Origin of the sequence: Klebsiella sp. GW_Kp181, assembly GCF_040062315.1 — a bacterium.
Classification (GTDB): Bacteria; Pseudomonadota; Gammaproteobacteria; order Enterobacterales; family Enterobacteriaceae; genus Klebsiella; species Klebsiella oxytoca.
The window spans coordinates 55,894-106,605 of sequence record NZ_JBEAFR010000042.1 but is presented as its reverse complement, the minus strand read 5'-3'; the positions used below and the strand labels follow the sequence as shown (position 1 = coordinate 106,605).

At 49.4% G+C, this 50,712-nt stretch carries 51 protein-coding genes (1 of these 51 only partly in view); 32 read left to right on the top strand and 19 right to left on the bottom strand.

Features of this window, described 5'->3' with window-relative positions; all coding sequences use genetic code 11:
• Together ABLV11_RS07580 and ABLV11_RS07575 are read left to right on the top strand one after the other, a co-directional pair.
• A partial coding sequence (locus ABLV11_RS07580) for a hypothetical protein (protein WP_348855264.1) occupies positions 1-208 on the top strand: 208 nt, incomplete at its 5' end.
• Positions 209-358: 150 nt separating this feature from the next.
• Positions 359-511 (top strand): Hok/Gef family protein, encoded by a 153-nt coding sequence (locus tag ABLV11_RS07575; RefSeq protein WP_009651623.1) that lies wholly within the window; start codon positions 359-361, stop codon positions 509-511.
• 118 nt (positions 512-629) lie between these two features.
• On the opposite strand, the gene mutS is transcribed toward ABLV11_RS07575, so the two are convergent.
• Entirely contained in the window at positions 630-3,197 is a 2,568-nt protein-coding gene (gene mutS / locus ABLV11_RS07570; protein ID WP_319871798.1) for a DNA mismatch repair protein MutS, read from the bottom strand.
• A 159-nt stretch (positions 3,198-3,356) separates the two neighbouring features.
• Between mutS and ABLV11_RS07565 the strand changes: the two genes are divergently transcribed.
• From ABLV11_RS07565 to ABLV11_RS07545, 5 genes are all read left to right on the top strand, one after another.
• Positions 3,357-4,820, top strand: a complete 1,464-nt coding sequence (locus ABLV11_RS07565) for a tyrosine-type recombinase/integrase (RefSeq protein ID WP_348855266.1) — start codon at positions 3,357-3,359, stop codon at positions 4,818-4,820.
• Positions 4,817-5,407: a hypothetical protein gene (locus ABLV11_RS07560; RefSeq protein WP_023321520.1), complete on the top strand. Its 591-nt coding sequence runs from the start codon at positions 4,817-4,819 to the stop codon at positions 5,405-5,407. The genes ABLV11_RS07565 and ABLV11_RS07560 overlap by 4 nt, the downstream gene beginning before the upstream one ends.
• A gap of 448 nt (positions 5,408-5,855) precedes the next feature.
• Positions 5,856-6,716 carry a replication initiation protein gene (locus tag ABLV11_RS07555; protein ID WP_008322748.1) on the top strand — a complete coding sequence of 287 codons (861 nt, stop codon included), beginning with the start codon at positions 5,856-5,858 and terminating at the stop codon, positions 6,714-6,716.
• Positions 6,713-6,967: a hypothetical protein gene (locus ABLV11_RS07550; RefSeq protein ID WP_060659299.1), complete on the top strand. Its 255-nt coding sequence runs from the start codon at positions 6,713-6,715 to the stop codon at positions 6,965-6,967. Before ABLV11_RS07555 ends, ABLV11_RS07550 begins: the two co-directional genes overlap by 4 nt.
• A gap of 157 nt (positions 6,968-7,124) precedes the next feature.
• Entirely contained in the window at positions 7,125-7,538 is a 414-nt protein-coding gene (locus ABLV11_RS07545; RefSeq protein WP_001513941.1) for a hypothetical protein, read from the top strand.
• A gap of 188 nt (positions 7,539-7,726) precedes the next feature.
• Here ABLV11_RS07545 and ABLV11_RS07540 read toward each other — a convergent pair whose 3' ends face one another.
• From ABLV11_RS07540 to ABLV11_RS07530, 3 genes are all read right to left on the bottom strand, one after another.
• Positions 7,727-8,371, bottom strand: coding sequence for a hypothetical protein (locus ABLV11_RS07540; RefSeq protein ID WP_348855263.1), 645 nt, complete (start codon positions 8,369-8,371; stop codon positions 7,727-7,729).
• Between the two features lie 313 nt (positions 8,372-8,684).
• Complete coding sequence (locus ABLV11_RS07535) at positions 8,685-9,911, bottom strand: relaxase/mobilization nuclease domain-containing protein (protein WP_008322746.1); 1,227 nt, start codon at positions 9,909-9,911, stop codon at positions 8,685-8,687.
• The gene (locus ABLV11_RS07530) at positions 9,889-10,314 is read right to left on the bottom strand and encodes a hypothetical protein (RefSeq protein WP_046688248.1); all 426 of its coding nucleotides are present in this window, start codon (positions 10,312-10,314) and stop codon (positions 9,889-9,891) included. Before ABLV11_RS07530 ends, ABLV11_RS07535 begins: the two co-directional genes overlap by 23 nt.
• Before the next feature lie 156 nt (positions 10,315-10,470).
• On the opposite strand from ABLV11_RS07530, the gene ABLV11_RS07525 reads away from it, so the two are divergent.
• Positions 10,471-10,833 (top strand): hypothetical protein, encoded by a 363-nt coding sequence (locus ABLV11_RS07525; RefSeq protein ID WP_096953271.1) that lies wholly within the window; start codon positions 10,471-10,473, stop codon positions 10,831-10,833.
• A 227-nt stretch (positions 10,834-11,060) separates the two neighbouring features.
• Positions 11,061-11,690, top strand: coding sequence for a hypothetical protein (locus ABLV11_RS07520; RefSeq protein ID WP_046688249.1), 630 nt, complete (start codon positions 11,061-11,063; stop codon positions 11,688-11,690).
• Between the two features lie 88 nt (positions 11,691-11,778).
• Here the strand turns inward: ABLV11_RS07520 and ABLV11_RS07515 are convergent, their stop codons facing one another.
• The 4 genes from ABLV11_RS07515 to ABLV11_RS07500 are packed head-to-tail and all read right to left on the bottom strand — an operon-like array spanning position 11,779 to position 16,214.
• Positions 11,779-12,684, bottom strand: a complete 906-nt coding sequence (locus ABLV11_RS07515) for an MBL fold metallo-hydrolase (protein WP_046688250.1) — start codon at positions 12,682-12,684, stop codon at positions 11,779-11,781.
• A gap of 27 nt (positions 12,685-12,711) precedes the next feature.
• Positions 12,712-13,143: a Mov34/MPN/PAD-1 family protein gene (locus tag ABLV11_RS07510; protein WP_224440677.1), complete on the bottom strand. Its 432-nt coding sequence runs from the start codon at positions 13,141-13,143 to the stop codon at positions 12,712-12,714.
• A gap of 49 nt (positions 13,144-13,192) precedes the next feature.
• Positions 13,193-15,067, bottom strand: a complete 1,875-nt coding sequence (locus ABLV11_RS07505; protein WP_096953267.1) for a ThiF family adenylyltransferase — start codon at positions 15,065-15,067, stop codon at positions 13,193-13,195.
• Entirely contained in the window at positions 15,060-16,214 is a 1,155-nt protein-coding gene (locus tag ABLV11_RS07500) for a hypothetical protein (protein WP_046688253.1), read from the bottom strand. Before ABLV11_RS07500 ends, ABLV11_RS07505 begins: the two co-directional genes overlap by 8 nt.
• Before the next feature lie 1,207 nt (positions 16,215-17,421).
• On the opposite strand from ABLV11_RS07500, the gene ABLV11_RS07495 reads away from it, so the two are divergent.
• From ABLV11_RS07495 to ABLV11_RS07405, 19 genes are all read left to right on the top strand, one after another.
• Positions 17,422-17,964, top strand: coding sequence for a fimbrial protein (locus ABLV11_RS07495; RefSeq protein WP_004104944.1), 543 nt, complete (start codon positions 17,422-17,424; stop codon positions 17,962-17,964).
• A gap of 79 nt (positions 17,965-18,043) precedes the next feature.
• Positions 18,044-18,598: a fimbrial protein gene (locus ABLV11_RS07490; RefSeq protein WP_004104942.1), complete on the top strand. Its 555-nt coding sequence runs from the start codon at positions 18,044-18,046 to the stop codon at positions 18,596-18,598.
• 75 nt (positions 18,599-18,673) lie between these two features.
• A complete protein-coding gene (locus ABLV11_RS07485; RefSeq protein WP_004104940.1) occupies positions 18,674-21,142 on the top strand; it encodes a PapC/FimD family outer membrane usher protein in 2,469 nt (822 codons plus the stop codon).
• 25 nt (positions 21,143-21,167) lie between these two features.
• Positions 21,168-21,911, top strand: coding sequence for a molecular chaperone (locus ABLV11_RS07480; protein ID WP_004104938.1), 744 nt, complete (start codon positions 21,168-21,170; stop codon positions 21,909-21,911).
• 18 nt (positions 21,912-21,929) lie between these two features.
• Positions 21,930-22,559 (top strand): fimbrial protein, encoded by a 630-nt coding sequence (locus ABLV11_RS07475; protein ID WP_340689375.1) that lies wholly within the window; start codon positions 21,930-21,932, stop codon positions 22,557-22,559.
• Complete coding sequence (locus ABLV11_RS07470) at positions 22,559-23,611, top strand: fimbrial protein (RefSeq protein ID WP_348855260.1); 1,053 nt, start codon at positions 22,559-22,561, stop codon at positions 23,609-23,611. The genes ABLV11_RS07475 and ABLV11_RS07470 overlap by 1 nt, the downstream gene beginning before the upstream one ends.
• 9 nt (positions 23,612-23,620) lie before the next feature.
• Positions 23,621-24,169 (top strand): fimbrial protein, encoded by a 549-nt coding sequence (locus ABLV11_RS07465; RefSeq protein WP_023321514.1) that lies wholly within the window; start codon positions 23,621-23,623, stop codon positions 24,167-24,169.
• 22 nt (positions 24,170-24,191) lie between these two features.
• A complete protein-coding gene (locus tag ABLV11_RS07460; protein ID WP_004104924.1) occupies positions 24,192-24,863 on the top strand; it encodes a hypothetical protein in 672 nt (223 codons plus the stop codon).
• 103 nt (positions 24,864-24,966) lie between these two features.
• Complete coding sequence (locus ABLV11_RS07455; protein WP_004104922.1) at positions 24,967-25,176, top strand: DUF4762 family protein; 210 nt, start codon at positions 24,967-24,969, stop codon at positions 25,174-25,176.
• Between the two features lie 70 nt (positions 25,177-25,246).
• The gene (locus ABLV11_RS07450) at positions 25,247-25,915 is read left to right on the top strand and encodes a DsbA family protein (RefSeq protein ID WP_004104920.1); all 669 of its coding nucleotides are present in this window, start codon (positions 25,247-25,249) and stop codon (positions 25,913-25,915) included.
• A gap of 2 nt (positions 25,916-25,917) precedes the next feature.
• Positions 25,918-26,868 (top strand): hypothetical protein, encoded by a 951-nt coding sequence (locus tag ABLV11_RS07445; RefSeq protein ID WP_064370253.1) that lies wholly within the window; start codon positions 25,918-25,920, stop codon positions 26,866-26,868.
• Positions 26,869-26,877: 9 nt separating this feature from the next.
• Positions 26,878-28,989, top strand: a complete 2,112-nt coding sequence (locus ABLV11_RS07440) for an ATP-binding cassette domain-containing protein (protein ID WP_105889072.1) — start codon at positions 26,878-26,880, stop codon at positions 28,987-28,989.
• Complete coding sequence (locus ABLV11_RS07435) at positions 28,986-30,146, top strand: efflux RND transporter periplasmic adaptor subunit (RefSeq protein ID WP_016809797.1); 1,161 nt, start codon at positions 28,986-28,988, stop codon at positions 30,144-30,146. Before ABLV11_RS07440 ends, ABLV11_RS07435 begins: the two co-directional genes overlap by 4 nt.
• Complete coding sequence (locus tag ABLV11_RS07430) at positions 30,146-32,089, top strand: ABC transporter permease (protein ID WP_126489472.1); 1,944 nt, start codon at positions 30,146-30,148, stop codon at positions 32,087-32,089. The genes ABLV11_RS07435 and ABLV11_RS07430 overlap by 1 nt, the downstream gene beginning before the upstream one ends.
• Positions 32,086-33,483 (top strand): TolC family protein, encoded by a 1,398-nt coding sequence (locus tag ABLV11_RS07425; protein ID WP_265785075.1) that lies wholly within the window; start codon positions 32,086-32,088, stop codon positions 33,481-33,483. The genes ABLV11_RS07430 and ABLV11_RS07425 overlap by 4 nt, the downstream gene beginning before the upstream one ends.
• Positions 33,470-34,723, top strand: a complete 1,254-nt coding sequence (locus ABLV11_RS07420) for a beta-ketoacyl-[acyl-carrier-protein] synthase family protein (protein ID WP_348855259.1) — start codon at positions 33,470-33,472, stop codon at positions 34,721-34,723. Before ABLV11_RS07425 ends, ABLV11_RS07420 begins: the two co-directional genes overlap by 14 nt.
• Entirely contained in the window at positions 34,720-35,514 is a 795-nt protein-coding gene (locus ABLV11_RS07415; protein ID WP_163525325.1) for a MaoC/PaaZ C-terminal domain-containing protein, read from the top strand. Before ABLV11_RS07420 ends, ABLV11_RS07415 begins: the two co-directional genes overlap by 4 nt.
• A 16-nt stretch (positions 35,515-35,530) precedes the next feature.
• Positions 35,531-35,782 (top strand): acyl carrier protein, encoded by a 252-nt coding sequence (locus ABLV11_RS07410; protein ID WP_004104899.1) that lies wholly within the window; start codon positions 35,531-35,533, stop codon positions 35,780-35,782.
• Position 35,783: 1 nt separating this feature from the next.
• Positions 35,784-36,515: an SDR family NAD(P)-dependent oxidoreductase gene (locus ABLV11_RS07405; RefSeq protein WP_326932869.1), complete on the top strand. Its 732-nt coding sequence runs from the start codon at positions 35,784-35,786 to the stop codon at positions 36,513-36,515.
• Positions 36,516-36,538: 23 nt separating this feature from the next.
• Here the strand turns inward: ABLV11_RS07405 and ABLV11_RS07400 are convergent, their stop codons facing one another.
• From ABLV11_RS07400 to ABLV11_RS07390, 3 genes are read right to left on the bottom strand one after another with little or no spacing between them, the layout of a single operon-like run.
• The gene (locus ABLV11_RS07400; protein ID WP_023321509.1) at positions 36,539-37,735 is read right to left on the bottom strand and encodes an HD domain-containing protein; all 1,197 of its coding nucleotides are present in this window, start codon (positions 37,733-37,735) and stop codon (positions 36,539-36,541) included.
• Between the two features lie 34 nt (positions 37,736-37,769).
• Entirely contained in the window at positions 37,770-38,258 is a 489-nt protein-coding gene (locus tag ABLV11_RS07395; RefSeq protein ID WP_348855257.1) for a hypothetical protein, read from the bottom strand.
• A complete protein-coding gene (locus ABLV11_RS07390; RefSeq protein WP_004104891.1) occupies positions 38,251-38,991 on the bottom strand; it encodes a winged helix-turn-helix domain-containing protein in 741 nt (246 codons plus the stop codon). Before ABLV11_RS07390 ends, ABLV11_RS07395 begins: the two co-directional genes overlap by 8 nt.
• 171 nt (positions 38,992-39,162) lie before the next feature.
• Here ABLV11_RS07390 and ABLV11_RS07385 point away from each other — a divergent pair, with 171 nt between their 5' ends.
• Complete coding sequence (locus tag ABLV11_RS07385) at positions 39,163-39,483, top strand: FaeA/PapI family transcriptional regulator (RefSeq protein WP_004104889.1); 321 nt, start codon at positions 39,163-39,165, stop codon at positions 39,481-39,483.
• A gap of 765 nt (positions 39,484-40,248) precedes the next feature.
• Positions 40,249-41,400 (top strand): lactaldehyde reductase, encoded by a 1,152-nt coding sequence (gene fucO, locus ABLV11_RS07380; protein WP_004104888.1) that lies wholly within the window; start codon positions 40,249-40,251, stop codon positions 41,398-41,400.
• A gap of 112 nt (positions 41,401-41,512) precedes the next feature.
• On the opposite strand, the gene ABLV11_RS07375 is transcribed toward fucO, so the two are convergent.
• The 5 genes from ABLV11_RS07375 to ABLV11_RS07355 form a co-directional block, all read right to left on the bottom strand.
• On the bottom strand, positions 41,513-42,292 hold the full coding sequence (locus tag ABLV11_RS07375; RefSeq protein WP_126489468.1) for a heme ABC transporter ATP-binding protein: 780 nt from the start codon (positions 42,290-42,292) through the stop codon (positions 41,513-41,515).
• A complete protein-coding gene (locus ABLV11_RS07370; protein WP_348855255.1) occupies positions 42,285-43,280 on the bottom strand; it encodes an iron ABC transporter permease in 996 nt (331 codons plus the stop codon). Before ABLV11_RS07370 ends, ABLV11_RS07375 begins: the two co-directional genes overlap by 8 nt.
• Positions 43,280-44,098: a hemin ABC transporter substrate-binding protein gene (locus ABLV11_RS07365; protein WP_004114781.1), complete on the bottom strand. Its 819-nt coding sequence runs from the start codon at positions 44,096-44,098 to the stop codon at positions 43,280-43,282. The genes ABLV11_RS07370 and ABLV11_RS07365 overlap by 1 nt, the downstream gene beginning before the upstream one ends.
• The gene (locus tag ABLV11_RS07360) at positions 44,095-45,135 is read right to left on the bottom strand and encodes a ChuX/HutX family heme-like substrate-binding protein (protein ID WP_196090294.1); all 1,041 of its coding nucleotides are present in this window, start codon (positions 45,133-45,135) and stop codon (positions 44,095-44,097) included. The genes ABLV11_RS07365 and ABLV11_RS07360 overlap by 4 nt, the downstream gene beginning before the upstream one ends.
• A 71-nt stretch (positions 45,136-45,206) precedes the next feature.
• The gene (locus ABLV11_RS07355) at positions 45,207-47,576 is read right to left on the bottom strand and encodes a TonB-dependent receptor (RefSeq protein ID WP_348855254.1); all 2,370 of its coding nucleotides are present in this window, start codon (positions 47,574-47,576) and stop codon (positions 45,207-45,209) included.
• 363 nt (positions 47,577-47,939) lie between these two features.
• Here ABLV11_RS07355 and ABLV11_RS07350 point away from each other — a divergent pair, with 363 nt between their 5' ends.
• Together ABLV11_RS07350 and ABLV11_RS07345 are read left to right on the top strand one after the other, a co-directional pair.
• The gene (locus ABLV11_RS07350) at positions 47,940-48,224 is read left to right on the top strand and encodes a SelT/SelW/SelH family protein (RefSeq protein WP_224330189.1); all 285 of its coding nucleotides are present in this window, start codon (positions 47,940-47,942) and stop codon (positions 48,222-48,224) included.
• A 76-nt stretch (positions 48,225-48,300) separates the two neighbouring features.
• A complete protein-coding gene (locus tag ABLV11_RS07345) occupies positions 48,301-48,651 on the top strand; it encodes a nitrous oxide-stimulated promoter family protein (protein WP_004104880.1) in 351 nt (116 codons plus the stop codon).
• A 65-nt stretch (positions 48,652-48,716) separates the two neighbouring features.
• Here ABLV11_RS07345 and sitD read toward each other — a convergent pair whose 3' ends face one another.
• The 3 genes in view from sitD to ABLV11_RS07330 are tightly spaced (each overlapping or abutting the next) and all read right to left on the bottom strand, a layout consistent with a single transcriptional unit that may run on beyond the window.
• Positions 48,717-49,571 carry an iron/manganese ABC transporter permease subunit SitD gene (gene sitD, locus ABLV11_RS07340; RefSeq protein ID WP_196090293.1) on the bottom strand — a complete coding sequence of 285 codons (855 nt, stop codon included), beginning with the start codon at positions 49,569-49,571 and terminating at the stop codon, positions 48,717-48,719.
• Positions 49,565-50,413: an iron/manganese ABC transporter permease subunit SitC gene (sitC, locus tag ABLV11_RS07335; RefSeq protein ID WP_004104878.1), complete on the bottom strand. Its 849-nt coding sequence runs from the start codon at positions 50,411-50,413 to the stop codon at positions 49,565-49,567. Before sitC ends, sitD begins: the two co-directional genes overlap by 7 nt.
• Positions 50,410-50,712: the 3' end of a manganese/iron ABC transporter ATP-binding protein gene (locus ABLV11_RS07330; protein WP_004104877.1), read on the bottom strand. 519 nt of this gene lie beyond the right edge of the window; 303 of the gene's 822 nt are visible here — the last part of the coding sequence; its start codon lies beyond the right edge, outside the window — the gene reads right to left on this strand; the stop codon is at positions 50,410-50,412. Before ABLV11_RS07330 ends, sitC begins: the two co-directional genes overlap by 4 nt.

Genomic DNA, 50,712 nt, shown 5'->3' with positions numbered 1-50,712 from the left:
CCCCTTACAGGGGGCATTCTCAAAAGCCACCTTCTCAGAAGGTGGTCTTTTACTTGTTTGGTTAATCAATGCAAAATATTTATTAATTAATCTTTCAAATGTCAAAATGGTTGATAGAGCAGATACGTTTGCGAGCCTTCTTCCAGTTTATAATAAAATCAACGGGTTTGATAAATTACCGATAAGTTTTGCGGCCGGGGAAATATAGAATAGCGGCGGGTGCTTGAGGCTATCTGGCTTTGAGCATTGACAAGGATTCAGATAGACGAAAGCCCCAGGAGATATTTCTATCAACTGAGGCTGACGGATGAACCTGAACAATTCAGATGTTAGTCTCTTCTTTGCAGGGAGGCAAGACATGCTGACAAAATATGCCCTTGTGGCAATCGTCGTACTGTGTATTACGGTACTGGGATTTACGCTGTTGGTGCGCAGCTCGCTGTGCGAACTCAGTATTAAAGAGCGTAGTATGGAGTTTAAAGCTGTTCTCGCTTACGAATCGAAGAAATAGCATCAGCGCGGGGGCAACCCCGCGTATTGGTTGTCAGGATGCATCCTCTCGTACCCAGTTTGCATTTGTTAAAACGGCAGCACCGCAAAGTGCTGCCGTTTTTTCACTTTAAAAGGAACTACACCAGGCTTTTCAGACGATAGATCCACTCCAGCGCCTGGCGCGGAGTCAGCGAGTCCGGGTCAAGATTCTCCAGCGCTTCAACCGCGGGCGAGGTCTCTTCCGGAGCAGAAAGCAGCGACATCTGGGTACCGTCCACCTGCGTGGCGGCAGCGCTCGGCGCGATGCTCTCCAGTTCGCGCAGCTTCTGCCGCGCGCGTTTAATCACCTCTTTCGGCACACCGGCCAGCGCGGCAACCGCCAGGCCATAGCTCTTACTCGCCGCACCATCCTGCACGCTGTGCATAAAGGCAATGGTATCGCCGTGCTCCAGCGCATCAAGATGGACGTTGGCCACGCCTTCCATTTTCTCCGGCAGCTGGGTTAGCTCGAAGTAGTGGGTGGCAAACAGGGTCAAGGCCTTGATCTTATTCGCCAGATTTTCCGCGCAGGCCCACGCCAGCGACAGGCCATCGTAGGTCGAGGTGCCACGACCGATTTCATCCATTAGCACCAGACTATGCTCGGTGGCGTTATGCAGAATATTGGCGGTTTCGGTCATCTCTACCATAAAGGTTGAGCGGCCGCTGGCCAGGTCATCCGCAGCACCGACACGGGTGAAAATACGATCGATAGGGCCGATTTCGACTTTATCCGCCGGAACGTAGCTGCCGATATACGCCAGCAGGGCGATCAGCGCGGTCTGACGCATATAGGTACTTTTACCGCCCATATTCGGGCCGGTGATTATCAACATTCTCCGCTGCGGAGCGAGGTGCAGCGGGTTAGCGATAAAGGGCTCTTTCAGTACCTGCTCAACCACCGGATGGCGGCCTTCGCTAATACGAATGCCCGGTTTATCGCTGAAGGTCGGGCAGCAGTAGTTGAGGGTCTCGGCGCGCTCGGCAAGGTTCACCAGCACATCGAGCTCCGCCAGCGCGCTGGCGCTTTGCTGCAGGTCGCCAAGATGCGGTAGCAGTAAATCGAAAAGCTCATCGTACAGCTGCTTTTCCAGCGCCAGCGCTTTCCCTTTGGAGGTCAGAACCTTATCTTCATACTCCTTCAGCTCAGGAATAATATAGCGCTCGGCGTTCTTAAGGGTCTGGCGACGGACGTAATGGATCGGCGCATGCTGGCTCTGACCGCGGCTAATCTGGATGTAGTAGCCGTGAACGGCGTTGTAGCCGACCTTCAGCGTATCCAGCCCCAGACGCTCGCGCTCGCGAATTTCCAGCTTGTCGAGGTAATCGGTCGCGCCATCGGCCAGACCACGCCACTCATCCAGCTCCGCGTTGTAGCCGGGGGCGATAACGCCGCCGTCGCGGACCAGCACCGGCGGCGCATCGATAATCGCCCGTTCAAGCAGGTCGCGCAGTTCGTTAAACTCGCCCATTTTCTCGCGAAGCCGCTGTACCGGCGCGCAGTCGACGTCTGCCAGCATCGCACGCAGCGCAGGCAGCTGCTGGAATGCGTGACGCATGCGGGCTAAATCTCGTGGACGAGCGGTGCGCAGCGCCAGGCGAGCCAGTATACGTTCAAGGTCGCCAACCTGACGGAGTATCGGCTGCAGTTCAGTGTAATGCTCCTGCAGCGCGCCAATGGTCTGCTGGCGCTCTACCAGTACTGCGGTGTCGCGCGCCGGCATATGCAGCCAGCGCTTAAGCATACGGCTGCCCATCGGAGTGACGGTGCAGTCGAGTACCGAAGCCAGAGTATTATCAAAGCCGCCGGCCAGGTTCTGGGTTATCTCCAGGTTGCGGCGAGTAGCGGCATCCATAATGATGCTGTCCTGCTGGCGTTCCATGGTGATGGAACGGATGTGCGGCAATGACGTACGCTGGGTGTCTTTGACGTATTGCAGCAGGCAGCCGGCGGCACACAGGCCGCGCGGGGCGTTTTCAACGCCGAATCCGACCAGATCGCGCGTACCGAACTGGAGATTGAGCTGCTGGCGCGCGGTGTCGATTTCGAATTCCCACAGCGGACGACGGCGCAAGCCTCGGCGCCCCTCAATCAACGAGGATTCGGCAAAGTCTTCCGCGTACAGCAGTTCGGCGGGATTGGTGCGCTGGAGCTCCGCCGCCATCGTCTCGCGGTCAGCGGGTTCGCTCAGGCGAAAACGTCCGGAGCTAATATCGAGGGTGGCGTAGCCAAAACCTTTACTATCCTGCCAGATGGCGGCCAGCAGATTATCCTGACGTTCCTGCAGCAGCGCTTCATCGCTGATAGTTCCGGGGGTCACAATGCGAACGACTTTGCGTTCAACCGGCCCTTTAGTGGTCGCCGGATCGCCAATCTGTTCGCAAATGGCCACCGACTCCCCCTGATTAACCAGCTTGGCGAGATAGTTCTCCACCGCATGATGCGGGATCCCGGCCATCGGAATCGGTTCGCCTGCGGAAGCGCCGCGTTTGGTCAGCGAGATATCAAGCAGCTGCGATGCGCGTTTCGCATCGTCATAGAAGAGTTCGTAAAAATCACCCATCCGGTAAAACAGCAGGATCTCCGGATGCTGGGCTTTCAGCTTGAGATACTGCTGCATCATCGGGGTGTGGCTAGAGAAGTCCTTATCAATGTCTTCATTCATATTGATTTTACTCATTTTTTAATTCTTTCAAGTGCTCATATGGCCCCAGGTAAAACCCCTTTAAACCCACATAAACCCATAAATTTGTAGCTCACTTGTAGCCTAAGGCGTGATAGATTGGTTGTACTCCTTCTTTGGGCTACAAATGGTGGTGATACTTTGAAAACAACTCTCAACCAGGCTTTTATTATCAACAAGTTAAGTATTAATGTTAAGCCTGAACTCAGTAGCTCTGGAAAAGTCGTTTTCGAAGCCAACCCTGACCAAAAGCCTTACATAGTTTTTGACGATCATCGAGATTCACCTGTTGGCTTCGGTGTGAAGGTCAGTTTGACGAAAAAAACCTATGTAATCCAGCGAAGAGTAGCCTCGTCAGATCGTAATGTCAGCGAGGGTAAGAAGCCAAGCTCTGTCTTGAAAGTAAAGGTTGGAAATGTGTCTGATTTTCCGAGTATCGATCAAGCCCGTGAGGTAGCTCGACAGTTGGTTCAGACCATGATCGCAACAAAGAGAAATCCCAACAAGATTAAGAGGGAACTCGATCTTGCTGAATTGACCGTGAGTGAAGCTTTTGCCCAATACAGGAGCCACTTACATGGCAGAACCAAACCCGCTAAACCAAACACTCTCAATGTGTTAGACAAAGCTGAGAATCGGTTGAAAGAATGGCAAAACCTTCGGATAAAAGATCTTACGGGTACTGAAATCCTTAGTAAGTTTGATGAAATTGCTTCAAGAGCAAGAACGGCTGCTGAACAAACTTTCCGATGGGCTAATGTTGCAGTTAAACATGCGATTGAAATTGAAGCTGGCAATGCCCAGACACAACAACGACAACCTTCGCTGTCCTATAATCCTTTTTCAATTTTAAAGGTACAGAAGAAGTTCAGAACGCGATCTGAACTGGAGGATAGCTATCGTGCCAAGGGAGTTCGAAACCCATTGTCTCCCAAAGATACCCTGGGACGTTTTCTAACTGCATTACACAATAAGCGAGGTTTTAATCGGTTGGGTTGTGATTATCTGTTGCTAACCGTTCTGATTGGAGCCCGGAAAGAAGAAACCGCTGCACTGTGCTGGCGAGAGACTCTGACAGAAGAGGAAGCCAGAACGACAAGCTACGTCGATCTTGAAAACCGAATGATTCGATTCTACGACACCAAAAACCGTAATGACCATGAGTTGCCAATCTGCGATGCTACAAAGCGAATTCTGGAAGATCGAAGAGATATCGTCAACGATAACGAAAAGCGAGCAGATAAACGCAAATGGGTTTTTCCGGCTCGTTCATCACGAAGTAAGGTTGGACACTATTCCGACAGTAAAAGCCTACGTGAGTATATCTGTCAGGAAGCAGGCATAACGAAGTTGGGTATGCATGATCTGCGCAGAACCTTTGGCCGTGTTGCAGAAGAGCTAACTTCATATGCAGTTGTGAAAAAGTTGCTTAACCACCGCAATACCACCGATCCTACGGAAAGGTATGCTGTGCCAGATAATCAGCGAGTTTTTGAGGCACTTCAAAGGATTGAGTTGCATATGCTAATGACTGCACCTAAATTGTATAATGCACTTTTAGCATCTGCGAAGTATCCGCCATTACCAGAAAGGAAAGAGGGATGAGTGTTGTTGAGACGTTAAGAGAGTTTTCAGAAGTATGGAAGCTTTTTAGTGAGATTCCTGATGACGCGACACTTAATGTTGAGTTGGCATCTCTGTATCTTGGTATTAGTGTAAAATCACTTGCTCGATATAGGCAAAATGGCGGTGGACCAGCATATATCCAGTACCAAGTAGAAAATAGCAAAGCGAGAAACCAGCGAGTAAATTACTTGCTAAAAGATCTTCGAGCGTGGCGTGATAATCATAAGGTCCAAAATACTATGCACGCAGCTCAAATCCGTGGATTAACATTTACGTCATTAACCGATTTATGTGAGCCACATCCATTTTGGCTGTCTAATTTTTCAGGACAAAAAATAATATCTCATGCTTTGACAACCTCTGATGATCTTTTTAGAAAGTTATTGTCAGAGCCTAATGTTGATATAGTCTGGATTTCTGTTGAGCAGGCTATTTTCAAAGAGTGGGAAAATAAAAATGAACGAATTATTTGGCACAATATTTTCATAACAATTCTAAATAATTTGAGCTATGCTTCAGAAGCAGCGCAAGAAAGATATACAATGAATGATGTCTTGGGGAATTAAATATAAAGACCCTTTTCTGGTTGAGTTAAAATATCAGTATGCAATATTGATTTATTTTCTGTGTGTGATAAGAATCTATAATGGAAGCAATAATTTCTTAGAGATTTAAAAAATAAAAAAGATAAGTAAATACTAAATTAGCAAGAAAAAAATCACGGTCTTTACTTTTCTATTTTCTCTCATTTTATTCTGGATTGAAATTATTTATAGAGTTTTCTTTTTGTTATTTTAATATATCCATGGCTATTAAATATTCTCTATTAATTCCTTTTGACACATTAAATTCCAACCAGAAACCATATAATATCTGATATGGTTAAAATAGACACTTGACAATGTTTTATATTGTATTATTTATAGGGTGGTAAATAATTTAATATATAACACTCCTTTTTTAATTAGAGGCATTTAATGATATTCGGAGGGGTAATATGAGAGGAGGATGATAATGAGAAAAGAAATATATAATGAGGATAAATACAAGAGCCAAATACAAAAATATGCTCTATGCTGTGATGATTTTAATGATGGTGTATACAGGAAACCGAGAGAGAAAGCTACCTTAAAGAAATATATAGGATATAACAATAAATATTTTATAAATGGTTTTGTTTTTGATGTGGATCATGAATATGGGGCAATTGCGTGGGATATGGCTGGACTGCCTAAACCAAATGCGATCATACAAAATACAATAAATGGTCATGCTCATTTACTTTATGCTCTAAAAATACCAGTATTAAAAACAAACTCTTCAAAAATAAAACCACTAAGATTAGCTTCTGTTGTGCAGTGTGGATTTACAGAAAGATTAAAAGCAGATAAATCTTACGCTGATATTCTAATGAAGAACCCTCTTAACATCTTTGAATGGAGAACCACGTGGACAGATATTAAAGCGTATGATCTATACTATTTAGCCGATTTTGTTCCTGATGTAATTAGAAAGAATGATAGCAACAAAAGAAATATATATGGATTAGGGCGCAATGTTAATTTATTCGAAGATCTAAGAGTAATTGCATATAAAAATATACTAAAATATCAAGAGAGTAAAAATGAGCATGAATTTTATAATTATTTGTATTTAACGGCTGATATAATTAACAAACAGAGCAACTCTAACAACCCATTATCACATAATGAAATTAGGCAAATTTGCCAAAGCGTTTGTAAGTGGACGTGGAAAAATTTCTCAAAAAAACAGTTTTCAATTATTCAATCTAAACGAGGGATGAATAATGTTGGAAAAATAAAAAATACTGATACCAAAGAAAAATTAGAAAAAGCATTGAGGATATTATTATGATTATAAACGGTAAAAAAATAAAAGCGAAAGATTTAGCGAAATTAGCAGAAGTATCACGTTCAACTGTTATTAAATACTATGGTATTTCTCGTGAGGATTACTTGAAAGAGGCATCTAAAAAAAGAAGTCTTTCATTTCAGTTGAGATCGTCCGGTTTGAAATGGAAAGAGGTGGCTCAACAGATGAATACTACACAGCACAGTGCGATTGGGTATTATAGAAGATATTTAGCATCACATAAAACCGAATAATTCTTCTCTCATTAAATAAATAACTTTAGTGTTATGTGCAGCAGATAAAATCTCACTGTGTAATATTGTACGGATGATTAGTGTCTATTGACACTTGTAAAAAATGTGATAATTATATTAATAATTCAAGGTTTTTATCATAATAGGAAAGGTTAATATGAAAAATACAAAGCTTGATCTTATGGAGAGGTATTTAATTATTCTCGATAAGTTTGTGAGTAAAATATCAGAATCTGGAGTGCCGCAACAAAAAGTCATCGAACAATCATATCTATTTTGTTCTGGCTTTTATATTAAATATAAGCAAGAAATTGAAAAGATAAAATTCTCTAATAGTGATGTTGTTTTGACGTTTCTACTCTATTCATACTATAAATTTATTAATAAGTTAGATGATGATTTAATTGATAAGAGACGTATAAGGAAAATATGCTCTTTGCTTATTAATTTTATTGTCGATAATGGTAGTCAATCAGAGAAGGTTTATGTTCAGGAAAAAAAGAAGTATGATGCTTTCCAGTTACAAAGAGATTTATCAATGAAAAATAAGAGAAAAAAATATGGGTTGTAATGATAGTAAAAGCCTGTAGATTTGATACAGGCTTTTGCTCTATTAGAAGTCTTATCTTTTAGTAGTTTCGTCTTCACACTGTCTGGCGTCTTATTTTTAAGGACTGATTTTCAACCGAGGAGCAGCCAACCAGAGCCAGAAATGTGAATGAGGAGATAATTATTCTTTCTTATATAAATCGACTATCCTTATGATGATGTTTTATTTTTAACTAACTTATAAATAATGTTTCTGATTTCGTTATCAAACCTTGAACTTTTTCTTTTCATCCATTGGATGCAGATAAAAGTTGCTGAGCGAGATAGGAGATATGTTAACCACTCATATTTGTGTTCATTGAAAATATACCCATCTTTATATCCTGCAAGTAAAATACAGAAGGCAATGAAAGAAGCTAAGCAAAGCAAAGTGAAAAGGATATAAAAAAGTTTGGGAACAGGCATCACTTTGTAGTGTGATGCCATTGATACATTATTTAATAACATTGTCATGAATGCAGGTATGACAATGAGTTTTCTGCTTAAATTTACTTTATACTCACCTGTATTCTCATTTACGATCAGAGCATCGTAATTTACACTACACCGCTCATATCCACTATATTGGCGCAACTCATATTTATGAATGCGGTGTGAATTCCTGAATGTAATACCGTAGTCAGAAATTTTTGTTTCCTCACCTGAATCATTCCTTACTAAGATCTGTTCATTAAATGATTCGATGACTTCGCCTGAAAAAGTTTCAACAAACTCGTAGGTTTCCCCTAAGAAAACGAATTTAGGATCAACAGTTTCTGCTTGTTTACTGTTGCTCTTTATAGAGTAAATGCTCATACCGATTCCTTTTAAGTAAATGACATTCATATTCGATGTATGAAGCAATTCAAGCTTTTGAATGTGCTGAAACTGGACATAAAAAATATACTTTTCTCGGTTGTGAATAAATAGGCTAGATAAATCAGTCTGTTATGTCGGTTATTACAAATTTTCATTTTGACTGATTTTGAAAAGAAGGCAAATCACTTGTACCGATCGATTGAGCAATAATGATAGTTGCAGGCTATCATGATTGTTTTATCGATCGGTATAAACGATCAATTGTGGTGCGCGTTCTATCCATCCGAAGACCGAAAAAGAAAAGTTATGCCTACAATGATGGTGATCGTTTGCGGTGTACCGAGACAGGCTCAGCTGTTGTGGCGAGGCATAAAGGGGCTATCTTCGCAATTCTTATATTGCTGATAATACTAGGGTTTTTGGGACGTTTAAGTGTTAGTATTTTGATGTTTTTTAGTAGACTAATAACTGCATCAATATAGGGAATTGTTTCTAGCCATCTAAACTTAGGTATTTCTAAGCTTAATTTTGGAGCATCAGTTAACACCCCTTCGCTATTACTAGGAATTGTCGAGATACATTCTTTGGTATAATCAGTATCGTATCTATCGTCATGAGAAGTTTTACAAAGTGCAAGCATTTCTATCGTGGGATTAACCTCTTCTATTACAATTCCAGAAGGAGGTATCATATCAAGAGTTTCACTGCAAGATGCTTTTAAATTTAAAAGAAAACCGTTGTCGCGATCTGGAATATAATTGATCCTGTTCTGTAGAGCAGACCATGAGTAGATTTTTCCTAATTGCGATGCTTTGAAAGCCATATTTCCATATTTAAACGAGAAGCCATTCATACGACCAGTAGATGAGATGTTTGGAACAGCTACAATGTTTCTTTCTTTGAGTTGATGTACAAATTCTATAGTCGAAATATTTTTGACAAGCAAGGTTTCAATAGCTTCCTGGATTATGACTTTAGAACATGGCTTACCAGTTCTTTTTTCCAACATATCCTCACCACGACTTTTTTTATTTTTCGACTTAGATGATTGCGCTCCAATAGCTGATGGCCCTCTAGTTCGAGTTAATTTATAATCTTCTTCCAGTTCTTGGATAATACGTGTACTGATGAGATTTTCATTTTTACCTAAGTAGACTCTGCCATCAATGAGATCAATACGACAGGCGATAATGTGGATATGTTGACCGCTAATATCATCATGTAGAACATAGCATTTTAGATGTGTTTCCGTGAACCCCATACGTGCCATGTAATCATCAGCGATATTAGACCACTGATAATCTGTAAGCGTATCATCTTTTGGTAATCGAAGTGAATTGTGCCACACCGGCTTTACTATATCTTCACGAAGCTTTTTGGCTGTATTAAATTCATCGATTAACTCAGTAGTAGAGCTTCCCAGCATGTTTCCACCGATTACTCTTGGTACAGTTTTATGATGAGATACTGATTTCAAAGCATAGTGAATAATTCCTGAGAAACATTTTCCTCTTTTAATCTTCTGCATTCCCTTCATCAGATATCCTCCAAAGATCGATATTTATGAGATGCAAACGAAGCTCAGAGATTTGACGTCTAACGGCAAAAAGTTCTGTATTTGTCAAACAGCTGCCATCACTCTTGTTATCAAGATGGATATTGAGCTTATTTAGGTTTTGCGATATCTTCCCTAATTCTTTCCAGGCATCGAGATTGATTGGAGGAATGAGGGTGGGGGTTGTGTTCAGAAAGCTCTTTCGAAGCCATTCACCTTTTCTTATGTTTCCTCGTTTTTCATTTAAAAATTGTAATTCCTCTTTATTAAGTCTAACACTCACACAGTGTTGCCTTAGTTTATCTCTATATAAATTAGCGTTATTGGATTTTAAATCAATGTTTTTATTTTTGTAATTGTAGACATCAGTATTATTTTCGAACATACAAACTCCTTTTTTATTTTTATAAATTTATTATTCTTTATTTGCTGTAATGTCAAGTGGTCTTTATCGATATATGTTTATTCATCAGCATTACTATTGACATTTTATAATGTTCAGGTAACTTTTGGGAAATATAAGAAAAAAATCGGTGGGAGTATGGAAAAATATATTTCAGCATTCAATGAGATTGATTTGCTTATGGAAGGATTATTCGAGAGATTAAATATAGGGATAGGCGAAATTAATGCGTATCCAAGTGAAGATATGTTTAGAATCATTGTAAATAAGACAGACGTTGAGAGTTTGAAATCAATAAATGAGATGTTTACAAAGAATGATTTTTCGGAAGCTCATAGGCTTATGAGCCATAATGTGTATATATTTGCGAATTGGTGGTGCGATAATTTAGATTTTATGTCGGTAGATATATCTTCGCTAATTGCTTCAAAAGAAAAAGAATTAATTATTTCAAATACTGGAAAATTACTTTCTGGAAATTTTGATAAAAAAAGACTATGACCTGCATCTTTCAGTGTAATTTAATAAATAGTTATTTGTAGTTGCTTTAAGACGTGTGTGCGTATTTTTTTTCGACTGAAAGGAGAAAAACAAGGGAAACTTTAATAAGCGTAGCTTCTTAAAGTTAGCCCTTGCTTATCTTACAAACAATTTGTTGATGGAGATCTTCACGGTTTTTAGCTATAATTGCCTTCCAATGATATGGCATATCACGAAAAGGTGATTTAATGAGTGAAACTAAAAATTTAAAAGAATCGAATAAAACTACTATATATGCAGTTATAACTGTACTCTGCGTTGTTATATTTTTAATTCAGTTAGGCATCGAAGGATATGTTAATATCAAGAATATTTATGCGGGGCTCGGCATCTCTGGAGGGATATCCGTCATATCGTTGTTATTAGTTAATATAATTCCTCAAAACTTCAAACATATTCTGGTCTTTTGGCGGGTTAAACGAGTATTGCCAGGAAATAGAGTTATTGAACTTTGTCGTAAAGATGAACGCCTGAACATGAATGATTTACAAAACAAATGGCCTGAGCTTTTTCTGCATGATATGCCAGAGCAAGATAGGAATCCCTTTTGGTATAAAAATATTTATAAGAAAACTGAATCAAGTGCGCAGGTGATTGATGCTCATAAAAATTTTCTTTTATTTAGAGATTTATGTAGCGCAACCTTAGTTATGTTTATATGTGCTGGTTTATTGAAATTAATTTCAATTGATGGCTTGCATATAAAATGGATTGTTCTTGCCTTTCTTTTCATAATGACCTTTATTTTCTCAGTTATTTCAAGACATTATGGTAATAGGATGGTTACAAGTGCAGTAGCTGTCGGTGCTGATAGTTAGTATTTAGTTCTTAGTAATAAGAGTATAGTTTGAAATTATACTCTTATCTTTTAAAAATAGAGATTAATATTGCGGTTTGAATATGAATCTATAACGTATATTCTTTTTCTACTGTAAGTGAGCCGATGTAGTACCCGAGAGATGCGTCATATACTTGTTCATCACTCAAAGACTCTTTTTCATAGGCTGCATTCGATACGTAAAAATGAACTTTATCATCGATGCATTTCATTGTAATATCACCGGCTCTGTTTTGGGTTATTTTTTGGTATCCGGTATAATAATTTAAATGTCGAGATGGGGCTTCTCCGATAATAATATATTGAGGATCTAACTTTTTCAGCCATGAATCTGGTATTTTTCCTGACTTTCTACCATGATGTGCTGCAAAAACAATTGTGGTTTTTTCTAAGTGTATGTCATTGGCAATATTTTCCATAAATTCAGTTTCAAGGTCTCCTAACCACATTATGCTGGCACCATTATTGAGGCTATATCTAATTACTGCTGAGGCATTGTTATAACTTTCACCTGTTTCGCAGGCACTTAACGCCTCAATAAAGAAAGGGTTATTTAGTTCAGGCCATAGAATACTTATTCCTGAGCTTGAACGGTTTTCATCACTTTTATTCATCCATTTACGTGTGCATCCTTTAGAAATATAAAAAGCTTTATCACAATCATCACGTAAGGAACAGTATCTCTCAAATGAAACTGTAATATCTTTTTTTATCGCTTTATTTTTTATTACATAAAAGTTATGGATTTTTATTTCATCATCAAGCAGATGAATACCCCCGAAATGATCTTCATCAGGATGAGTTGAAATAAATCGCGTTATACTCTTTTGAGCTGATTGCTCTTTTATTTCTTCTATAATGCCTTTGGCATTTCCAGTATTAATGTTACAATCAATGATTGTGAAATTATCACTATTATGCTTTATATAACACATATCACCATTTCCTACTGAAAAACTTTTTATTATAGACACTTTGCTCTCCTTAATTTATAGTCTTTTCTAAATCGTTGTTGTTTGATTTTGATATTTAAATTGGTATATCTTTTTTCCATCTGCCGCTGCCAAATAACAATTAGATATTACATTTTGATTAGGAATTATTAAAATTATAAAAAATGGTCTGCTATGTTTAGATTTGGTAAATAACTCATGAATGCTATTAATATCAGTATGTGATGGGTTTGCAATAGATTCGTTGTGTGTATGCCAGTCGCCTAAATAATGGAAACCATTTTCAAATTGTATTAATACTTCTTGTTTCGCTTTTTTCTCATCTAATTTGAAATAGTTTCTTTTCCTTATATCAGATGAGCAAGGTGTTGAGATTTTATTTATTTCTATTTCTGTGTTATCAAGTTTATTTGTAAATAACATTCCTCCAGACTCTTTACTTAGGCAATTTTTCTGTCTATAAGAAAATAACTCTTCCATAATATCTTCACTGATGCATATATAAAAATCTAAATCACAACTATAAAATTTATGCATCGTTATTCATCCAATTTGAGTTTTCATAAATCAAAGAAATGATTCGATCGCCTTTATTTGGATTGCCAAATTTATTTATCCAACAATTATTCCATTGACCACCAAGTTCTACCAGTTCTTCTTGTCTACCAAGATAGCTATATGCAAAGGAACTGTCAGGAAATCTATTCAATATTAAGTCAATTATTGTTCTTGCAGCAAGTGAATGTAAGTTTGCTAAAGGTATCGCTCCATAAGGCTGAAATTCTCCAGCACAAGCAGCAATTCTTTTTTTTGTATTTTCTTTCCAATATGTAGCAGGATATCTCAATGCACCTATTTTTTCACCTTGTGTGTAATGCCAGGCATTAAAGGCACCAGAATCTATTTGATTTACTATTACATGTCCAGCCATTGCATGAGCTTCAACAAAAGCAAAAACAAGAACGCCCAAATTACACTGAGATTGTTTACTTAACAGTTGTTGCTCGGTATTCCAATCGGCTGTGCAGCTTAGAATAAGGTCAGCCTCAGTAATTCTTGTACTTGATTCAGCGTTTTCGGACCATTCTTCATTAAAATACTCTATACTGGTGTTTGGAAATTCTAAACGAAGTTTGGATGCGAGAGCAGATGCTTTATTTTTGTTAACAGAATCGAACCCCAGGAGATGTCGTGAAGAATTTTCTGATTTCATAGAGTCTTCATCCCAGAGCATTATTTTTGTAATGCCAGATTGTATTAACAGCCTCGATATAGATGAACCGACTGAGCCACATCCGATTATAGCTACTGTATGCTCAGATATTTTTTTATAAGTAGGATTATGATCTCTACCCATTATCCATGAGTTATCGTTACGTTCAACTAAGATGTTTTGTGCTTTTAACTCACCAATTCTATTCTTTAAAATGCGGCCATTGATATAATCTCTATGACCATCTAATAATGAATTAATGTGGAATCGACCGTTAGCGATAGCTCTTGTATCATACCTATCTGTATGACGATCACCTACATTCTCAGAAATTCGAATTCCTATAATATTCATTCCTGAGGGCGTAGGAAATGCTATTAAAACAGTTGGGTTGCGATTAGATATATTTGCTATTGATTTTAAAATAAACTCATCAACTATATCTGGCTCATTATGATATTCATTGATTAAATTGAATAAATCTCTTATTGTTCTTGGATATTGTTCTGGATACCATGCATTTTCAAAAAATATTAATGGAATAGATATTATTCTGGAAAGTTGTCTTTGGCGTAGGTGTTTATCTCTTGCATTAGAGTTATCTGAATTGGAAGATAGTAGTTTCTGATTATCTAACCAATTAATTAATTTTTGTTCGCCATCAGAATATATCCATCCTAATGTTTTTGCTTTGTAGCCGTATACTAATCTTGTGTTTTTTATGTTCAAATCACATAGGCTAATAATACGTTCTATTTTATTGCAATGATAAATCCAGTAATTCTGAAACTCGTCAATAAAATCATCTCTAAGATCTCCTTTGATGCCTTTTTTCAACATTGAATAGGCATCACTTAATAATTCAAGAACATATGAATTATCACTCAAATCAATAATATATGTATTTGGCCAAACACATAGTTTACCATTTTTTTCTATATGAGGTAATTGACATACATTTATTACTGGAGATGATACAAATACTTCTGGGATATCATGCGGTGTTAAACTTTTATACCTTATTTGTAATACAATTGAGTCGTCATTGAATACTAAATCTGTAGATAATTCCCAGACACATACATATTTTGCATCAAGAATAGATAATTCAGTATTGGACAGCTTCCTTGCACCATAAGGTGCAAGGATTCTATTTAACTGATCTATCTTTTTTTTAAGACAATCAGGCATAACCACCACCACCTTGTCTATTTACTACTGTATTAGATGATTCTGCCATACCTAATGTAGATGCCGCTATCTTCTTAATACCATTACTGGAAATTTCAATTTCTAAAGGAACATTTTTCCCATTTTTTTTGTGATCAGATACGCACAGAAATTGACCGTTTTTATCATCTGTTATTTTTTCATACTCTTCTTTTGCTCGGTAAGCTGGAGGATCTTTTTCATCGTCTTCAATTGTTTTCGAACTTGATATAATGAAAGCATTTTGTTTTGCACGGTTAAATACCTCCATTGCTTTTTCAGAGGTTTTTGCATCGTCGCCTTTTTGGCTTAGACTATCATGAGATATACTGTGCCAAGAACAATGATGTGGTGTTTGTAAGATATCATAATCTAACCATGACATTTCATTCTTGTCTGATAGACGATCTTTCACACCTTCCCAGCACACAACCTCAGCATCACCTCCACTTAAAAAATAAGCAGTTTTGTTATCACCTCTTAATTCAAAGTTTATGATAACACTCGAATGATTTTTACCTAATTTATCTTCTAACTCGTCGAGATCTTTCTTGGGTGATGGACCTAATAACCGGGCTTGAAAGACTGATGAAGATTCTCCGTTAATATAACTGGTTGTATTATCTAATTCTAAAAGAATATATGGTATATCATCAGTTTTACCATTCTCGTCTTTACCTAAGACCAAGACTTGATTTCCGACACCATCCAAATAGCCCTTCTCTTTGTAAAGATTAACTCTTCTCTTCACTTCTGTATTTAACGCTATTGCATCATCACATAATGGATGATTTTGAGCATGATGGCGTCTAAATACAATTGGGCTTGACCAAATTTCATTGATAAAAATTTTATCGCTCTTTTCACTCCAATTTTCAGGTTTCCCCAAGTGAAAGTGATCAGATACTCCATCACAATGATCTGAATCAGGATGCGTCCAAATAAAAAGATTGACGAAAAGACGCCCTTCGCTATCACGAGAGAGTTTTTCTCTAAGTTGTGAGCGGACATCAGGATGTTCTTCTCCATCCCTAATACGGCAATCGATTAATATATTTTTTCCATCTTCAGTTTGAATAAGTGTCATATCCCCATTACCTACGGGGAAGAAACATAGTTTTGCAGTCATATTATTTCCTTTTTAACTGTTTCTTGATGGTACTATGTTGTCATTGCTGTGTAGGATTTCAAAATCCCAAAAAAGTAGTCATAACTACATCAACAATTTTGCCAACAGGCTTGTTTACATTCAACCCTCAAAAAATGGCAAATCATATGCTCATAGTTTCTACTACTGCCTTTTTGTGATCGATTTAACATTTTGAAACTAGTTAAGAAATAGATAAACCAAGAAAACACATACTTAACCCATAGCCCTCGACAGATACCATACGTGCCAACTACCATCCAAACAGTTTTTGACGTATTACTTAGAAACGCTATACGCAGCGGAGATGGCATCGGATTTCCTAAGACACAACAGTAAACCTGCTGTGAATTATGTTTTTTGCCGATGAGTTTTTAGAGGAAAACATACCTTTTGGAAATCCAGCTTATACAAGAGCAGCCAGATTGATTTCAATATTTGTAGCCTATAGGTAGCTTGTTGTGTTCGTTTTTATCTAAATATTCATATATATCAATTTACTATCATTTTATTTTCTATACTGCTGCATCATGGGCGTATGGGCGTCAAGATTCTCTAGTGTACTCATCAGTTTTTGATGTCCATTTACTTAAGTTTTAATGAGTTAGCGGATTTTATTGTTTTCATGACGTCACGCTGCGGCTCATTGGTTCCCGTGAAATTGTGCATTTCTTTTCATTGACTCATGAGCCGCATGATAACGGAGTCTTCTGGCCAGGAAAACAAGAAGCGGCAACGGCGTGGTGCGGAAAGATTCTCCGGTTGTGTCTGCGTATGACCCGCAGAAAGAGCTGATAACTTCTTTGTTAAAAAATTGTGATCTATGTTAAAATTATTTTAAGGTGAATTCATGGCATCTATAATTTATTAATTACCTGGCGTAATTTGTTTTTAGGATATATCTCAGTGTTCTGCGAGTTAAATTTCTGACGCGGGATTGTTCGCGAGGTTAAATCTTTTTTTAATTCCCTGCTAAATGTATTTCTTTTTACCCCAAAAATGATTTGTTAGTATTTTTGCCGACCAGGGGATCTGGATTTAATTAAATTATTAATATTAATTAATAGTCTAATTATTGAAACGGATTTTTCGGTGATGCGGAGGGCTGCAGATTGTTGTGAAAATATACCGCAGCAATTTTATAGCTCCTTACTCTTTAGGATAAAAATTTATAACGCAGGAATTTTCTATGAAACTGAATAAAGTTGCTATGGCTGTGGCATTAACTGCTGCTCTCGGCTCTATGTCTGCTCTGGCTGCTGATACAACCAACGGGGTTATCGAGCTTCAGGGTGAACTGGTGAACACTGCTTGTGGTTTGGCCCCGTCGTCCAGCCCGGTAACCGTTGATTTTGGTCAGGTTCCAGTTTCCCTGCTGCAGGGCGGTGGTCAGGCAACTGAAGCTAAAAGCATCGAACTGCAGTACTGCGACACCACCATCGCTAGCAGCGCCGTTGTTTCCTACACCCCGACTTCGGTTAACCCGAACGATCCTACTCTGGCTGCATTCACTTCTGGTACCGCATCCGGTGCGGGTATCGGCCTGAAAGACAGCGCTAGCCAGACTGTGACCTGGGGCGCGCAGACGACTCCGGTCACTCTGGTTGATGGCACCAACACCATTCCTTTCGTGGCCTTCCTGAAAGCGGAAGCTGCTGCGAGCGGTTCTACCACTACCGTTACCGCGGGTGCATTCCAGTCAACGATCAACTTCACTATCGATTATCAATAATCGGTTTTGAATTATCGCTCGCGGGGAGACTTCTCCCCGCGATATTGGAATGGGTGCCAGATAATATGGAATTCTGAGTATGGTTAAGGATACAGAGAAAAAGAGACTGATGGCGTTATTCGTATCGGTATTACTCTTCTCCGGACATGCTTTGAGTACTAATTTTACGCCCGGACAGTTGGCGCTTTCGGGGGAGCTGGTTGCTGCCGCCTGCGATATCGATCCCAACTCGCGGGAACTGTGGGTGGATTTCGGTAATATCTCGGCTCGCGATATTAATATGGACCAGGAAGGTAAGCTGATCCGACCTTTTCTGGTGCGCTTAGTCGGCTGTGCCTCTTTCGGTAGCGAAAATCCATCAACGCCCGGTGCCTATGCCACCATCACCTTTACCGGAAATGCTTCGTCGCAAGACCCGACGGTATTAATTCCGGATGGCGAGGGAAAAGGCTTTGGGATACAGATTCGCGATCGCCACGGGGAGATTTTAACTTTTGGAGAACCCTCTTCCGGGTATCTTCTGAGTGATGAGAATAATACGCTGAAATTTACCGCTTCGTTGGTTCCGGTTCAGCAACATATTAAGGCTGGAGATTTTTACGCCGTCACTCGTTTCTTTATGGATTACAACTAGAAATAAGCCAGCTATTGCTGTTGTAGCTTGTTTGTCGCGCACGATATTTTACTGAATGATTCGGGATGAATAGTCATGTCAGCAGAACTAAAAATAAAAATAATCCTCTCTCAGATCCTTTTTTTCTGCTGTGCTTCTGTGGCTTGCGCCTCCACTGATGTGGAATTCAACACCGACGTATTGGATGCCGCCGACCGCGACAATATCGATTTAACGCGTTTTGCCACCGACAACTATGTGCCACCGGGCGAGTACTTATTAGACATTAAAATAAATGGTCAGGCTGTAGGGCAGCAAAAGGTTCGCTATCTGGCTTCCAAAGACGAGAAGCATACTCAGGCCTGCATTAACGGCGAAATTCTTGCAAGATTGGCATTAAAAGAAGAAGCCCAGCAGAAGGTCGCGCAGCCGTTTGCCGATTGTTATGACCTCCTCAGCCTTCCGGGCGCCACGCTCAGCAACTACGCCGGGGTGCTGGATATCACCATTCCGCAAGCGTGGATGAAATATAACGATCCAAACTGGACGCCGCCTGAGCGCTGGGACCAGGGGATCGGCGGATTTTTGCTCGACTATAGCCTCACCGGCCAATATACCCGCCAGCTTGATATGCACAAGGATTACAGCACCCTGAGCGGATATGGCCAGACAGGCTTCAACCTCGGCGGCTGGCGCGTACGCGGCGAATATCAGACCAGCTACTACAGCGCGACGCATCAATTTGATTTCGATATGAATCAGTTCTACGCCTATCGTCCGCTGCCGATGATGGCGGCAAAACTGACGGCAGGGGAGATCTATCTTGATTCGCAGGTTTTCGACACCGTTCGTTTTACCGGGCTGAATCTCGCCAGCGATGAGCGTCAACTGCCGCCAAACCTGCAGGGCTACGCGCCGGAAATCCGCGGTCTGGCAAAGACCAACGCTAAGGTGACGGTGAAGCAGAGCGGACGCATCATTTATGAAACGACGGTGCCTGCCGGGCCGTTTAATATTCAGGATTTACGGAGCTCGGTGCGCGGTACGCTGGATGTTCAGGTGGAAGAGCAGGACGGCTCCATCTCCACATTCCAGGTTAACACTGCCAATATTCCTTATCTTACGCGTCCAGGCTACGTGCGCTACAACGTCGCTATCGGTGCGCCGTCCCGCTATAGCCATAAAATTCAGGGGCCAGGTTTCGCTTCCGGTGATTTCTCCTGGGGGATCACCAATGCCTGGTCGCTCTACGGCGGGTTGCAGAGCGCAGGGGCCGAATATACCGCGGTTTCCGCCGGTATCGGTCGCGATCTCAGCGTCTTCGGCGCGCTCTCGCTGGATGCCACGGAATCTTACAGTCAGCAGTCGAACCAAAAGCGACTGAAAGGAACCTCGTTTAAGCTGAGCTATGCGAAAACCTTCGACGAATATAACAGTTCAATTACCTTCGCCGGATATCGCTTCTCGCAGGAGGACTTCCGTTCTTTCTCGCAGTATCTCAACGAGCGTTATGAGGGGTACGACAGTCTTGGCCGTGAAAAAGAAGTTTATACCATCACCGGTAATAAAACTTTCTGGGCTGATGAGCCAGGTAAGGCGACAACCGTCTTTCTGACCTATACCCACCAGAATTACTGGAACAGAAGCAGCCAGGATCGCTACGGCATCTCGTTAGGACGCTCGTTTAACGTCGGTAATATTCGCGGGATCACCACCAATATTTCGGCCTATCGTTCTGATTATGAAGGTCGGAAGGACGACTCTATTGCTCTCTCACTTTCTATTCCGGTTGGCGATAGTAAATGGAGCGGCCTGGACGTGCAGACCAATAACGGTAAAACCAGCCCGATGCTCTCGTATACCGATAGCAGCGACTATAACAACCTGTGGCGGCTGCGTGCGGGAGCGAGCCAGAGCGGTTATGCCAACGTCGACGGCTATTATCAGCGCCGCTCGCAGTATGCCGAAATCAACAGTAACGCCAGCTATCAGCAGGATAACTATCTCTCCCTGAGCAGCACGCTGCGCGGCGGATTCACCGCCACACGGCACGGCGCGGCGCTCCACAACAGCGGTGCGACGCTCAATACGGCCCGCGTTATGGTGAATACCAACGGTATCGGCGACGTTCCGCTTAATGACGGTAAATCAAGAACCAATAATTTCGGCATCGCCGTTATTCCGGACATCGTGAGCTACAACAGCTTTGACACCCGAGTCGACGTGGATGCGATGTCGGAATCCATCGAACCAGCAAAAGCTATCAGCACCGCCACGCTGACCGAAGGCGCCATTGGCTATCAGACCTTTGGCATGGCGAAGGGCGAAAAAATGATGGGCATTATTCGGCTGGCTGATGGCACCTATCCGCCGTTCGGCGCTGAGGTGATTAACGACGATGGCGTAAGCGTATCCATGATTATGGAAGGCGGGCAGGGATGGCTGGCAGGGGTTAATCCTCAGGAGCTGCTAAGCGTCGTTTGGGGCGGGAAGAAGCAGTGTCAGATCGCTATCCCGCCCACCATAGAGCGTCGTGCGACAGCCGCGCTATTGCCGTGTAAATGACAGTGACAGTAATAAAAGGTCAAAAATGAGCATAACAAGCAACAAACTCTGCTGGATGGGCGCTCTGATGCTGGCGGCGGTAAGCGGTACCGCTCAGGCAGGCGTTTCGCTGGACCGCACTCGCCTGATTATCACCGGTAAAGACAGCTCGGCGAGCGCCAATTTAACCAACACCAGTCCGGATATTCCGTTTCTGGCGCAATCCTGGGTCGAGGACAGCAAGGGCAACAAGATTACCTCTCCGCTGGTGGTGCTACCGCCTTTACAGCGTATCAACGGCGGACAAAAAGGGGTGGCGCGTGTCACCAAAACGGATGGCATTAACCAATTACCGCAGGATCGCGAAAGCCTGTTTTATTTAAGCGTGCGCGAAATTCCGCCCAAGCCGGATAAAGCTAATGTCCTGCAGTTAGCCATGCAGTCGCGGATTAAATTATTTTTCCGCCCGACCGCCATTATTCCCAAAAGCAAAAGCGAGATATGGCAGGACCAGGTCGTCTTCCAAAAGAGCGGAAATAAGATGACCGCGCAAAATCCGACGCCTTATTACATCACCATCATTGGCTTATCCCGCGTGAAGGGTGAAAAAATCACCAAATTCCCGGGGATCATGGTTGCGCCGAAGTCCAGCCTGGAATTCAGCGTCACCGATGGCGGCGTGCGAGAGTTTGCCATGATGTATGTGAATGACTATGGCGGCCATCCCGAACTGAAATATCGCTGTGAAGGAAATACCTGTAAAGCTCTGCCGCCATCGCAGCAAGGGTAATTAAAGAGGAACCTGATGATGAAAACGCGTTTATCGCTTTTAGCACTGTTTGTATTCGGTATCAGTATGCCCGTGTTGGCCGAGGCTGATATTCCGCTACAGCCGCAGCACTATAACCGGGATCATCAGGGGGAAGATGGCGGTAACGTCATATTCAACGGCTCCGTCTATGCCTCACCTTGCGTGCTGGCGCCGCAGAGCCGTCTGCAGATAATTGAGATGGGTGAAATTAGCGCCCGTCGTTTTCATCAGGCTGGCGACCGCAGCCAGCCGGTGCTGGTTCGCGTCGAGCTCAGGGATTGTCTGAAGGGCGCATCGCAGGCGCGGGACAGCATCGCATCAAGAACGACGGGCAATAGCAAGCACCTCTACACCACCGGCGAGCAGGCGGTACAGCTGACCTTTATCGGCGAGTCTGATGAGCACAATCGCCAGCTGCTGCGCCTGACCGGCAGTATTTCTGGCGCCGGTATTCGCCTGCTGGATATCAAAGAGCGGGCGCTGGATATTAACCAAACGCAGCCGCCGTTTATTGTGAAAACCGGCGACAGCAGCCTGACGTTTATTGCCGTGCTGGAGTCGACCGCGCGTAACGTGACCGCGGGTAATTTTAGCGGACTGCTGCGTTTAAAAATGGAGTATCTCTGATGGCGAAGCGGGTTATCGGGCGGAAATCTTGCGTCACTATTTTACTCTGCGGCAGTTTATTTTCCCTGAACGTCGGTGCGGCGGTTGAAGGGGAAATTACCCCGGTCGGCGGGCCTAAAATGTATAATATTGACGTGGCCAATCAGGATATTACCAATAATAGCCCCGGAGCAACCATTCCTTATGTCTTTTCCCTGGGTGGACAATATTCTGGGGTTGCCAGCTGTACGATTCCGATGGAAGATCAGGCTATTTATTACTCGGCTACCGCATCAATACTGCAGCAGGGAAGCTCACCTGGGTATTTAAAGCTTAATGATTATATGGATGTAAAAATAGAGATTTATATTCGCGGTCAACGGATGGATTATTTTGCCGTTCCTTTTAATAATGAAACGAACGGAGCGTATCAGAACAAATGCGTTCCGCCCACGACCCAGTTTAATAACTTTGAGTCCGGCGCTCAGGGGCGGGTAACGTTTATGATTACCAAGCCGATTGTCAACGGCGTGAACCTGCTGGGTACAGAAATCGCTAAGCTTTATGGGCGTCTGGGGAATTACAGCGCAGGGATGGGCACTACGCCAATGTCGATTATCTCAATTAATTCCGGGGTGATTACCGTCCCGGATAAATGTGTTGTCAATTCGGGCTCACCGATCACCGTTGATTTCAATACTATCCCCAGCGCGGGTTCCCTGCTTAATGGCAACAACTACAGCCAGTCTGTGCCAATCCAGGTGAAATGCGAAGGGGGAAGCTTTGCAACCGGTAATCTGAATATTCGCCTGGGGATCCAGCAGGCCAATACCGCCAGCTTTAATAGTGATTATTTAGGCACGACTGGCGCCGTCGATCGCTCAAATCTTGGCATTATCCTCAAGGATTCGGGCGGCAATTTAGTTGCGGCGAATAGGTTTTATGACGTCCCGGGTTTTACCAATAACCAGGGAACCTGGAATCTGACGGCCGCGCCGATTGCGAATGCCGGAACCAACGTTCTCGAAGGGGATTTCCAGGCATCGGCCACCGTGGTCGCTGAGTTTCAGTAAGGGGACAGCATGCGTCAATTTATCGCATCAATGGTACTCATAGGTTCGCTATCGGCGGCCACCCCGGCACAGGCTATCGGGGAGCTGATCGGCGGCGATTTAAACTTCAAGGGAACCGTCGTTGCCCATGGTTGCAGTATCGTTCCCTCGTCAAAAAATATCGCCGTAGATTTTGGCGAAATTTCCACCCGTACGCTCTATGCGGAGAGAAAATCCCAACCTAAAGCTTTTGTGATTGAGCTTAAGGATTGCAGTACTGATGTGTTTAATTCCGTTACCGTAACATTTAGCGGCACGGAAAATGCCAACATGAGCGACCGCCTGGCGATAACGCCGATAGCGCCTAACTCTGCCAGCGGCATTGGCATTGGTTTTGAAGAGAATGATGGTACGGCGATTTCACTAAATACGCCGACGACCGCGGTTGCCATTTCCAGTGCCTCCATGCAGTTAAATTTTAAAGCTTTTGTGGAAGGGGAACCGGATGCCTTGAGTAACAAAACTTTGCAAACCGGGGCCTTCCAGGCAACTGCGAATTACACCATAAATTACCAGTAGATTAGATCAAGGATGATTAACTATGAGCCGTCATTTCTTTCTCTACGATAAAAACATCTTTTTCGCGGAAGGCGTGCGTTCGGTGGTGGCCGATCTGGCCGCGCATGAAGACGACTGCGCTTTCTCAAGGCTTGACCAATTCTCACAATTGATCAACACCCTGCGTCAGCCAAAGCAAAAAGATGAACTGCGCTGGATCCTCTGCGATGTCGACAGTTTGCCGGATGAGCGTTTTAATGCGCTCTACACCATTAAAGAGTATTACTGCCGGGAAAATCAGCAGCTGGTAATTTTATTGGGAGAAAATAATATCTCTCTGTTTTTTGCGTTGCATTCTTTGCTGCCGGAAGCGAGTTGGCTATTAAAGAATGAATCGCTGGATAATTTTTTTAAATTTATCGAAAGCGCTGATGCCATGGTGGCGAAGAAAATTTTCTTCAGTCGATCCTTAATTAATTATACTCGACAGAAATGGCTCGCCAGGGATTTTAACAACAGCATCTCCAGCGATGACTGGTGGTTAATGGAAGAAATATTCAAAGGGAAAACGCTGTCACAAATTTCCTCTGAGCAAAAAATTGATGTTCGTCGATTGAGCCGCTGTAAACGCGGGCTGATGAAAAAATTAAACGTAAAAAATAACGTGGAACTGTTTAATATTTTCAAATGCATCGTGGCTACCCCCTGCGTTTAATAACGTACCAGCGATGACATCGCAAGAATTACTGGCAGGTATTTAAGCCAGTAGGTAAGTGTAAGAAAATACATTTCAATATAAATAGTTAAGGATCTAACAAATGAAAAAATTAAGCATGATTGAAGCATCAACAATCATTGGCGGGACCTGCAAGGAAACTTGCACCAGCTCTTACGAGACGGTGGTTGTTGGCGGTATCTCTACCTGTAAACAAGTGACTACCTGTACGGATAAGCACGGTAACTCAACCGTGACCTCCAAAGATGCGCCTGACGGTATGTGTGTTGTACCGAATAGCATCCGTCAGTAATTTCTGATGCGTTACATGGAGGGGGAACCCTCCATGTATTTCTCCGCCGTATTCGCGAGCCTGGTATCAAATGAAGATAAAACCTATTACCGCTGTTGGCTATACATTTCTGGTGGCGTTAATTTCGTCGCTAATTACCGTGCTGTGCTATCACATTTTTGTTTTCAATACGTTTTCGCTGGATAGCAGTCAGCCTTCGGCTCTACGAGAAATTGACAGCGCCACCGTTGCCAGTAGCCCAATCAAGAATGAGAAAAGCATCATTGAAGTGATGTCCTACGGCTGTCACTACTGCGCGTCGAACGAAGAAGAGATCGAAAAATTCGCCGCCACGTTACCGGCGGATAGCGCCTTTGACGTTATCCATATTACGGCCGAAAGAAACGGCCTGGCCATTTATGCGCCGGTTTTCGCCACGCTGGAGGTTATGGGCCTTGAGCGCCAGATGCGCGATCGGGCTTTTAACGCCGTGCTGACCCGCGGTATTAATTTAGCGGATGATGACGCGCTTAACGGCTGGCTGAAAAAAAATGATATTGATGTCGAGAAATACCATCAGATACGCCAAAGTCAGGCCGTTGCCGAGCGCCTGGAATATATGGCGAAAATTACCGAACTCTACGACATTAACGCGACGCCGTTGTTTATTGTTAATAAAAAATACGTGGTTGCGAAGGATCGCCAGTTCCCTGAATTTGCTGACTATATGCGCCAGCTGTTAACGCAGGACAAGGAGTAAGCGTGACGCGTTTTCTCATCGTCTGGAGCGTTTTCAGCGTAAGAAAATGGTTCGCGCAGCTGAGCTGGCGCTACCGGCCTTTTACCGGCTATGGCCAAAAGGCGGTGCGCAGGATCATGCGTTTCACCCCCATGCCGCTGCTGTTGATAGCGGTTCGCGCGCTATGTCGGCTACGGTTATTGGGCCGACACTACCGCGGCCGTACCGCCGTGGCGACGCAAAACTACCGCTGCCTGACGGGCGCCGACGGGCGAATCGATGCCGCATGGATAGCCATGCGCCGTCAGTTGCTTGAAATGGGCGCGACCTGGGGACAGCATCCGGCTACGCTGGCCCAGATGCAGGCGTGCACGCGAGAGCTTGATGCCGTTGTCGCGCCTCTGGTGGCGCAAAAGACGCCGGTCGTCCTCGCGCCGCTGCACTGCGTTTCCGATATTTTAGCGGCGATGGTCGGGGCCGGCGTGACGCCGGGAAAAGCCAGCGTGGTGGTCTCCTCCAGCGCGGAAAGCTACACCGTCGCCAGCCGAAAAATGGGCGGCGTCGCGCTCTCTTACTGCTCAATCCACCAGGATAATACGTCGCTGGCCAGCGAGCTTATGGCGTTAATGACCAATGTATCGGAAGGGCGGGAAAATATGATTATTTTCCCCGACATTCCTGCCGATTACACCGTGCAGACCCATGAAGCGCAGTCCGGGAAAATAAGCTGCCGACTCTTTGGCCGCCCGGCGAAATTACATAGCGGCGTACAGCGATTTTCTCGCATCGTATCGGCGCAGGTGGTTTTTTATCACCTCTATTATCAGCAGGGGATAAAAATAAAGATCTATTCTCCGCTGAGACCAAAAGAGGTCGCGGCACAGCTACCGACGATGATTGAAAACACCCTGCGTGACTATCCGCAGGACTGGCTTTTGTGGCACAGCCATTCGCTCTATTTTATTAATCACTGATGCATCATCATGAAAAAGATTATCCCTGATATGGTTTTCCAGGAAGAGACCAATGAATGCGGCCTCTCCTGTATTGCGATGCTGGCGCAGACCCAGAATATTCCGTGCTCTCTCCCGGCATTGCGGGAAATTTTCCCCGCATCCGATCATGGGACATCGTTGAGCGATCTATCCGTTATCCTGCAACAGGTCGGCATTGCCACCGCGCCGGTGTTGTTTGACCACGATGAACTCCATGCGCTGCCGTTCCCGTCCATTCTGCACTATGGCGCCAGCCACTATGTCCTGCTGGCCTGGCGCAAAGGGGATTACGTTTGCGTGATGAATCCGGCGATTGGCCAGCAGTGGCTGCCTTTCTCGGCATTAAAAAAAGAGATTAGCGGCTATGCGCTGATCCTCGAAGAATCTCCCGGCGCGATCGCCAGTCCGGATCCGGTTATTGCCGGGGCGCAGCAGGAGATGCCGCGCGCGATGAGCCTGAAGGAGACCGCGGCGGTACCGGGTATTTATAAACTGATGCTATTAACCTTCCTGGTATCGCTAACGCTGTTTTTAATGCCGACGATGGTCAGTCGGGCGATAAACCAGGCCTTCTCAGACGTTCAGAATACGCAGTTTCCTTATTTATGGTTCATCCTCGCTTTTGTCATATCCACGCTGTTAGCGCTGGGGGTGAGGGTGATTAGCGAGCGCTTTATCCGCCGCTTTGTCCTCCTCAAGAGCGATATCGGTTTTTCCCGCTTGCTGAATAATCCGCTGCGTTTTTTTGAAAAACGCGCGCCGGGGGATGTTTTCAGCCGCTTTATTGCCTGGCAGGGAGGGATGCTGCAAAAAATCGAGCTGGATAACGGACTCCGCTCGGACTGGATAATCTGCGTTATCGCTATCGGCATTATGTTCTGGATCTCACCGGCGCTGGCGCTCATTTCCGCTGCGGGCATTGTCGTGATGGGGCTGATCAGCGTCTGGGCGATATTCCGCGACCGCTGGTATACGCAGCAGCTGCAGTTGAAAAGCGCGACGCTGAATGACTTTTTCATGGAAACCCTTCAGGGGGTGTTAACCATTAAAACTGCCGGGCTGGAAACGCAGCGCAAAGCGCAGTTTGCCCGTTTGTCACACGACCTTTTCACCTGCCTTCAGCGGCAGAAAGTTTACCAGCAGGTAAAAGAAGGTCTGTATCAGCTCACCGGCAGCCTCGAGATGGTGGTCTTTATGCTGGTGGTGCTGCCACTGGTGAGCGCAAAGCTTATCTCGCTGGGCGACTTTTTTGCCTATAGCTTTTTACGGCAGATTTTTACCTCTTACGTCACGCGGATATTCTATGCCGTGATCCGTAAATCGCAGCTACACGTGATTGATACCCGCGCGCAGGGCCTGTTTACCCGTGAGGAACCTGCAACTCCTCAGTTATCTCCGCTGCGTGGGGAGGCGGTTCCGCAGCTGGCGTTTGAGGCGGTGAGCTTTCATTACGCTCCGCAAAGCCCGGTGCTGAATGCCGTTGATCTCCGGCTGGAACCCGGCGATCGGGTGGCGATTGTCGGCGATTCCGGCGCCGGAAAAAGTACCCTGCTACGGCTGATGGCCGGGCTTTTTTCCGCACAGCATGGGCGCATTCTGCTGGACGGTGAAGAGGCGACCGCCCGCCAGCTGGCCTCGCAGGTATGGCTGCAGAGCCAGGAAGATATTTTGTTTAACGCCTCGGTGCTGCAAAACATCACCCTGTTTGACCCGTGGTACAGCGACAGCGATCGCGGGCGAGTGGAGGCGCTGGTCGATAAAATGGCGCTGGGGCCGGTCGTTCAGGCGCTGCCGGGAGGCATGGAGGCGCTGATCCGCGAGAGCCATTCGGCGCTCTCTTTAGGCCAGCGTCAGCGGCTGATGCTGGCGCGGGCGCTCTACAGCGCCCGGCCTATTTTGCTCTGCGATGAACCGACCGCCAATCTTGATGACGAAACCGCGGAAACGGTGATCGCCGCGCTGTGCCAGCACTGTCGTGAACAGGGCAAAACGCTGATCGTGGTAACCCACAGTGCGCCCATCCTGCATCACTTCACGCGGGTATATCGTCTGGATGAAGGCGAGCTGCGCGATATCGCACAGGGAGCGCCGGGCCAATGAGGCGACAATTTTTACGCCGCCGTAAAGCGTGGCTACTTGCGCTGGTCGCGATCCTGGCCATTATCGCCGCCGTTTTTTATCAGCGCTCGCTTCCGGCCCAGGCCGAGTCGCTCTACACCGTTGCGCTCGATCGCGGGGATATCGAAAAAGTAGTGCTGGCGAGCGGGACTATTAAACCTGCCGTCCAGGTGAGCGTCGGCGCGCAGGTCAGCGGCCAGCTACGTAAGCTGTACGTGCGCCAGGGCGAGCGGGTACGTAAGGGGCAGCTGTTAGCCGAAATTGACCCGACGCTGCAGCTTTCCGATTTACGCAACGCCACCGCGCAGCTGGCCAGCGCCAGGGCGCAAAAGCTGGCTTCCGAGGCCACGCTGGTACAGTACCGCAAAGCGCTGGCGCGCGAGCAGGCGATGCAGCGCGATGGCTCGGGAGTGAGTAGCGATCTTGAGCAGGCGCAGGCGCAGTATAGCGCGCAGGTCCAGCAGATTGCGGTTAACGAAGCGCAGATCGTACAGGCGGAAATGAGCGTGCAGACCGCCAACGCCAACCTCGGCTACACCCGCATCCTTGCTCCTGTGGATGGTGAAGTGCTGGGCATCGTCACCCGTGAGGGGCAAACCATCGTCTCCTCACAAATCGCGCCGACGATTCTGGTGCTTGCCGACCTCGATAAAATGCAGGTGCAAACGCGCATTTCCGAAGCCGATATTCAGAAAATCCATCCCGGTCAGCCGCTGTGGTTTTACGTCATCGCCGATCCGCAGACGCGCTATGAAGGGGAGCTGGGCTACGTCCAGCCCGCGCCGCAGGAGGCGCTGGAGGAACAAAACGGCGGAGCTTCTGCCGGTAATCAGCAGAGCAGCGCCATTTACTATAACGGTACCTTCGAAGTCGATAACCACCAGCGCTTGCTGAAAACCTCAATGACCGCCCAGGTGTTTATCCGCATCGCGCAGGTAAAAGACGCGCTGCGCGTGCCGGTCGCCGCGCTGGGGCGTTCGCTCGGTGATGAGCGTTACATTGTGATGGTGCAAACGGCGAGCGGTAGCGAGGAGCGCACCGTCCGTATCGGGATTAACGATCGTCAGTACGCGCAGGTGCTGGAAGGATTACGGCCCGATGAGCGGGTGGTGATCCCGCAGGACGCGGGGTCTGTGTGATGGCTGAGCCGCTGATCGTGCTGAACAACGTCACGCGTCATTTTACCGCCGGGACGCAGATTATTCCGGTACTAAAATCCGTCTCTCTGACCATTATGCCCGGCGAAATGGTGGCGATTATGGGCGCTTCCGGCTCGGGTAAATCGACGTTGATGAACATTATTGGTTGCCTGGATAAGCCCAGCAGCGGCGAGGTTTATATCAACGGGATCGCCACTCACCGGGCGGATAGCGCGGCGCTGGCCGAGCTGCGCAGCCGCTGGCTGGGGTTTATTTTTCAGCGCTACCACCTGATGCCTTATCTGACGGCGGAAGAGAATATCGCCATCCCCGCGCTCTATACCGCGATGCCCGCCGCTGAACGCCAGGCGCGCATTGCGCTACTGGCTGAAAAGCTGGGCATTGATGCGCGGTTACAGCACAAACCCGCTCAGCTTTCCGGCGGCCAGCAGCAGCGGGTCAGCGTCTGCCGGGCGTTAATCAACGGCGCGCAGATTATTCTCGCCGATGAGCCCACCGGGGCGTTGGATAGCGTCAGCGGTCGGGCGCTGATGGATGTTCTGCACCAGCTGAACGCCGACGGGCACACGGTCATCATCGTGACTCACGATCGCGAGGTGGCGCGGCAGGCGCAGCGGATCGTCGAGATCAGCGACGGACAGGTGGTTGCCGACAGTACCCACAGCGCTCGAGATAATCGCGGCATTCAGCGCCTTCCCGCAGTACAGGATAATGGTCGGGCCTCGCTGTCGCGCAGTATCGGAGAGTCGGTGCGGATGGCCTGGCGTTCCTTACTGGGACATCGGATGCGCGCCTTTCTGTCGATGCTGGGGATAATCATCGGCATTTCGTCCGTGGTCTCCTCCATGGCGGTGGGGGAAGGCGCCCGGCAGAGCATCATGAATGAGATTGGTAAGCTCGGAAATACCACGCTTGAAATCCGCCCGGGTACCGGCTGGGGCAGCAAGCGTCCGGATATGGAGCGGGCGCTGTCGCTGGATGATATCGCCAGCCTCGGCAGGCAGCCCTGGGTTCTGGGGGTATCGCCGATTGTTTCCAGCATGACCACCGCGGTGCGTCAGGGCTTTGATTCTTCGATAATTCTCTCCGGCGTTTCCGCAGACTACTTTTCGCTGCAGGGGATTCGTTTTATTCAGGGCAACGGTTTTACCCGCCGCGATGTCGAGGATCGCGAACCGGTGCTGGTACTGGATGAAACCAGCAGGGAGACGCTGTTTCCCGGCAATGAAGATCCGCTGGGTAAAATTGTGCAGATTGCCGGCGCGCCGTGGCGGGTAATCGGCATTGCCAGCAAGCCCGGGCCAAAGGTGGTCAGCGGGTTTATGTCGGCGTGGATCCCCTATAGTTCGCTATTGCAGCGGATTTCCGGCGATAAGCCGCTGGAGGCGCTGACGCTGCGCTTCCAGGAAACGCTGTCGCCGCAGGAAGCAGCGCGGCGCGCGGAAAGGCACCTTATCCGCGAGCACGGCAAAAAAGATTTCTTTGTCCAGACCGATGAGCAGCTCGCCAAAGCGCTGCAAAAAACCTCCGACTCCATGTCGCTGCTGATCACCGCTATTGCCGCCATCTCGCTGCTGGTCGGCGGCGTGGGGGTGATGAATATCATGCTGGTTTCCGTTACCGAACGCACTCATGAGATTGGCATTCGGCTATCGGTCGGCGCCCGCCCTACCGATATCATGCATCAGTTCTTAATTGAGGCGGTGATGATCTGCGCGCTCGGCGGCTTAACGGGAGTGCTGGGCTCATGGGCCGCCGGTAACCTGTTTGCCCTGCTGACGCAGGAGTTTTCCATGGTCTTTACCTGGCTGCCGGTGGCGATGGCCTGCGGCTTTTCCGCCCTGATAGGCCTGACGTTCGGCTATTTCCCGGCGCGTCGTGCGGCGCGGCTAAACCCGACGGAGGCGCTGGCCCGCGAATGAGATCGCTGACTTTATTATCGTTAATTGTATTGCTGACGGGCTGTGGAAATTTGACCCGCAGCGATTATCAGCGGCCGCTGCTGTCGGTGCCGGAGAACTGGCAGCGAACGGAAGGGCAAAGCGCCGCGCTTGCGTCGGAGAAAGCGGGTCGCTGGTGGGACCGTTTCGGCGATGAACGTCTGTCGCGGGTGATGGGGCAGGTTCTGGAAAGCAATAACGATCTGGCCGCTGCCGCCTTAACCCTTCGGCAGGCGCGCATTTCCGCCGGGCTAGCCCGAACCAATATCTCCCCCGACGCGACGCTTAACGGCGCCGGCAGTAACTCAAAGCCGCTCAATAGCGGAGGTTCGCAGGAGAGCTATAGCGCCTCGTTATCCCTGAGCTATGAGCTGGATCTGTGGGGCAAGCTGGCGCGGGTTCGTGAACAGAGCGAGTGGGAGGCGATTGCCAGCGAACAGGACTATCGGGCGACGATCCTGTCGACGATTGATACTACCGCGCAGCTCTACTGGAATATCGCGCTGCTGAATCAACAAATGGCTTATCAGGCCACCAGCCTGGATATCGCCAGGCAGACGCTGGCGCAGATTGAGTCCTGGCAGCGGGCGGGGAAAGTGGGGCTGCTTGACGTTCTGCAGTCCCGGCAGACGGTCATCAGTCGCCAGAATCAGCTGCAAAGCCTGAAACAGCAGCGGGCGATCTCCCGCAACGCGCTGGCGCTGCTGCTCAACAGGCCCCCCGCGCAGCATAGCGATGAAGCACCGGCGCTTGACGTCCATCAGCGTGTCGCCATTGCCAGCGCCACGCCGCTAGCCGCGCTCGCCAGCCGGCCCGATCTGCAGGCGGCGGAGTCGCGGCTGCGCGCGGCGCTGGCGGGTTCCGATGCGGCGCGGCTGAGCTTTTATCCCACGCTCTCGCTGCAGGGGACGCTGAGCGCCGGCAGCCAGATCTTTCACCAGTGGTTTAACGACCCGCTGCGTACCGTCGGAAGCAGCGTCGGCGCGCCCTTTATCCAGTGGAACACGGTACAGCTTACCGTGGAGCAGGCCAGCGTAAAGGTGCAGCAGGAGGCGGTGAACTTCCGCCGTACGGCCTACACCGCGCTGTCGGAGGTGGACGATGCGATGGAGAAGCGGCTTAACGCCGACGAGCAGCGCGAGCGCCTGCTGCAATCGCTGCAGCTGGGCCAGCGGCGCCTGACGCTCACCGAAAGCCGCTATCGGGCGGGCGCGGTGGACTACCAGACCCTGCTGAACGCACAGGACGCGCTGCTCGACGTACAGAACAGCCTGGCGCAGAACCAGTACGACTATCTTTATGCCACTTTGCAGCTTTGGCTGGCGCAGGGAGGCAATAACCCGCAACAGAGGATTTCCCAGAATGAGTCACAGTAAACCCCCTTATCGCGTGGTGATAACCGGCTATGGCGCGGTGACTCCCCTTGGCGATAGCGCTGCCGAAAGCTGGCAGGCGATCATGGATTATCGACGCGGTTACCGCTATGTGGATCTCTCCGCTAACGGCATCCACACCCATTTTATCGGTCAGGTAGAGAAGGAACCCAGCCTCAAGGGGATTCCCGCCGCTATTCGTCGGCGTCTGCCGCGTCACGCTCGCCTGGCGCTGGCCGCCGCGCGGGAGGCGGTGGCGATGGCCTTTGCTGGCAAACCACCCACCGATGCTTATGACCCGCTGAGGTGTGGCGCCATTATCGGCTCCGGCTGGGCAGGGCTGGATGAAAGCTATCTGGCGGTACCGGAGTTTGAGAAAACGGGCGTCTCTTCGCCCTTCAGCTGCTTCTTTTCGATGCCGAACGTGACCACCGCGGCCTGTAGTCAGCTGTGGAATCTGCGCGGTTATCAAAATACTCCGGTCGCCGCCTGCGCCACCGGCACTATCGCCATTGGCGAGGCCTATGATGCGATTCGCTTTGGCCGGGCCAGCATGATGCTCGCCGGGGCCGGGGAGTCGTTAAACAGCGTTTGCGCTATCTGGAATATCGATGTGCTTGGCGCGTTGAGCCGGGAAGCGTCATCGCCGGAGCGGGCCAGCTGCCCGTTCAGCCTGCAGCGCAGCGGGTTTGTCCTTTCTGAAGGCGGCGCGGTGCTGTGCCTGGAAGAGCGCGAAAGCGCCCTGGCACGGGGCGCGACAATCCTCGCGGAGGTCACCGGTTATGCCAATTTCTCCGATGCGGTGGATTTTACCTCACCGGCCGAAGACTGCGTGGCCCGTGAACAGACTATCCGCTGGGCGCTGCGCGACGCGGGCCTGCAGCCTGCCGATCTCGATTATATCAACGCTCACGGCACCTCCACGCCGCTCAACGATATGAATGAAACGCAGTCACTGAAAAAAGCGCTCGGCGACGAGGCGTACCGGATCCCGGTCTCCAGTACCAAAGCCTACTCCGGACATCTGATCGCCGCCGCGGGGAGCTTCGAGACCATTGTCTGCCTGCAGGCGATGGCGGCGGGGATCATGCCGGCGACAGCGCATCTGACGCAGCCCGATCCGCAGTGCGATCTCGACTATATCGCCGAAGGGCATCGTCAGGGAGAGATCCGTCGGGCGCTGAATCTGAGCTTTGGTTTCGGCGGCGCGAACACCGCGCTGGTACTGGAGAAACACGCGTGACGCTGCTGCGCTACACCCTTGCCGATGCGCAGCAGTGGGCGGCGTTTTCCGGCGATGAAAACCCCATTCACTTCGACTACGCGGCAGCGCGCGCGATGGGGGCGGGGCAGCTGAGCGTCCACGGAATGCGCGCGCTTCTGGACGTGAAGCGCGATGTCCAGTCGCGGCTGTGCCGCCCGGAGGGATACGTAAAATGCCAGGTCCGCCTGCGCAGGCCGCTATGGTGCGATACCGACTGGCTGTTAACGCCCGGGACGGCGAAACAGCGGATTCTCTCCGCTGTATCGGTTAGCCACCCGCAGAATGGCGAAATCTGTTTGTCATGCCAGATGAGCCTGGCGGCTGAGCCGGAGTCGCTGGAGGGTAAGCAGCCCAGCAAACTGGCGTCCACGACGCTGCTCGCGCTGCAATCCCATTTCAATCGCGCCTGGCCCGACCTGGCGCAGTGGCAGTTCCTTGATGCGCTGCTGTTCCGTCAGCTGATTTGCGATGAGGCGCTGCTGCGCCAGGAGAATATTGCAGCCCTGCTCGGACCGGGGGAAACCTCGCTGCAGCAAATTTTTTCCCGCTACCCGGTGCTGCAAACCCATCAGGAAGTGGTTTTTGATGCTCATCTGGCAGGCAAAGGGACGCCGGTCCAACCCGGCTCGCTGTCGCTCTGGCTGTTGCCTTCATTGGTGGTCGGCCAGGCTGAGCAGGGCGCGCTGGTGCGTATTGCAGCGGCGGCGCAGCTGGATAATCAGGTCATAACGAATGTGGTTACGCTAAAAGTTGGACCAATTACTAATTGATAATTAAGGATAATTTATGATTCCCTATGATGAAGTTCTGCAAAAAGTGTGTGAAATGATTTGTGACGCCAAGGACCTGGAGCCGGATGAGGTGGATGAGAATACGCCGCTGGTTCGCTTAAAGTTAGATAGTCTGGACTACGTCGAGCTGATGGTGCTGGCAAAACGTGAATTCAATATTACCCTGGAAGCGGACTGGTTTATTCAAAATCCGGGGATCACGCTGGGTGAACTGTGTCAGCATATCAGCAAAGAGTCAGGCAGCTGATATGGCGCAAAAATGGGTGCTGGTTACCGGCGGCAGCCGGGGGATAGGCCGGGCGCTGGTCGCCGGCCTGGCGCAAAACGGGAACGTGGTGTTTACCGGGCGCAATGAAGCGGCGATTAACGCCACTCTGGCGGAGTGTGAAAATTCATCGTATCAGGTGCAAGGATACGCCTGCGACGGCAACGACGAGTCGCGGGTTGGAGAACTTGCTCAGGCGCTGCTGGCCGAGCGGGGCGCACCGGAGGCAATTATTCACAATGCCGGAATGGCTCGCGATGGCCTGCATATTCACCAGAACGCCGCGCTATGGCGCGAGGTGCTGGACACCAACGTTATCTCAATGATGAACTGGAACCGGGTTCTGCTGCCGGCGATGTTGATGCAGCGGCGCGGCTCCATCGTGATGATGTCGTCGGTCAGCGCCTTCAAGGGTAACGTCGGGCAGACGGCGTATGCGGCGAGTAAAGCGGCGATGAGCGGCATTGCGCGTTCGCTGGCGCTGGAGGTCGGGCGCTTCGGCATTCGGGTAAACTGCCTGGCGCCGGGCCTGATCCGCACGGAGATGCTGGAAGAGATACCCGCGCAAAAATTGAAAGAGATGCGCCAGTCGATACCTCTGCGCAGGTTGGGCGAAACGGATGATGTACTGAAGGCCGTGGCGTTTTTAATCGGCGAGGGGAGTGAATATATGACCGGACAAACTCTGATTCTGGACGGCGGATTAAGCGCCTGAGGACGTTCAGGCGGGGTGGCTCTTTACGCGGAGCTGGTGAGTTGCTCAACGCGATTCACCAGCTCTTTTATTTCTCCCGCAGTTGCGCGATAGATCTGAATAATTTGTGAAGCGTGCTGCGCGATAGGCGACAGCATAAACGAGGGAATTTCATTTCCCGGGTTATTTTTAATTAACTGGGCCAGCGATTTTTCTTCTCCCTTCGGCCCGCTCAGGGCATGGACCAGCAGTCGACTAACCGTAATGAGCAGGGCTTCCGTTTGTAGCGATTCAGCGTGCCATTTAGAGGACGCATTACGATTTTGCATGGCTATCCATTCAGTAATATCATCAATTCCTTCAATACTATAGAGAGAGGCTTCTGCTCTGCCTGGCGAAGCGGATCGCGCTGGCGGCGGGCTATGATCCAGGCAGGAGATATTATGCAGCAATCCGCCAATCTCAACTTTTAGCGTTTGCGTCGCGCTCATTTCCATGGTGGTCGCCAGATAGCCGGCAATATGGCCGACGGCCGCGGAGTGCCACGGCGTCTGCTGGCTGAACTGATCGACAATAAAAGAGACCAGTTCAGCAATATCGCGGAGGTTATGTAAAGAGATGGTATCGTTATGTACGCCAGGAATCGCTTTGATGTAATCGCGATAGTCGGTGGAGGCCATGACTGACCAGAAATGTTCATCGGCGGAAAGCGTTCTGAACGCCTGGACGTACTCTTGTTTATAGAGAATATTCGCCCCGGCGGCGACGATGTCGACCAGCTTTTTGCTTAAAAATGCGATATGACTGGTACGGTGCTGGCAATAAAGTACATCCAGCCGGTCGGCGAAGAACAGCAGGTGACTCTCTTCGGGGACCAGTTCTCCTTCAATATAATGTCCAAGACCGTTGCGCCAGTGGGTGTGATGATAGCGAACAATCCTGTTAAGAGGACGAAACAACGGGATGCGGCTAAGCAATTCGCTGCCGATAAGCGCGTGGTTGTTATGCTCGTTATCGATGTAATTTAGCGGCTCAAGACGTGATTTTTCATTTAACCCACCGACATCGTGAATTAGCGCCGCCAGAATGGTTTTACGCCGCTGGGCCGGAGAGAACTCCACTAAATTAGCCAGATGTGATGCGATAAACGCCGTTCTGACATGGTGCAGGTTCAGCCGGGGGTTAATCATATCAATGATATTGGCGATGCTGGCTAATGTCGGAAGTAAATGTATCGTCATGATATCGTTTTAATTAAAATTAATGAGATGAATCTCAATCAATGATGGTTTTCTGACGGCGACAACCATATTGTGGAAACTTTTGGGTGCCTAACAAAATAGTATCATCATTGACGTGATTTATATAGATGATTTTATCATTAGTTCGGCTTCCAAAGAGATTTTTTTGCGCAATATCTTCTGGCGTATTATCAGCGTGGTGGCGAATGACTTGCGAGTCTTTTAAATAAAAAAGATGGCTGGGAACGATGTTTCTTTTTAATGTGATGGCGATAGTGCGTGAGACGATATATTTATCGCCATTGCTGGTGAGTAAACCCTCCAGATTGATTAAAAGATGGTTTTTGAAAAGTTCTGCGGATAGCAATCCTTGGGAGCGAAGAATGTTCTCATTTATATTCTCCGTCAAATCGTAGCGTGATTCACAGGAAAATGAGTCCTCAGAACTGAAGTTTAGGTACAGGGTTGAAAATAGTATCAGCGCGAACGAACAGGCGGAAAATATCAAGGCATATTTACGCATTTTTTATTTCCTTATAGTAATAACTATGGCATTGCTGGTCTTTAATGTCGCACTCAAGCATGAAAATATCCATGTAAATACCTAATCCCTGCTCCTGATTCATTTGTCGGTTAAAGAAGTAGATTTTCTTTGGCGTGGAACAGTCCAGCCCCGAGGTAAAGAGCTTTTTATTCCTGAGTATTTCTGTCACCGGGATAGCTTCGGAACCATAAATAGTGCATTTATCTTGGGTGAACATGAGCTTAGCTGTTTGTTTTTTATAGATAAAAAAATAAGAGAGCAGCATCGCGACTGCTGCGAACGCGATCAGTAACATCGCCGCTTTGCAATGTTGTTGCAGCAAGTTACGCTCAGGCAGCTGTGGAGAAAGGGTTGGCAGTGTGATAGAGGAAGAGTAATCATTGTCGGTAGTGATAATGACATCCTCAGAAATTTTAAAGCCAATTCGCGGTACCGTAATAATCACATTCTTTTCAATACCCAGATCCGCAAGGCTGCGACGCAGCGTTGAGATGTACTGATTAAGATTACTATTAGATGGCCTCGCACCATATTTTTCAAACACCGTCTGGAAAATATCAACCCGCGAAATAATATCCCCCCGGTATTGCAACAGACTAGTAAGAAGGCGAGTCGAAGTGGCGGAGAGTTCAATACAATCGCCGGTCAAGAGATTGACCAGAGAGGCCTCCTCAGTATCAAATGTAATAAATCCCTCTATATCGAACCGCATTTTTATCTCCACACGGAATTAAAAATTCACTCTTTATATCAGGTTTTTTATCATAAAAAAAAGTGAATTTCAGATAAATGTACTGTTTAAGTTGAAATTTAAAGTTAATGTTGCCGTTTTTATGGGGTCATCCCATACTCCCAAGCACTGAATGACAGAAGGAGCTGACTCATGAAGATTGCAATTTCACCCAGTACGCCAGATTCACATCATGGTTCGCTAACCGCAGTTGAGAGTTTAAGAACATTGATGACCACAATGGGCATCAATAAATTCTCCGGGGTGAACGTACCAGAGCAGGAGTATATTCTTTATGTATTGAAAGAACATGAGCCTGAGGGGTTACTTACTCGTGAGTTAGCGGACAGGTGCGAAATGTCAATATATAAGGTCAGACATTTACTACTGCCGTTAGAGAAGTATGGTCAGGTGATCAGAATAAAGGTTAACAAACATCATAAGTGGTATTTTTATAATAAACATATTGACTAAAGGTCATACTAACAAGAGGCTGTGATGTTTGCAATAAATATAGAAATCTTAGGCGTTTTTTGTTTTTTTTAAGGTTTTTTGAGAATCGATATCTCGCAAATAATAGAGAAAGTTCTTAATGCTGATATCTTTTTCTTACTCGTAACAAGTCATTTCGCTATTCAGAGGGTGATAAATTTTTATCAGCGATGATAGATAATTCTTAGAGGGTCATTTGAGCGAAGGACGATGATCGCAGGAGGGCTTTTTTTGTTGATGAAATGACACGCTTGTTTCTGATATGTTAAATTGGCGGCCGGGTTGTCAGATGAGCATAACGACAGAGCGCAATGAGCTAAGGATGCCGGTAGCAAAGGTAGAAAAATGAAAATCCCGATCCTGGCTCTTCTTTATGTACTTCGGTTGAGTGGCGTCCTCATTCCTGTTTTGGCGCTTGCTGATAAAATATCTATTTTCCCGGGAAGCGATGTTGATCATAGAAAACAAAATAATGTGATCCAGTTCAATAATATTTATCTGAGAATAGTGGTTGGTTGCTGCTTATATTGAGGGGCGAAGCTTATCACTCGATTAAGCGCAGGGAGTCGCTGATGTCCAATATACTGGACTCACTTTGTTGTATATGACCGATACGTGAATTAACTGCGCCAACGTGCAGAGCAATTAGGGTGTTATTTGATATGAAATAATAAAATGGCTGCGTCAGTCACGTTACTGTAGGGCTAAATATTATGGTTATCAAACACTCGAATTGAGGGAGCACAAATGGCTTACAGAATGATTTTAAACGAAACCTCTTATTTTGGCCCAGGTTCGATTCGTTGTATCGTAGATGAAGTTAAAAAACGCGGCTTCAAAAAAGCGCTGGTGGTCACGGATAAGGATCTTATTCGTTTTGATGTAGCAACCAGGGTGTTCGCTATCCTCGACGGCGCCGGATTGCCCTACAGCGTCTTTGATGAAGTGGTCCCGAATCCCACGATTGAGGTTGTGCAGCAGGGCGTAGAGGCGTTTAAACAGTCAGGCGCCGACTACCTGATCGCGATCGGCGGCGGCTCGCCGCAGGATACCTGTAAGGCAATAGGCATTATCATTAATAACCCCGAATTTGCCGACGTTCGCAGTCTTGAAGGCGGGGCGGATACGAAAAACGCCGCCGTACCGATGATTGCCATCCCAACGACCGCCGGTACCGCGGCGGAAGTCACCATCAACTACGTAATAACTGACGTACAGAATCGCCGCAAGTTTGTTTGCTACGACCCGCATGATATCCCGGTGGTAGCGATCATCGACGCCGAAATGATGAGCAGCATGCCTGCCAGCCTGAAGGCGGCCACCGGCGTTGATGCCCTGACCCACGCCATTGAAGGCTATATCACTAAAGGCGCATGGGAATTAACCGACATGCTGCATCTGAAGGCCATTGAGGTGATTGGCCGCTCGCTGCGCGCTTCCGTACAGGGCGACGCGCAGGGCGCGGAAGGGATGGCGCTGGGGCAATATATTGCCGGGATGGGTTTTTCCAACGTCGGTCTGGGGCTGGTTCATGGTATGGCTCATCCGCTGGGCGCTTTTTACGGCACGCCGCACGGTGTGGCTAATGCGGTGCTGCTGCCGCATATTATGGCTTATAACGCCGAATTTACCGGCGAGAAGTATCGCGACATCGCGGTTGCGCTTGGTAACAAGTCGGCGGCAACCCTGCCGATTGCCGAAGCGCGTGCCGCGGCAATTGAGGCGGTGGCGCAGCTGAATCGCGACGTCAATATTCCGGCGCGCCTGCGCGACGTGGGAATGAAAGAAGAAGATATTGATGCTCTGGCCGCCGCGGCCCTGGCGGACGTGTGTACCGGCGGCAACCCGCGCGATACCAATCTGGAAGAGATTAAAGCGCTCTATCGGCAGATCTTCTAATTTGCCAATCACAACGAAGCCGGTAAAGGTATCGGCTTCGTTGTTTATCAAGGAACGTTTTCACAGGACGGGCAGAGCGTTAGCCTACGCCCGGCACAATCATTTCCTCTGCTCACGGCGCCAGATACACCTGCGGAACGGCCGCATCGGGATGTTTGCCCGTGCTGACCTCCGCGCCGTACCAGCGGCTGATAATCGGCTGCTGGATCACCTCCTGCGGCGTGCCCTGAGCCACCAGTTTCCCCTGATGCAGCAGCAGAATCCGATCGGCCCATAGCGCTGCGAGGTTCAGATCGTGCAGTACCACGCAGACGTGCAGGCGGCGGCTGCGGGTCAGGCGTTTGAGCAGGCGCAGCAGGTGCTGCTGGTAATAGAGATCCAGCGCCGAAGTGGGTTCATCAAGGAACAGCCAGCCCTCGGGGGCGCCGTCGCGCCAAAGCTGCGCCAGGCAGCGGGCCAGCTGCACCCGCTGCTGCTCGCCGCCGGAGAGGGTAGGGTAGCGTCTTCCGGCCAGATGATCGCACCCGGTCTCTTTCATTACCTGGCAGATCATCTCCTGGTTTATCGCGCCGCCCCACGGCGAGCGCCCCATAGCGATAATCGTTTCTATCGGCCAGTCTGCGTGCAACTGGGTGCGTTGCAGCATCACCGCCCGGCGGCGCGAAAGCGTTTCTGCCGACCAGCTCTCCAGCGGTCGGCCTTCCACCACCCGTTGGCCCTCTTCGGGCGTTAAATAACCGGTCAACAGGCGCAGCAGGGTCGATTTACCGGCGCCGTTGGGGCCAATCAATGCCGTCATCTCGCCGCCGCAAAGCTGGAGCGAAACATCATGAATAATCTGCCGGTTACCCAGACGCAGCGAAAGCGAACGCGCGCTATAGCGGTTATCCATGAGCCCCTTTCTCCCGACGAAAAATCAGCCACAGAAACCACGGCGCGCCGAGTACGCTGGTCAACAGCCCGACCGGCATCTCGGCGGGAGCGGCAACGGTGCGCGCCAGCGTGTCGGCCAGCAGCAGCAACATTGCGCCGCACAGTAGCGAACCGGGGACCAGGCCGCGGTGGTCCGGCCCCAGCCACATCCGCATCAAATGCGGCACCACCAGTCCGATAAACCCGATAATGCCGCTGATGGCCACCGCTGACGCCACCAGCAATGCGCTGCACAGCAGCAGCAGCCGCTGCAGGGCGCGAACGTTGACGCCGAGATAGTGCGCCTCTTCATCGCCCAGCTGCAGCAGGTTGAGCCGCGAAGCCATCGCCCACACCACCAGCGAGGCCGGGATCATCAGCGTGGCGGCCACCAGCAGCGTCGACCATTCCGCTTGCCCGAGGCTGCCCATCCCCCAGAGGGAAAGCTGGCGCAGCTGGGTATCATTGCTGATCCACGAAAGTACCCCGACCAGCGCGCCGCACAGGGCATTAATGGCGATGCCGACCAGCAGCAGGCGCGAAAGCGAGGCGTCGCCCGCCCGGCTGAGAATAAAAATTACCACCATCACCGCCATGCTGCCGATAAACGCCGCCAGCATCGGGGCGTACAGCTCCACGAGCGCCGGCACCGACAGGGGCAGTACCAGCCAGCAGGCGACCGCCAGCGCCGCGCCGCTACTAATGCCTAGCAGCCCGGGGTCGGCGAGAGGGTTGCGAAACAGCCCCTGCATCACGCAGCCGGAAAGCGCCAGCGCGGCGCCGACCAGCAGCGCCAGCAGCACTCGCGGCAAACGAATGGTCAGCCAGATACTCCTCAGGATTTCATCGCCGGAGGGCAACAGGCTGGCTAATGGCAGGCGCATTGCGCCCAGGGTCGTGGCGAGCAGCGTCAGGACAATCAGCAGCAGCGTCATTAACCACAGATGACGGGCAGGGTGGGTGCGCATCAGGGCAGATGCTCCGCTTTTTGCCGTAACGCGAGCACCGCCTGCGGGGTACGCGGGCCAAAGCCGAGCAGGGCCATATCATCTATCACCAGCACCTGCTTATTGCGCCCCGCTGGCGTCTGCGCCAGTCCCGGCAGTTTCCAGAGCCCGGCTTCGCCGCCCATGCCTTTCAGCCCATCGGCGGAGATCACCACCAGGTCCGGTTTACTGGCGATAACGCCCTCCTGCGACATGCTGCGATAATGGTCGAAGCTTTGCATGGCATTCTCTAACCCGGCCGCCCTGATTGCCCCATCCGCTGCGGTTTGTTTCCCGGCCACCATGGTATTCATGCCGCCGTGGCTGAGGATAAACAGCACCCGCTTGTTTACAGGCTGGGAAGGAATTTGCGCGATCTGCTGAAGAAGCTTGTGGCGCAGAGCTTTTCCTTCGCTCTGCTTACCGAGGGCGTCGGCAATCACGTCAATTTTTGCTTCGATTGCCGGAAGGTCGTAGCCGCCCGGCACGTTGACGACCTTAACCTTATTCTCTGCCACCTTTTTCAGCACCAGCGAGGGCTGCGCCTGGGCGCTGGCCAGCACCAGCGTCGGGCGCAGGGAGAGGATGCCCTCGGCATTCAGCTGGCGGATATAACCCACATCCGGCAGGCTCTGCGCGGCGGCAGGCCAGGTGCTGGTGCTGTCTTTCGCCACCAGCTGCCGCTGGGCGTTGAGGGCGTAAACCACCTCCGTGACGTCGCCGCCGAGTGACACAATGCGCTCGGCGGCGGCGCTGGCCAACAGCGGGAGCGCCGCAAGCAATATCAGCCAGCGCTTCATGCGATGAGTCCTTCGGTAGTCAAACGATCGACCTGCGCACGCCACTGCGTCTGCTCCGGATGGCCTTCGCTGCGTTGACCGAACAGCTGTGCGATCTGCGTGCCGTCTTTGGCGAACAGCTCGACGCTGGTGACGTGGCCGTCAGAGGTCGGTTTGCGGGTCACCCAGATTTCATCCACGCTCTCCTCGCGCAGATGCAGGGTAAAAGCGGTGTTGAAGATATTCAGCCAGCCGCGCATCGGAGCGACTTTTTCCAGCGCGCCGGTGAAGATCTGCACGCAGCCGCGGTTGCCGACAAAAATCATGATCTCGTTGCCGTCCTGGCGGATGGTTTCCAGCAGGCCCGGCAGCGTCTGGTTGTCAATGCGGCAGGCGAGGTCGTCGCTGACCAGGCGGAAAGCCTGCTGGCGCGACAGGTTATATTTTCTCAGCAGGCCGAAGAACTGGTGGACGTCGGTCATGGCGCGCCATTCGTTTTCCAGCGCCTCGCCGTCGGCGGAGTCGGCAAATTTCAGCGGATCGGCCGGGCGAATCGCCAGCGGGGCAGGCAATTGCTGCGTCTGCGCGATAATCAGCGCATCCCAGGCCGCCATGTCGGTATTTTCAGTGGTGTAAACCTTGAGCAGCGCGTCGCCGTGCGGATCAAAGAACTGGATGCTCTGGCGGCCGTTGTCGTTCAGGCGAAAAGCGCTGGCCCACTGGCTCAGAAACAGGCGCAGGTCGAGGGCGCGCGGATTGAGCACCAGTCCGGCGTGGCCGCTTAAATGCTGATGGGTAAATTCGCCGACCTGTTCATGCACCGCGTATTCGTTGCGACAGATGCATTTGGTTTCCCCCACGGCTTCCAGTGCCGTCAGGATGGCGCGGGCGTCGTTCTGCAGACGTACGGCGTCGTAGCCCAGGCGGGCTTCGGTTAGCTCCGCTTCGCTAATCCCCATTTCGGCGGCGATATCGCGGGCGTATTTCGCGGAAGATTGCGCTTTCGTGGTCAGGTAGCGTTGCCACAGCGGGGCATGTTGCGGTTGGGTGTTTTGCATAATTCACATCCTTCTCTACGATGAGTTTCCCCGGCGCGCGGCCGGGGAGCAGGTTTCTTATTATTGGCCGGTCAGAAATCGACGTTCACGCCCAACTGCCAGGTACGGCCAGGCATCACCGCCAGCGCTCTGTCGTTGGCGTCCTGATTCGTCGCCGTTTCGATATTGCGGCTGCTCAGATAATCCCAGTATTTACGATCGGTAATGTTGTAAACGCCGCCGTTCAGGCGCACGTTCTTCGCGACCTGCCAGTACGCGGTCCAGTCCAGCATGCCGTAGCCCGGAACGCGCATATATTCGTTGGTCGAATCGGTAATGGCGGAACCGGTGTTGGTATAGCTTTCACGGTTGGTGGCGGTGGCGCGCTTGCCCTTAACAAAGGTGGCGGTCAGCGCGGTGCCGTACACTTTTGCCGGATCGTCCCACGCCACGCCGACGATAGCCTTCATTGGCGCGACGCTATCGAGGTCAACGTACTTGTCGCCGCTGTAGCTGGATTTCGATTGCCCCTCGCTATAACCGTAAGCGAGGGTGGCGCTCAGGCCGTTAACCTCTTCAAACCAGGTGCCAAAGTTGAATTTAGCGCTGATTTCGCCGCCGTAGATATAGGCTTTATCGCGGTTTTCCGCCTGGTAAATGGTGTAGATGTTCGACGGAACGCTGGCGAACTGCAGCGGATTATTGGCGCGGGTGTAGCGGGTATAGGCGATAAAGTTCTTATAGGTGTTGTAGAACAGCGCGGTGCGCATGGTGATGCCTTCCGTCACTTCGCCTTTCATCCCCCACTCAACGTTATCGCTGGTTTCGGTTTTCAAATCGGTGTTGCCGATCAGCGCATACTGGGCGCGTCCGGCGTAGCTGGAGCCGAGGTTCCAGGAACCGTACAGCTGGCTGGCGTTAGGGAACTGCGCGCCGCGCTGATACTGCAGATAAGTCATCAGGCGCGGAGTGATATCGTACTGCAAGACCAGCGACGGCAGCGCCTGGGTATCAGCGTTCTTACCGTACAGATTTGACACGTCGGAACCGGTCAGTACGCTGCTGTTGTTGGCCAAATCGGAGACGTTTTCCGGTTTGGTCGACTGATGCATCACACGAATGCCCGGGATAACCGCAAAGTTATGGCCGTCGAGATCGAAGTTAATTTTGTCCTGCAGGAAGCCCGCAACGATATAGCCGCGGCTATCGGCGTCCGGCTGCATAATCTGGCTATAAGCGCTCGGCGTTGGCGACTGGGTTAACGGCCGCTGGGTTTTCGTCGTGCTGGCGTTAAAACCGGCGCTCAGATCGTGGCGGCCAATTGATTTTGCCAGCGCGCTCTGAATACCCCAGGTGTCGGTGTCATAGTCGGAGCTCACCGTTTGCATCGCACGGGTGATGCTGTCCGGCATATAGGTCCAGTCGTGGGCCTCGGTATGCTGGTAGTAGACTTTAGTCGATACGCTGTCGATATAATCATTCATCGGCGTCCAGTCATCTTTCAGGCTCAGGCCCCAGCGACGGGTCTGACTAGTCTGGTTTGACGTGCCGATAACGCTGTTGCCGCTGGAGTCCCAGGCGTCGTAATGGGTGTGGTTCGTTTTATGGTAATAATCGAAGGTGCTGGTGAACTTATGCTCGTCATTCGGCTGCCAGATCCCGGAGGCCATAAAGGCGTCCGAGTGCCAGTTTGCCGGATAGGAATCAACGGTCCCGCTGTTATTTTCCGTCTCCTGACCGTCGCGACGGCTGTAGACGAAGACCCCGCGCAGGGTTTCATCGCCGCCGGCTATGGTCACGCCGTTGTGCCAGCTGCGATCGGATGAGTCGTAGCCGCTGCGGTAGCCGAAGGCGCTGGTTTTGCCCGGATGCAGATAGTCATCCGCAGATTTCGGACGGAAAGAGACGTTGCCGCCGATGGCGCTGTTGGCGGTTTCTGTTGATGTCGCCCCGGACTGAATATCAATGCTGCCGTACATATAGGGGTCAATATAGTCGCGACCCATGCCGAAGGTATTGAGGCCCGCGCGGCTGGCGTAGCTGCGTCCGGTGGCGTTCGGCTGGGCAATGCCGTCGACGTCGATCCCGACGCGGTTGCTCTCCATGCCGCGAATATTGTAGCCGGTATAGCCGCCGCGGTCGAAGCCGCTTTTGCCGTTGCCGGAACCGCCGCTGGCGCCGGTGGCGCTAATCAGCGGCTCGTAGCGCATGATCGAGCCAAAGTCGTTGGCCCCTTTATCCTGCAGCTCCTGAGCGCTGATCGAATGTTCGCTGCCCGCTTTCAGTAACGGCGCCGGCGCGGTAACGGTCATCCGTTCCGAGCTGTCATCAGTCGATGCGCTGCTGGTGATTTTCGCGGTGGTATCAGCCGCCCCGGCGGAAGTCTGATAAATTGCTGTAAGCAAAGAAGTCACCAGCAGGCTTTTCTTGAACCATGCTGTTGATTGAGTGGAGTTATACATAGTAGCCACGCCTTAATAATTATTAGAACCTATCTCATTAGGGCTATTTTGCTTGCCATTTTGAACCTGGGCAGTGCTCAGAATCCTCACGTACTACGTGTACGTTCCGGTTCTTCCGCGCTGGCCGTGTTCAAACTGTCTGCGCCAATGACGCCTACTGGGATAGGTTTTGAGTATTGGCTCACGCGTTACTTCCAGAGTGCAGGTGTGTCCCGTTATTCCGTTACTGGACGTTTTTTCTCCATGCTTGTTGATTGCGAATGGTAATGATAGGTATTATCGTTTGCAACAAAATAATCATGTATTCTTCAATTAATCTGCAAGTTGTTTACAATTTGCCCTTGTACTGACAGCGAGAAGCCGATGAGCCATAAAGCCGCGATTACCATCACCTACTGTTTGCAGTGCAACTGGATGCTGCGCGCCAGCTGGATGGCCCAGGAGCTGCTGCACAGCTTTAGCACCGACATCGCTTCGGTCACGCTGGTGCCGGGGACCGGCGGGATCTTCGTGGTCGCCGTTGATGATGTGCAAATCTGGGAGCGCAAGCAGGACGGAGGTTTCCCCGATGCGGCGGAGCTCAAGCGCCGGGTACGCGATGTATGCTTCCCGGAAAAACCGCTGGGGCACCTGGACAAGCCGGCATAATCCTCAGGGAGTATGGGGCTGCATCGCCCTCTCTGAATGTGTATTATAAATACATCTTTTTCGGGAGGAACAGGCGATGGCGGGCAAACGTATTGCGCGGGAAAAAAAGACCATTAGCAGCATGATCGCGCTCTACCAGCGCCGCTGCCCGGAGGCCCGTGACGATACCGAACACTATCAGGCGCTCAACGCCTATGCCGACAAGCGGCTGGATAGGTGCGTATTTGGCGAAGAAAAGCCGGCCTGCAAGCAGTGCCCGGTGCACTGCTATCAGCCCGCGAAACGCGAAGAGATGAAGCAGATTATGCGCTGGGCGGGGCCGAGGATGCTCTGGCGGCATCCGATCCTGACGATTCGCCACCTGATCGATGATAAACGCCCGGTGCCGGAGTTACCGGAAAAGTATCGACCCAAAAAGCCGCAATAAACTCCCCGGCTTGCGCTGCGCTTAGCCGGGCTACAATTCGTGCGGTCTGTAGCCCGGATAAGGCGTCAGCCGCGATCCGGGGCCTCGCCGGAACGGGCTGTGGTCTGACTATCGCGAACCGACGTCCAGACAAACGCGATAACGAACAGGACGGTAAACAGCACCACAATGGTCGGCGCCGGGGCGCTGTCGAGATAAAACGACAGCCACACGCCGCCCAGCGAACAGCTTAACGCTATCGCCACCGCCAGCAGCAGGGCGCTGACAAAACGTCGCGTCAGCAGCAGAGCGATCGCCCCCGGCGCTATCAGCAGCGAAATCGACAAAATGATCCCCACCGCTTTCAGCGTCGCCACGATGGTCAGCGCAATCATGCACAGTAGCCCATAATGCAGCAGCCCGCAGTGCAATCCGCTGGCCTTCGCTTGCTGCGGGTCAAAGGCGTGCAGCAGAAAGTCACGCCACTTAAACCCGATAATTAGTGCTATTCCCAGTGCGATCAGCGACGTTTGCGCAATATCGCCGGCGGAAATTCCCAGCATATCGCCAAACAGAATATGATCGAGATGCACCTCCGACTGAATCGACACGTACAGCACCAGGCCCGCGCCAAACATCCCGGAAAACACGATGCCCATGATCGTATCGCGTTTAATGCGGCTGTTATCGTCGAGATAGCCGGTGGCGATGGCGCAGAATAACCCGGCGATAAACGCGCCGATGGCGAAGGGGATACCGAGGATATACGCTACCACTACCCCCGGAAAAACCGCGTGGCTCATGGCATCGCCCATCAGCGCCCAGCCTTTGAGCACCAAAAAGACCGACAGCAGCGCGCAGGGAACGGCAACGATCGTCGACACCAGCATGGCGTTGACCATAAAGGAGAACTGAAAAGGTTCAAGCAGCGCGCTCAGCATGAGGCCTCCCTGGCGCGGCGACGGCTGGCGAGCAGGCCGTGCTTCGGCGCGAAAACAAAAGCGGCTAAAAACAGCAGCGTCTGGGCGACGACGATAATCCCGCCGGTCGCCCCGTCCAGATAGTAGCTCAGCCAGGCGCCGAAAAAGCTGGTCAGGCTGCCAATCGCAACGGCAATCGCCAGCAAGCGCGGGAAGCGATCGGTCAACAGCCAGGCGGTGGCACCGGGCGTCACTACCAGACAAATCACCAGAAACGCGCCGACGGTTTGCAGCGCCGCCACGGTACAGGCCGCCAGCAGGGTAAAGAACAGCAGCTTTAACCCGCTGGTGTTGAGGCCAATCGAACGAGCGTGGCTTTCATCGAAAAAGGTCACCATCAGGTCTTTCCACTTCAGCAGCAGAATCGCCATCGAAATAAAGCCAATCGCCGCCAGCTGAATAATATCCTCCGGGGCAATTGCCAGAATATTGCCGAGAATAATGGTCTGGATATTCACCGAGGTCGGATTCAGCGACACCATAAACAGGCCAATACCGAAAAAAGAGGAGAAGATCAGGCCGATAATCGCGTCTTCCTTCAGCTTCGAGCGCTGGTTAAGAAACAGCATGCTGCCCGCGGCCAGCCCGCCGGAAAGAAACGCCCCCAGCGCAAAGGGCAGACCGAGCATATAAGCGCCCGCCACGCCGGGGACAATGGAGTGGGAGAGGGCGTCGCCAATCAGCGACCAGCCTTTGAGCATCAAGTAGCAAGAGAGAAATGCGCACACCCCGCCTACCAGGGCCGAAACCCACATCGCATTCAGCATATAGTGATAACTAAACGGCTCCAGCAGCCAGCTCATCTTTCGCCCCCCGCCGCCCGGCGGCTGATAAATGGCCGCTCATCGTCGGTAATAATCCGCTCTTCCGCGCCGCTCAGCACCACGTGGCGCAGCACGCCGCTAAACGCCAGCTCGAGGTTTTCAGCGGTAAAGGTGCTTTCCGTCGGGCCGCTGGCCAGCACGGTACCTTTGACCATCACCGTGTAGTCGCAGAATTCGCTTACCGAACCGAGGTTGTGAGTGGAAACCAGCATGGTGCAGCCTTCGTCGCGCAGTTCCCGCAGCAGCTCGATGATGCGCGCTTCGGTCTGCACGTCGAC

Coding starts and splice junctions, on each gene's coding strand:
- ABLV11_RS07395 (WP_348855257.1), bottom strand. CDS start 38,258: ATGCGTAAATATGCCTTGATATTTTCCGCCTGTTCGTTCGCGCTGATA.
- ABLV11_RS07470 (WP_348855260.1), top strand. CDS start 22,559: ATGGCGAAGCGGGTTATCGGGCGGAAATCTTGCGTCACTATTTTACTC.
- ABLV11_RS07365 (WP_004114781.1), bottom strand. CDS start 44,098: ATGAAGCGCTGGCTGATATTGCTTGCGGCGCTCCCGCTGTTGGCCAGC.
- ABLV11_RS07345 (WP_004104880.1), top strand. CDS start 48,301: ATGGCGGGCAAACGTATTGCGCGGGAAAAAAAGACCATTAGCAGCATG.
- ABLV11_RS07575 (WP_009651623.1), top strand. CDS start 359: ATGCTGACAAAATATGCCCTTGTGGCAATCGTCGTACTGTGTATTACG.
- ABLV11_RS07560 (WP_023321520.1), top strand. CDS start 4,817: ATGAGTGTTGTTGAGACGTTAAGAGAGTTTTCAGAAGTATGGAAGCTT.
- ABLV11_RS07355 (WP_348855254.1), bottom strand. CDS start 47,576: ATGTATAACTCCACTCAATCAACAGCATGGTTCAAGAAAAGCCTGCTG.
- ABLV11_RS07450 (WP_004104920.1), top strand. CDS start 25,247: ATGAAGATAAAACCTATTACCGCTGTTGGCTATACATTTCTGGTGGCG.
- ABLV11_RS07555 (WP_008322748.1), top strand. CDS start 5,856: ATGAGAAAAGAAATATATAATGAGGATAAATACAAGAGCCAAATACAA.
- ABLV11_RS07485 (WP_004104940.1), top strand. CDS start 18,674: ATGTCAGCAGAACTAAAAATAAAAATAATCCTCTCTCAGATCCTTTTT.
- ABLV11_RS07500 (WP_046688253.1), bottom strand. CDS start 16,214: ATGACTGCAAAACTATGTTTCTTCCCCGTAGGTAATGGGGATATGACA.
- ABLV11_RS07440 (WP_105889072.1), top strand. CDS start 26,878: ATGAAAAAGATTATCCCTGATATGGTTTTCCAGGAAGAGACCAATGAA.
- ABLV11_RS07495 (WP_004104944.1), top strand. CDS start 17,422: ATGAAACTGAATAAAGTTGCTATGGCTGTGGCATTAACTGCTGCTCTC.
- fucO (WP_004104888.1), top strand. CDS start 40,249: ATGGCTTACAGAATGATTTTAAACGAAACCTCTTATTTTGGCCCAGGT.
- ABLV11_RS07540 (WP_348855263.1), bottom strand. CDS start 8,371: ATGAGCATTTACTCTATAAAGAGCAACAGTAAACAAGCAGAAACTGTT.
- ABLV11_RS07455 (WP_004104922.1), top strand. CDS start 24,967: ATGAAAAAATTAAGCATGATTGAAGCATCAACAATCATTGGCGGGACC.
- ABLV11_RS07410 (WP_004104899.1), top strand. CDS start 35,531: ATGATTCCCTATGATGAAGTTCTGCAAAAAGTGTGTGAAATGATTTGT.
- ABLV11_RS07370 (WP_348855255.1), bottom strand. CDS start 43,280: ATGCGCACCCACCCTGCCCGTCATCTGTGGTTAATGACGCTGCTGCTG.
- ABLV11_RS07550 (WP_060659299.1), top strand. CDS start 6,713: ATGATTATAAACGGTAAAAAAATAAAAGCGAAAGATTTAGCGAAATTA.
- ABLV11_RS07405 (WP_326932869.1), top strand. CDS start 35,784: ATGGCGCAAAAATGGGTGCTGGTTACCGGCGGCAGCCGGGGGATAGGC.
- ABLV11_RS07435 (WP_016809797.1), top strand. CDS start 28,986: ATGAGGCGACAATTTTTACGCCGCCGTAAAGCGTGGCTACTTGCGCTG.
- ABLV11_RS07520 (WP_046688249.1), top strand. CDS start 11,061: ATGAGTGAAACTAAAAATTTAAAAGAATCGAATAAAACTACTATATAT.
- ABLV11_RS07460 (WP_004104924.1), top strand. CDS start 24,192: ATGAGCCGTCATTTCTTTCTCTACGATAAAAACATCTTTTTCGCGGAA.
- sitC (WP_004104878.1), bottom strand. CDS start 50,413: ATGAGCTGGCTGCTGGAGCCGTTTAGTTATCACTATATGCTGAATGCG.
- ABLV11_RS07400 (WP_023321509.1), bottom strand. CDS start 37,735: ATGACGATACATTTACTTCCGACATTAGCCAGCATCGCCAATATCATT.
- ABLV11_RS07480 (WP_004104938.1), top strand. CDS start 21,168: ATGAGCATAACAAGCAACAAACTCTGCTGGATGGGCGCTCTGATGCTG.
- ABLV11_RS07430 (WP_126489472.1), top strand. CDS start 30,146: ATGGCTGAGCCGCTGATCGTGCTGAACAACGTCACGCGTCATTTTACC.
- ABLV11_RS07465 (WP_023321514.1), top strand. CDS start 23,621: ATGCGTCAATTTATCGCATCAATGGTACTCATAGGTTCGCTATCGGCG.
- sitD (WP_196090293.1), bottom strand. CDS start 49,571: ATGCTGAGCGCGCTGCTTGAACCTTTTCAGTTCTCCTTTATGGTCAAC.
- mutS (WP_319871798.1), bottom strand. CDS start 3,197: ATGAATGAAGACATTGATAAGGACTTCTCTAGCCACACCCCGATGATG.
- ABLV11_RS07505 (WP_096953267.1), bottom strand. CDS start 15,067: ATGCCTGATTGTCTTAAAAAAAAGATAGATCAGTTAAATAGAATCCTT.
- ABLV11_RS07390 (WP_004104891.1), bottom strand. CDS start 38,991: ATGCGGTTCGATATAGAGGGATTTATTACATTTGATACTGAGGAGGCC.
- ABLV11_RS07475 (WP_340689375.1), top strand. CDS start 21,930: ATGAAAACGCGTTTATCGCTTTTAGCACTGTTTGTATTCGGTATCAGT.
- ABLV11_RS07545 (WP_001513941.1), top strand. CDS start 7,125: ATGAAAAATACAAAGCTTGATCTTATGGAGAGGTATTTAATTATTCTC.
- ABLV11_RS07420 (WP_348855259.1), top strand. CDS start 33,470: ATGAGTCACAGTAAACCCCCTTATCGCGTGGTGATAACCGGCTATGGC.
- ABLV11_RS07425 (WP_265785075.1), top strand. CDS start 32,086: ATGAGATCGCTGACTTTATTATCGTTAATTGTATTGCTGACGGGCTGT.
- ABLV11_RS07375 (WP_126489468.1), bottom strand. CDS start 42,292: ATGGATAACCGCTATAGCGCGCGTTCGCTTTCGCTGCGTCTGGGTAAC.
- ABLV11_RS07530 (WP_046688248.1), bottom strand. CDS start 10,314: ATGTTCGAAAATAATACTGATGTCTACAATTACAAAAATAAAAACATT.
- ABLV11_RS07510 (WP_224440677.1), bottom strand. CDS start 13,143: ATGGAAGAGTTATTTTCTTATAGACAGAAAAATTGCCTAAGTAAAGAG.
- ABLV11_RS07535 (WP_008322746.1), bottom strand. CDS start 9,911: ATGAAGGGAATGCAGAAGATTAAAAGAGGAAAATGTTTCTCAGGAATT.
- ABLV11_RS07525 (WP_096953271.1), top strand. CDS start 10,471: ATGGAAAAATATATTTCAGCATTCAATGAGATTGATTTGCTTATGGAA.
- ABLV11_RS07385 (WP_004104889.1), top strand. CDS start 39,163: ATGAAGATTGCAATTTCACCCAGTACGCCAGATTCACATCATGGTTCG.
- ABLV11_RS07360 (WP_196090294.1), bottom strand. CDS start 45,135: ATGCAAAACACCCAACCGCAACATGCCCCGCTGTGGCAACGCTACCTG.
- ABLV11_RS07490 (WP_004104942.1), top strand. CDS start 18,044: ATGGTTAAGGATACAGAGAAAAAGAGACTGATGGCGTTATTCGTATCG.
- ABLV11_RS07350 (WP_224330189.1), top strand. CDS start 47,940: ATGAGCCATAAAGCCGCGATTACCATCACCTACTGTTTGCAGTGCAAC.